This window comes from Halomicrobium katesii DSM 19301, assembly GCF_000379085.1.
Taxonomy (GTDB): Archaea; Halobacteriota; Halobacteria; order Halobacteriales; family Haloarculaceae; genus Halomicrobium; species Halomicrobium katesii.
In genome coordinates, this window is sequence record NZ_KB905378.1 from 2,481,512 (window position 1) to 2,538,473 (window position 56,962).

At 65.6% G+C, this 56,962-nt stretch carries 50 protein-coding genes, 1 tRNA gene and 1 pseudogene (1 of these 52 only partly in view); 20 read left to right on the top strand and 32 right to left on the bottom strand.

Annotated features, from left to right (window positions below; all coding sequences use genetic code 11):
* The coding region (locus HALKA_RS19550) for an IS5 family transposase (RefSeq protein WP_018258413.1) at positions 1-599 on the bottom strand (599 nt) is incomplete at its 3' end.
* Positions 600-927: 328 nt separating this feature from the next.
* On the opposite strand from HALKA_RS19550, the pseudogene HALKA_RS21955 reads away from it, so the two are divergent.
* The 3 genes and pseudogenes from HALKA_RS21955 to HALKA_RS19970 form a co-directional block, all read left to right on the top strand.
* Positions 928-1,067, top strand: a pseudogene (locus tag HALKA_RS21955) (IS1595 family transposase); the annotation flags it as partial.
* Positions 1,068-1,316: 249 nt separating this feature from the next.
* On the top strand, positions 1,317-2,132 hold the full coding sequence (locus tag HALKA_RS19965; protein WP_018258415.1) for a hypothetical protein: 816 nt from the start codon (positions 1,317-1,319) through the stop codon (positions 2,130-2,132).
* A 150-nt stretch (positions 2,133-2,282) separates the two neighbouring features.
* Entirely contained in the window at positions 2,283-2,642 is a 360-nt protein-coding gene (locus HALKA_RS19970; RefSeq protein WP_018258416.1) for a hypothetical protein, read from the top strand.
* A gap of 23 nt (positions 2,643-2,665) precedes the next feature.
* Here HALKA_RS19970 and HALKA_RS0113100 read toward each other — a convergent pair whose 3' ends face one another.
* The 6 genes from HALKA_RS0113100 to HALKA_RS0113125 form a co-directional block, all read right to left on the bottom strand.
* Positions 2,666-3,793, bottom strand: coding sequence for a tyrosine-type recombinase/integrase (locus HALKA_RS0113100; RefSeq protein ID WP_018258417.1), 1,128 nt, complete (start codon positions 3,791-3,793; stop codon positions 2,666-2,668).
* A gap of 221 nt (positions 3,794-4,014) precedes the next feature.
* Positions 4,015-4,089, bottom strand: a tRNA-Glu gene (locus HALKA_RS0113105).
* Between the two features lie 89 nt (positions 4,090-4,178).
* On the bottom strand, positions 4,179-5,348 hold the full coding sequence (locus HALKA_RS0113110) for a helix-turn-helix transcriptional regulator (protein ID WP_018258418.1): 1,170 nt from the start codon (positions 5,346-5,348) through the stop codon (positions 4,179-4,181).
* 164 nt (positions 5,349-5,512) lie between these two features.
* The gene (locus HALKA_RS0113115) at positions 5,513-8,584 is read right to left on the bottom strand and encodes an FAD-binding and (Fe-S)-binding domain-containing protein (protein WP_018258419.1); all 3,072 of its coding nucleotides are present in this window, start codon (positions 8,582-8,584) and stop codon (positions 5,513-5,515) included.
* A gap of 104 nt (positions 8,585-8,688) precedes the next feature.
* The gene (locus tag HALKA_RS0113120) at positions 8,689-9,345 is read right to left on the bottom strand and encodes an RAD55 family ATPase (protein WP_018258420.1); all 657 of its coding nucleotides are present in this window, start codon (positions 9,343-9,345) and stop codon (positions 8,689-8,691) included.
* 13 nt (positions 9,346-9,358) lie between these two features.
* Positions 9,359-9,943, bottom strand: coding sequence for a response regulator transcription factor (locus HALKA_RS0113125; protein WP_018258421.1), 585 nt, complete (start codon positions 9,941-9,943; stop codon positions 9,359-9,361).
* 202 nt (positions 9,944-10,145) lie between these two features.
* Here HALKA_RS0113125 and HALKA_RS0113130 point away from each other — a divergent pair, with 202 nt between their 5' ends.
* Complete coding sequence (locus HALKA_RS0113130) at positions 10,146-10,721, top strand: MBL fold metallo-hydrolase (RefSeq protein ID WP_018258422.1); 576 nt, start codon at positions 10,146-10,148, stop codon at positions 10,719-10,721.
* 26 nt (positions 10,722-10,747) lie between these two features.
* On the opposite strand, the gene HALKA_RS0113135 is transcribed toward HALKA_RS0113130, so the two are convergent.
* The 3 genes from HALKA_RS0113135 to HALKA_RS0113145 form a co-directional block, all read right to left on the bottom strand.
* Complete coding sequence (locus tag HALKA_RS0113135) at positions 10,748-11,011, bottom strand: DUF5827 family protein (protein ID WP_018258423.1); 264 nt, start codon at positions 11,009-11,011, stop codon at positions 10,748-10,750.
* 129 nt (positions 11,012-11,140) lie between these two features.
* On the bottom strand, positions 11,141-11,752 hold the full coding sequence (gene sod / locus HALKA_RS0113140) for a superoxide dismutase [Mn] (protein WP_015763492.1): 612 nt from the start codon (positions 11,750-11,752) through the stop codon (positions 11,141-11,143).
* A 153-nt stretch (positions 11,753-11,905) separates the two neighbouring features.
* A complete protein-coding gene (locus HALKA_RS0113145; RefSeq protein WP_018258424.1) occupies positions 11,906-13,306 on the bottom strand; it encodes a cryptochrome/photolyase family protein in 1,401 nt (466 codons plus the stop codon).
* Between the two features lie 97 nt (positions 13,307-13,403).
* On the opposite strand from HALKA_RS0113145, the gene HALKA_RS0113150 reads away from it, so the two are divergent.
* The 3 genes from HALKA_RS0113150 (at position 13,404) to HALKA_RS0113160 (ending at position 15,746) form a co-directional block, all read left to right on the top strand.
* Complete coding sequence (locus HALKA_RS0113150; RefSeq protein ID WP_018258425.1) at positions 13,404-14,195, top strand: enoyl-CoA hydratase/isomerase family protein; 792 nt, start codon at positions 13,404-13,406, stop codon at positions 14,193-14,195.
* A gap of 59 nt (positions 14,196-14,254) precedes the next feature.
* Positions 14,255-15,157, top strand: a complete 903-nt coding sequence (locus HALKA_RS0113155; RefSeq protein WP_018258426.1) for a ferritin family protein — start codon at positions 14,255-14,257, stop codon at positions 15,155-15,157.
* Between the two features lie 67 nt (positions 15,158-15,224).
* Positions 15,225-15,746: an Lrp/AsnC family transcriptional regulator gene (locus tag HALKA_RS0113160; RefSeq protein ID WP_015763488.1), complete on the top strand. Its 522-nt coding sequence runs from the start codon at positions 15,225-15,227 to the stop codon at positions 15,744-15,746.
* Here HALKA_RS0113160 and HALKA_RS0113165 read toward each other — a convergent pair.
* Together HALKA_RS0113165 and HALKA_RS0113170 are read right to left on the bottom strand one after the other, a co-directional pair.
* Positions 15,743-16,024: a UPF0058 family protein gene (locus HALKA_RS0113165; protein ID WP_015763487.1), complete on the bottom strand. Its 282-nt coding sequence runs from the start codon at positions 16,022-16,024 to the stop codon at positions 15,743-15,745. The two genes, HALKA_RS0113160 and HALKA_RS0113165, sit on opposite strands and share 4 nt — an antisense overlap.
* Positions 16,025-16,108: 84 nt before the next feature.
* Positions 16,109-16,327, bottom strand: a complete 219-nt coding sequence (locus HALKA_RS0113170) for a ribbon-helix-helix domain-containing protein (protein ID WP_018258427.1) — start codon at positions 16,325-16,327, stop codon at positions 16,109-16,111.
* A 295-nt stretch (positions 16,328-16,622) separates the two neighbouring features.
* Here HALKA_RS0113170 and menD point away from each other — a divergent pair, with 295 nt between their 5' ends.
* Entirely contained in the window at positions 16,623-18,365 is a 1,743-nt protein-coding gene (gene menD, locus HALKA_RS0113180; protein ID WP_018258428.1) for a 2-succinyl-5-enolpyruvyl-6-hydroxy-3-cyclohexene-1-carboxylic-acid synthase, read from the top strand.
* Positions 18,366-18,369: 4 nt separating this feature from the next.
* Here the strand turns inward: menD and HALKA_RS0113185 are convergent, their stop codons facing one another.
* Entirely contained in the window at positions 18,370-19,317 is a 948-nt protein-coding gene (locus tag HALKA_RS0113185; protein WP_018258429.1) for a J domain-containing protein, read from the bottom strand.
* 68 nt (positions 19,318-19,385) lie between these two features.
* Positions 19,386-19,598 (bottom strand): hypothetical protein, encoded by a 213-nt coding sequence (locus tag HALKA_RS0113190; protein ID WP_018258430.1) that lies wholly within the window; start codon positions 19,596-19,598, stop codon positions 19,386-19,388.
* Positions 19,599-19,719: 121 nt separating this feature from the next.
* On the opposite strand from HALKA_RS0113190, the gene HALKA_RS0113195 reads away from it, so the two are divergent.
* Positions 19,720-20,211, top strand: coding sequence for a hypothetical protein (locus HALKA_RS0113195; RefSeq protein ID WP_018258431.1), 492 nt, complete (start codon positions 19,720-19,722; stop codon positions 20,209-20,211).
* A 7-nt stretch (positions 20,212-20,218) separates the two neighbouring features.
* On the opposite strand, the gene HALKA_RS0113200 is transcribed toward HALKA_RS0113195, so the two are convergent.
* The 9 genes from HALKA_RS0113200 to HALKA_RS0113240 all read right to left on the bottom strand — a co-directional run bounded on the left by HALKA_RS0113200 (position 20,219) and on the right by HALKA_RS0113240 (position 29,688).
* Complete coding sequence (locus HALKA_RS0113200; protein WP_018258432.1) at positions 20,219-21,229, bottom strand: 3-oxoacyl-ACP synthase; 1,011 nt, start codon at positions 21,227-21,229, stop codon at positions 20,219-20,221.
* Complete coding sequence (locus tag HALKA_RS0113205; protein WP_018258433.1) at positions 21,226-22,422, bottom strand: branched-chain amino acid ABC transporter permease; 1,197 nt, start codon at positions 22,420-22,422, stop codon at positions 21,226-21,228. The genes HALKA_RS0113200 and HALKA_RS0113205 overlap by 4 nt, the downstream gene beginning before the upstream one ends.
* A gap of 67 nt (positions 22,423-22,489) precedes the next feature.
* Positions 22,490-23,527 carry a branched-chain amino acid ABC transporter permease gene (locus tag HALKA_RS0113210; protein ID WP_018258434.1) on the bottom strand — a complete coding sequence of 346 codons (1,038 nt, stop codon included), beginning with the start codon at positions 23,525-23,527 and terminating at the stop codon, positions 22,490-22,492.
* Entirely contained in the window at positions 23,524-24,222 is a 699-nt protein-coding gene (locus tag HALKA_RS0113215) for an ABC transporter ATP-binding protein (protein ID WP_018258435.1), read from the bottom strand. The genes HALKA_RS0113210 and HALKA_RS0113215 overlap by 4 nt, the downstream gene beginning before the upstream one ends.
* Before the next feature lies 1 nt (position 24,223).
* Positions 24,224-25,027 carry an ABC transporter ATP-binding protein gene (locus HALKA_RS0113220; RefSeq protein WP_018258436.1) on the bottom strand — a complete coding sequence of 268 codons (804 nt, stop codon included), beginning with the start codon at positions 25,025-25,027 and terminating at the stop codon, positions 24,224-24,226.
* 1 nt (position 25,028) lies between these two features.
* Positions 25,029-26,444 (bottom strand): ABC transporter substrate-binding protein, encoded by a 1,416-nt coding sequence (locus HALKA_RS0113225; RefSeq protein ID WP_018258437.1) that lies wholly within the window; start codon positions 26,442-26,444, stop codon positions 25,029-25,031.
* 67 nt (positions 26,445-26,511) lie between these two features.
* On the bottom strand, positions 26,512-27,213 hold the full coding sequence (locus HALKA_RS0113230) for a helix-turn-helix domain-containing protein (protein ID WP_015763475.1): 702 nt from the start codon (positions 27,211-27,213) through the stop codon (positions 26,512-26,514).
* A 116-nt stretch (positions 27,214-27,329) separates the two neighbouring features.
* Positions 27,330-28,892 carry an AMP-binding protein gene (locus tag HALKA_RS0113235; RefSeq protein WP_018258439.1) on the bottom strand — a complete coding sequence of 521 codons (1,563 nt, stop codon included), beginning with the start codon at positions 28,890-28,892 and terminating at the stop codon, positions 27,330-27,332.
* Positions 28,885-29,688, bottom strand: coding sequence for an alpha/beta fold hydrolase (locus HALKA_RS0113240; protein ID WP_018258440.1), 804 nt, complete (start codon positions 29,686-29,688; stop codon positions 28,885-28,887). Before HALKA_RS0113240 ends, HALKA_RS0113235 begins: the two co-directional genes overlap by 8 nt.
* A 239-nt stretch (positions 29,689-29,927) precedes the next feature.
* On the opposite strand from HALKA_RS0113240, the gene ppc reads away from it, so the two are divergent.
* The 5 genes from ppc (at position 29,928) to HALKA_RS0113265 (ending at position 36,072) form a co-directional block, all read left to right on the top strand.
* Positions 29,928-32,624 (top strand): phosphoenolpyruvate carboxylase, encoded by a 2,697-nt coding sequence (gene ppc, locus HALKA_RS0113245; protein ID WP_026190309.1) that lies wholly within the window; start codon positions 29,928-29,930, stop codon positions 32,622-32,624.
* 120 nt (positions 32,625-32,744) lie between these two features.
* On the top strand, positions 32,745-32,867 hold the full coding sequence (locus tag HALKA_RS22170; protein WP_018258442.1) for a hypothetical protein: 123 nt from the start codon (positions 32,745-32,747) through the stop codon (positions 32,865-32,867).
* 2 nt (positions 32,868-32,869) lie between these two features.
* Positions 32,870-33,724, top strand: coding sequence for an ABC transporter ATP-binding protein (locus HALKA_RS0113255; RefSeq protein ID WP_018258443.1), 855 nt, complete (start codon positions 32,870-32,872; stop codon positions 33,722-33,724).
* 107 nt (positions 33,725-33,831) lie between these two features.
* On the top strand, positions 33,832-35,379 hold the full coding sequence (locus HALKA_RS0113260; protein ID WP_018258444.1) for an ABC transporter permease: 1,548 nt from the start codon (positions 33,832-33,834) through the stop codon (positions 35,377-35,379).
* A 240-nt stretch (positions 35,380-35,619) separates the two neighbouring features.
* A complete protein-coding gene (locus HALKA_RS0113265) occupies positions 35,620-36,072 on the top strand; it encodes a universal stress protein (RefSeq protein ID WP_018258445.1) in 453 nt (150 codons plus the stop codon).
* A 195-nt stretch (positions 36,073-36,267) separates the two neighbouring features.
* Here the strand turns inward: HALKA_RS0113265 and HALKA_RS0113270 are convergent, their stop codons facing one another.
* From HALKA_RS0113270 to glpA, 3 genes are read right to left on the bottom strand one after another with little or no spacing between them, the layout of a single operon-like run.
* Entirely contained in the window at positions 36,268-37,653 is a 1,386-nt protein-coding gene (locus tag HALKA_RS0113270) for an anaerobic glycerol-3-phosphate dehydrogenase subunit C (RefSeq protein ID WP_018258446.1), read from the bottom strand.
* Positions 37,650-38,918 carry a glycerol-3-phosphate dehydrogenase subunit GlpB gene (gene glpB / locus HALKA_RS0113275; protein ID WP_018258447.1) on the bottom strand — a complete coding sequence of 423 codons (1,269 nt, stop codon included), beginning with the start codon at positions 38,916-38,918 and terminating at the stop codon, positions 37,650-37,652. The genes HALKA_RS0113270 and glpB overlap by 4 nt, the downstream gene beginning before the upstream one ends.
* Positions 38,908-40,626, bottom strand: coding sequence for an anaerobic glycerol-3-phosphate dehydrogenase subunit GlpA (gene glpA, locus HALKA_RS0113280; RefSeq protein WP_018258448.1), 1,719 nt, complete (start codon positions 40,624-40,626; stop codon positions 38,908-38,910). The genes glpB and glpA overlap by 11 nt, the downstream gene beginning before the upstream one ends.
* Positions 40,627-40,932: 306 nt before the next feature.
* On the opposite strand from glpA, the gene HALKA_RS0113285 reads away from it, so the two are divergent.
* The 4 genes from HALKA_RS0113285 to HALKA_RS0113300 all read left to right on the top strand — a co-directional run bounded on the left by HALKA_RS0113285 (position 40,933) and on the right by HALKA_RS0113300 (position 47,255).
* The gene (locus tag HALKA_RS0113285; RefSeq protein ID WP_018258449.1) at positions 40,933-43,434 is read left to right on the top strand and encodes an extracellular solute-binding protein; all 2,502 of its coding nucleotides are present in this window, start codon (positions 40,933-40,935) and stop codon (positions 43,432-43,434) included.
* A gap of 125 nt (positions 43,435-43,559) precedes the next feature.
* On the top strand, positions 43,560-45,092 hold the full coding sequence (gene glpK / locus HALKA_RS0113290) for a glycerol kinase GlpK (RefSeq protein ID WP_018258450.1): 1,533 nt from the start codon (positions 43,560-43,562) through the stop codon (positions 45,090-45,092).
* 3 nt (positions 45,093-45,095) lie between these two features.
* Positions 45,096-45,863, top strand: coding sequence for an MIP/aquaporin family protein (locus HALKA_RS0113295; protein WP_018258451.1), 768 nt, complete (start codon positions 45,096-45,098; stop codon positions 45,861-45,863).
* Between the two features lie 213 nt (positions 45,864-46,076).
* Positions 46,077-47,255 (top strand): Cdc6/Cdc18 family protein, encoded by a 1,179-nt coding sequence (locus HALKA_RS0113300; protein WP_018258452.1) that lies wholly within the window; start codon positions 46,077-46,079, stop codon positions 47,253-47,255.
* Positions 47,256-47,265: 10 nt separating this feature from the next.
* On the opposite strand, the gene HALKA_RS0113305 is transcribed toward HALKA_RS0113300, so the two are convergent.
* From HALKA_RS0113305 to kdgK1, 3 genes are all read right to left on the bottom strand, one after another.
* Positions 47,266-48,228: an ROK family protein gene (locus tag HALKA_RS0113305; RefSeq protein WP_026190310.1), complete on the bottom strand. Its 963-nt coding sequence runs from the start codon at positions 48,226-48,228 to the stop codon at positions 47,266-47,268.
* Positions 48,229-48,369: 141 nt separating this feature from the next.
* Positions 48,370-50,115, bottom strand: coding sequence for a pyruvate kinase (gene pyk, locus HALKA_RS0113310; RefSeq protein ID WP_026190311.1), 1,746 nt, complete (start codon positions 50,113-50,115; stop codon positions 48,370-48,372).
* Between the two features lie 114 nt (positions 50,116-50,229).
* Positions 50,230-51,183, bottom strand: coding sequence for a bifunctional 2-dehydro-3-deoxygluconokinase/2-dehydro-3-deoxygalactonokinase (kdgK1, locus tag HALKA_RS0113315; protein ID WP_018258455.1), 954 nt, complete (start codon positions 51,181-51,183; stop codon positions 50,230-50,232).
* 199 nt (positions 51,184-51,382) lie between these two features.
* On the opposite strand from kdgK1, the gene HALKA_RS0113320 reads away from it, so the two are divergent.
* Positions 51,383-53,266, top strand: a complete 1,884-nt coding sequence (locus HALKA_RS0113320; RefSeq protein WP_018258456.1) for a HAMP domain-containing protein — start codon at positions 51,383-51,385, stop codon at positions 53,264-53,266.
* A gap of 83 nt (positions 53,267-53,349) precedes the next feature.
* On the opposite strand, the gene HALKA_RS21035 is transcribed toward HALKA_RS0113320, so the two are convergent.
* Positions 53,350-53,730 carry a hypothetical protein gene (locus HALKA_RS21035; RefSeq protein WP_155119410.1) on the bottom strand — a complete coding sequence of 127 codons (381 nt, stop codon included), beginning with the start codon at positions 53,728-53,730 and terminating at the stop codon, positions 53,350-53,352.
* A 273-nt stretch (positions 53,731-54,003) separates the two neighbouring features.
* Positions 54,004-55,734, bottom strand: coding sequence for a transposase (locus HALKA_RS0113330; protein ID WP_018258458.1), 1,731 nt, complete (start codon positions 55,732-55,734; stop codon positions 54,004-54,006).
* A 297-nt stretch (positions 55,735-56,031) separates the two neighbouring features.
* Here HALKA_RS0113330 and HALKA_RS21960 point away from each other — a divergent pair, with 297 nt between their 5' ends.
* Entirely contained in the window at positions 56,032-56,568 is a 537-nt protein-coding gene (locus HALKA_RS21960) for a hypothetical protein (protein WP_018258459.1), read from the top strand.
* A gap of 52 nt (positions 56,569-56,620) precedes the next feature.
* Here HALKA_RS21960 and HALKA_RS19560 read toward each other — a convergent pair whose 3' ends face one another.
* Positions 56,621-56,962, bottom strand: partial view of an ABC transporter substrate-binding protein gene (locus tag HALKA_RS19560; RefSeq protein ID WP_018258460.1) — the final stretch only. The gene runs 444 nt beyond the window's last position; only the last 342 of its 786 coding nucleotides appear in the window; the start codon falls outside the window, past its right edge — the gene reads right to left on this strand; it ends in the stop codon at positions 56,621-56,623.

Genomic DNA, 56,962 nt, shown 5'->3' on the forward strand with positions numbered 1-56,962 from the left:
TCACGGAGTGCTTCTCTGAGCGCTTGCTTGTCGTATCCCTTGTCGGCGGCGAGACTCAGCAGATCGCCCGCGTTCCGGCGGGCGATCTGCGCACAGAGATCGGCATCACTTCCCTTGCGGTTGGTCGAGCAGTGCACATCAAGGATCGCTTGCGTGTCTGTATCGACGAGTTTCGTGACTTTCAGCTTCTGCACACGGTAACTCGTTCGCTGGCAGTAGTGACGACTCGCGGCAGATCGTTCGTAGAACGTGGCATCGATAGCGCCGTGTTTCGAGGGGTCGTGCAGCTGCGCCGACTGGCGCAGCAGCACTCGACACACGCTCATGCTCATATCATCGAATGCTTTACACAACGTTGATGGATGAGGGAGATCGTCCGCTTCAAGGCCGATCTCCCCGATTATTTGTGGCATCTCCTTCAGCAGGTCGATAGTCATCCGATAGGACGTGTCGAGGTAAACCCGGAGACAATGGAGAGAAACGAACGCATAGTCGGCGAATCCGCCGCCTCCTTCCGGAGCGGCGGATTCGTCTCCATCGCCCGTGACTCTTTTAGCGACCGGCACAACTTCCCCAATGAAGCGGGAGATTTGGGTCATGGACAACCGGAGTCTCCCGCTTCAACGCCTTTGATTTACTGACCTGTCCCGACGCTGTCTAGTGATTCAACACAGCCGTTGTTGGAGTTAGCAAACGACGGCGCGTATGGGAAACACGATATGCCTGAACAGTGGCAGGGAGTTTTTGACGAACTGAGACACGATTTCTAACGTCGAAATCGGTTCGTCCAGGTCGGTCAGACGCTCGCTTGTGGAGGATCGTTGAAATTGGAGCCCCGTCGCTGGAGACTGGGAGGACAATAACACCGCAATAGCGGTGTCCGACGCGAATGATTGCATTAGATACGTTGGGTCGGAATCGGTCGCAATGGACCTGCTCCAACAGCCTCACTTGTGGAACGGGATTTTGTGTTCCCGCTGCCGTTCCGCACGTTCAACGATAAGACCGGGGAGATCCTTCCTCACTCAAAGATCGTGCTCCGCAAATGGTTGTTCAATGCGAAGGCACGGGGGAGTCAAAACAGCCCAGTACGGGTATATGACCGACGTTGAGCCATTACGGAGATTCCATTGTAACCTCCGAAGACTCTATCGTAACGAGTAGACTATCAGCGGCTACCGAAGTAGCAAGAGCGAAGTGCCCGGTACAGGTGCTTATCGGGGAGTATACCCCGGTTTGAGAAGTCAGTGTCGGCTGGCAAAGGTAGTGGGACACGAGGGTTCTTACATATCTGGGTAATTCACCTGTTTGCTCCGATGCCAGACAACAACCGAAAATCGATCACGGACGACCTCTCGGCGGCGCTCGGTAACGAAGCGAGTACCGTCGAGAACGAACTCGATGCGTTCCACGATTGGATGCGCACGAAGGGGAAGAACCCGAACCGGAAGAAACCGCTGTCCGACTCGGTCTCGAAGAACTACTACCGACGTGTCGATCAGATCTTCAGGCTCGTCATCGAGCGGATCAACCCCGTCGAGAAGACGGTGCTCACCCACGACCAAGCAGACCTGATCGTGAAGTGGTTAGACCGAAACGAGATCTGCCAGCGGAACGGCGATCCGTACTTGGAGACCAGCAAGCGAAAGTTCTCGAACGCCCTCGTGAAGTACTTCGCGTGGCGACACGACCAGCGGGGTGACGCGGAGAAGTGGCGGCCGCGGATCAACTTCTCCGACGGTGAGCACGAGAACGCGGACCGCCTGAACTTCGAAGAACGGTGGAAAGTGCTGCAAGCCGCCAACGAGTACGGGTCGCTGCCGTCCTACTACGAGACGACCGAGGCGGAACGCGGGAAAATCGACAGCCTCGTCGCGCAACGGCTCGGCAAGCCGAAAGGCGAGGTCACGCGGAAGGACTGGGAACGCGCCGACACCAGTACCAAGGTCGGGTCGCTCATCGCCGTGACGCTCGAAACCGGGATCATCCCGATCGAAGTCGGGCGAGCGAGAACCGACTGGTACGACCCGAAGCGGAACGTCCTCAAGATCACGAAGGAAGACGCGGGGAAAGAGCGACCGACGTCTGAACTCCCGCTCACAGAAGCGACGGGGGACCTCCTGAGCAAATAGATCCAGGAGCGGCGGCACTACGAGAAGTACGACGGCACGAATCGCCTGTGGCTCAACCGCGACGGGAACCCGTACAACTCGAAGAACCTGTGTTACCTGCTTCGACGGCTCTGTGAGGAAGCCGGGATCGACCACGAGGATCGGAGGATCGTGTGGTACAGCCTCCGGCACAACCTCGGGCAGTCGATCGAGGAAACGGAGGACATCTCGCAGGCCCGCGATCAGCTGCGCCACAAGTACATCGAGACGACGAAGCTGACCTACGGCGAATCCACCATCGAGAGTCGTCGGCACACGCTCGAAGAGGTAAACGACGTCGCGCGTCGCACTGCGGAAGACCCCGACTTCAACCCGTACGCGGACGAAACTGAGAGTCAATCCTCGACCCCGCGCGATGAATCCAGTAGCTCGTCAGGACATCCTGGGGGGCACCACATCGACGCGGTCATCGACGACACGCAGGAGGACCGCGTCGACATCACCAGGAAAATCCTGTCCGAAGAGATTTAAACGAGTTTAGCGGGTGGCTACGCTCACCCCATCCGATCTAACGCGTTCTGACGGTCCTCGACGGGGGCCTGATCGTATTTCATCGTCGTCTCCGGGCTCTTGTGTCTGAGTTGGGCCTGCGCGGCAGCGAGGTCCTCCTCGCGGGTCATGTAGGTGCCCGTGGAGTGTCGGATGGAGTACCAGCTCATCTGGCGGTCCTCATAGGGGATCCCCGCCTGGTCGCAGAGGCGACGAAGCACTTGACGCAGAGGTGACGATCCGTACGTGTTTCCGCGTCGGGTCAGCCAGACGGCGTCGGTATCATCGTACTTCGGATCGGTTTCGCGCTGTTCGAGCCACCGGTCGAGGGTCTCGGCGGTTCGTTCCTGCAGCCCGACGACCCAGTGACCCGTGTTCTTCGATGACTGTTCTTTCGGGATGCGTAACACGGCGTTCTCGATGTCCACCCAACTCGTCACGGCGCGTTCGACCTCGATCGGGCGGAGCCCGGCGTCGAGACTCACCGAGACGAGGCTCGGGATTTTCCACCCGTTGACCTCCTCCCAGTCGTCCGGCGTCACCGCCGATTTCGGTTTTTCGAGGCGCTGAGCGAGATAGGCCTTCCACCGGTCGCGCTCCTCAGCGTCGAGGCCCTTGTACGCCGGGACGCTCCCGTGTTCGAGCGCGGCCTCGCGGATGAGGCCGCGTTCTTCCCGAGTCAGGTAATCTCGCGGTGCGGTCGTCTTGTGCCCCGTACTGAACGAGAGCTCCGGATCCCATTCGTCGAGGCCCTGTTCGTGTTCGCGCCACTTGTAGAGCATCTGGAGCGCTTTCCGGCAGTTGTCCTTGTGGGCGTTGCTGTGTTCCTGCTTGGCGAGCCACATCAGATACGCGTCCGCGTGATCGTGCGTGACGTTCGTCGTGTACCCGTCTTCGTAGTCCCACACCCACCGGTAGAACGGGTCCATGCGCTGAGCGCGGTTACTGACTGTCGTTCGCGCGTAGCCGTCGGCTTTCTTCGGGTCTTTCCCGAACACGAGAAGCCATTCGAGACACTGCTCGCGCTGGTTGCGATAGTCGATCTGTTGTCGCTCGTTAAGCAGCTCGGCGGCGGGTTCGGTGACGACTGTGATCCCTTCGAGAGGGGTCGTTGCCTCGTCGGCGTTCTTCATTGCCGGGCACCTCTGGGGGAACCCAGGTCCTTGCCCACCCGTTTCACCCAATCGCCGGACGGCATCGGGTTCAGTCCATCGAACCGCGGTGCCGCTGCTATATTGCTAATCGCAAGACAGCGGCGGGTTCGGTCGGTACATCGAAGCGCATTGCCCGTGAACATATGTTTGTTTCACCGTTGTTCACGGACGAAAACTACGGGACGGCGGAGGGAAAGGAGTGCTCCGTCAGGGATTCGAACCCTGGTCCTTGCCGTGAGAGGGCAAGATGATTGGCCGGACTACACCAACGGAGCGCACCTGAACGTATCGGGGAGATACGTATAATGGTTGCGTTTTAGCACCGCCCTGTGTGGGTTACGCATGCAAACAGGCCGCTTCGGAGTCACTCCTCGTCGTCGAACGGCGAGCCGGCGGCGTCGGGTTCGTGACCGGCGAGACTGATGATGTTCTCGCGGCCGACGCGGAGCTTGCTGATCTCGCCGTCCTCCTCCATGTCCGAGAGGAGCATGCTGACTTTGGACTTCGACCAGTCGGTCTCCTCGACGATGTTGACCTGCTTCATGCGCCCGCCGTTCGATTCGAGGAGCTTGACGACGCGGTCGCTGTCCGAGAGCAGTTCCGCGTCGGGGATCGGCGTCTGGCTGTCCGTCGCCGAACCGGCCGTCTCCGGGGCAGTGTCGGTGTCGCTGGCGGTGCTCGCGGTGTCGCCGGGCAGCGAGACCGAACCGTTTCGGTACGCGATCGCGCTGCCGACGCCGAGCACCAGGATGACGGCACCGACGATCCAGACCATCGGGTTGTCGGTCCCGCTCGGGAGTGGGGCAGTCGTCGACTGCGGGCTCTGTGTGTCGCCCTCCACACCAGAACCGCCAGCGGCGGTCGTCGCGGTCGAACGCGGTTCGAGTTCGAGGTACGGACGCTGCTGTACGAACTGCTGTTCGCCCCCCCAGGTGACGCTCTGGCTCCGTGTCAGCGAGTCGGGCCGGGTCTGTGAGGTCGGTTCGGGCTCGACAGCGGCGAACTGGAGTCCCTCACCGCTGACGAACACGAGCGACTGGTCCGGTCCGATGTAGAATTTCCCGTCGAACACGTCGCTGACGACGACTCGCTCCCCGTCGGTCCGGGCGAAGTGAGTCCAGGTGAACGCCAGTTCGATCGTCCCGCGGTCGTCGAAGCTCGCCGTGACGTTCGTGTAGGCGTCGCGGTCGAAGGACTTCGCCGCCATCGGCCGTTTGGTGGCGTTGCGGCCGATCGCAGTCAGCGCCTCGGAGCGACTGACGAAATTCCGGTACAGGTCCGTCTCCTCGGTCTCGAAGCGCTCGGCGAAGTCCCGAAACTGCCGTTTCTCGGAGTCGTTGGTCAACCGACGGTGGTGCTGGATCGACCAGCGCGCAGAGCCGTTCTCGGTGACCGTGATCTCGAACGTCGTCTGGTCGAACCCGTCGGGCTGGGCCAACAGGCCGCTCGACCCCGTCTCCTGGGCGGTCGTGACGGCGGCCCCGCTCACGAGCGCGGCCACGAGCAGACACCCGAGGAGGACCTGACTATTCATCTGTCATATACCACCTGAGGACAGAATAAAAACGCTGTGTTGCGCCGAACGGTCCCTCTCGATCCGACGAGGACGGGATCGATCCCGATCTCGTACGGAAGAACCCCTTCGTGAAGGGATTCGTCACTCTGCGACGGCGAGACCAGTCACAGAAGGGCGGCCTGTCAGTCAGCGAGCGCGTCTGCGAGCCGTTCGACGGGATGTGACGGTGATTCGTGGCCGCGTCGATCACCGAGCTGTGTGCGACAGGACGCCCCCGGTGCGACGACGGCGTCGCCGTCGCTGTCGGCGATCTGATCGAAGAGAATCCGCCCGATCGCCTGGCTCATCGAGTAGTGTTCGGCCTCGTAGCCGAAGCTGCCGGCCATCCCACAGCAGCCCGAATCCAGCGGGTCGACGGCGTAGCCCGCCCGCCTGAGGACGCCGACGGCGTGGTGGTCCCGCGAGACGGCCTTCTGGTGGCAGTGGCCGTGGTAGGTCAGCGTCTCCTCGCCGCCGGTCCAGTCGACGCGCTCGTCGAGGCGGAACCGATCGAGGTACTCACAGAGACCGTACGCGTTGTCGGCGACGGGCGCGGCGTCCGAGCCCAGGAGGTCACGGTAGTCCGACTGGAACATCACGGCGTCGGACGGCTCGACGAGGACCACGTCCCACCCGTCGGCCACGCGGCCGTCCAGCGCGTCGACGTTCGTCCGTGCGCGCTCGCGAGCCACGTCGACGAAGCCCTTCGAGTGGGCGGCGCGGCCGCTGCTGGTCGCGTCGTCTGGGACGGCGACGTGTACGTCGGCGGCTTCGAGGACGCGGACGGCCGCACGGAGCACGTCGGGGTTGCTGTAGTTGTTGTACGTGTCGGGGACCAGCAGCGCCCGGCGCTGTGCGTCCTCCGGGTTGACGCCGGGGCCGCGCTGGGCGAACCAGTCCTCGAAGGACTCGCGTTTGAACGTCGGGAGCGATCGCTCGCTGGCGATCCCGACCAGGCGCTCGGCCAGTACGTCACTGCCCGGTGCCCCGGCCAGCCAGTTCGACAGCGGTGCGAGCCGACTCCCCCACGCGCTGAGGGTCTCGACGTGCGCGAACAGCTTCGACCGGAGACTCGCGCCGTGTTCCTGGTGAGAGGCGTGTTCGACCTCGGTCTTGAGCTTGGCCATGTCGACCTCGCTGGGGCAGTCTTTCGCACACCCCTTGCAGCCGATACAGAGGTCCATGATCTCGTCGACGAACGCCTCGTCCGTCGGATCTGCCGGCAGGTCGCCGCTCATCGCCTGGCGGAGGGCGTTGGCTCGCCCCCTCGTCGCCGTCGACTCCTCGCCCGCGGCCCGATAGGTCGGACACATGACGCCGCCGGTCGTCTCCTGTGGGCCGCGACAGCCCCCACAGCCGTGACAGAGCTCGACCATTCCCTGGAACCCGTTCTCGTTGTCCCACCCCATGGCCGGCTCGAACGCCGTCTCGAACTCGTAGTCGGGATCGAACCGCAGGTCGTCGGTCATGTCGACGGCGCGGGCCCGCGCGGGGACGTCCTCGGGGATCGCCTCGTCGGCGGCGTAGCCACACACCTGTCCGGGGTTCAACAGCCAGTCCGGGTCGAAGGCCGCTTTCAGCTCCCGGAACACCTCCCACACGTCCTGTCCGTACAGCTTTCGGTTCCACTGAGTGCGCGCACGTCCGTCGCCGTGCTCGCCCGAGACGCTGCCGCCGTAGGTCGTGACGAGGTCGGTCGCGCCGTCCGCGATGGCTGCCATCTGCTCGACCCCCTCGACCGTCTTCGTGTTCACCAGGGGCCGGATGTGGAGACAGCCCGGACCGGCGTGGGCGTAGAAGCTCGCGAACGTGTCGTTGTCGGCCAGCAGCTCTTGGAACTCGGCGACGTAGTCCGCGAGGTTCTCGGGCGGGACGGCGGTGTCCTCGATGAAGCTGATGTGTTTCGCGTCCGAGGTCCGCCCGAGGAGGATCGGGAGCCCGCTCTTGCGGAGCTTCCAGAATCGCTTTCGCTCGCTCTCCTCGTGGGCCTCCTGGCCGTGAAACGCCTCCCGCGGCGCGTCGGTCAGCGAGTCGGCCCCGCTCTGTGCGACGCCGTCGGTACCGACGCTCCCGACTCGATCCGCGAGGAGGTCCGCGACCCGCTGTTTGCCCTGCGGGTCGTTCTCGGCGTAGAACTCGACGAGCAACACCGCGCCGGTGTCCGCCGGGAGGAGCTGGTCGACCAGGTCGCCGAACTCCTCGGTGTCGGCGGCCAGCTCCAGCAACACGTCGTCGAGGACTTCGACCGCCGCGGGATCGTGTTCGAGGATCGCCGGCACGTCGGCCATCGCGTCGATGAGGTCGTGATAGGAGAGCAGCGCCAGCGACTTCGTTTCCGGGACGGGTTCGAGCGAGACCGTCGCCTCGGTCACGATGGCCAGGGTCCCCTCGCTGCCCGCGAGCAGCCGCGCGACGTTGACCGACCCGTCTTCGGCCTCCGAGAGGAGTCGATCGAGATTGTAGCCGGAGACGTTTCGCTTGAGGTCGGGAAACGCCGCGGTGACCGCCTCGTGCTCGTCGTCGACGAGCCGGGCAATCGCCGCGTATATCTGGCCTTCGAGCCCGTCCCGGTCGGCCCGCGACCGCAGTTCGTCGAGCGTGACCTCGCCGAACGTCGTCACGGTCCCGTCCGCGAGGACGACCTCGCAGTCCTCGATGTACGCGTCGGTCTTGCCGTACTTCAGGGAGTGTGCGCCCGTGGAGTTGTTGCCGATCGCGCCACCGAGGACGCTCTTGTCGCCCCACGCCGGGTCGGGGGCGAACTTCAGGCCGTGGTCGGCGAGCCTGTCGTTCAACGCCCCGAGGGTGACGCCCACCTGTGCGCGTGCCGTGTGTCCCGCCGGATCGACCGACTCGATCGCGTCCATGTGGCGCGAGCAGTCGACGACGACCGACTCGTTGACCGCCTGTCCCGCGAGGCTCGTTCCCCCGCCTCGCGGCAGGACCGGCGTTCCCCGCTCGGCGCAGTAGTCGACGACCGCTGCCACGTCGGCCGTCGAGGTCGGATAGACGACACCGATCGGTACCACCTCGTAGGCGCTCGCGTCGGTCGCGTACAACTGTCGCGTGTACTCGTCGAAGCGGACCGCCCCGTCGATGCGGTCTTCGAGGGCGGCGACGAACGCGGGGCGCTCGACGGTCCCGCCCTCGTAGTCGTAGTCCGCCCGATCGTCGGTAGCCGGGTCCGGCCCACCCCGATCGCGTCGTGTTCCCATATCGGATTCTTCGACCGGATCCCGATTAAAACACCGGGCCACCGCTCGCGCTGCCGGCTGTCAGTCCGCTCTCTGCTCTCCGGACAACAGAGCGGCCGCGACAATCAGAGTTCTTTCCACTCGGAGGGCTGGCTCGTGAGGCCCATGACGCGGGCCTGACGGGTGCCGTCCTCCTCGCGGAACTCGATGAGGCCGTCGAACGCCTGCTTGATGACCTGGAGGGTCTGGTCGTCGTGCGCGCCGGAGTCGATCGTGAACACGCCGACGTAGCCCGCCGAGTCCAGTCGCGACGAGAGGATGTGACAGAGCTTGAACACGGTCTTCTTGTCCGTGTACGTTAGCATCGTCGACAGGGAGACCAGCGCGAGCCGTCCCTGGTCGCGCCCGCTCTTGTGGAGCCCCTCCAGTGCTTTCGTGATGCCGATACCGATGCCGGTCAGGTCGCCCGGCGAGTTCACGTGATGGGTGTACGCGCCGCTCTGTGCGGCTTCCCCCCCGCTGTTGTCGCCGCGGCAGTCGACGACTCCGAGCTGGGAGTCGTCCATCTCCGGTACGTCCGTTCGAAACTCGTCGACGACCGAGCTCGCCCGATCGTTCGTCGTCACGACGACCGCCCCCTCGCCGTTACCCACCCCATCTTTGAGTACATCCATCGCGAGGGCCTCTTTGCCACTCATCGCGGGTCCCGCGACGAGTAGGCTCGTCCCCGGGCGAACCGAGTCCAGCGCGTCGAAGTCGAGTACGGTTGACAGGTCGTACATATTCTCTGACAGTTTATTCGTCTTCACCATTACTGAGCCCACGCAACGTTGCGATAAAGTCGGCGTCGTCGCCGATGCCACCGAGTGATTCCGAGAGTTCGGATTTTAGTTCTCCGATCTCCTCCTTAAGTTCATCGTATTCGTCGCTCTCTTCCAGCTCCGCGCTGCTCTTACTCGCTTCGAGCGTCGCTTGCTTCTCGACCAGCGAGTAGTACTCCTGTAGGAGGGTATCGTACTCGGAACGTTCGAGCAGGTTCTCCACGGTCTCGTGGAGCTGTTCGCTCCGGATCGGCTTCGAGAGATACGCGTCGAACCCCATCTCCAGAATGTCGAAGTCCGGTTCGACCGCCGTCACCATCGAGACGCGACAGCCGAGATCGCGCTCGCGGATACGCTCCAGTACCTCGTCACCCGAGAGTCCCGGCATCATACGGTCGAGTAACACGACATCGACGCTGTCGTCGAGTAAGTCGAGCCCTTCGTCACCGTCGTGGGCCATCCGGACTTCGTAGTCGTTTCGGAGCCATAGCTTGTATGTTTCCGCGACGTCCGGTTCGTCCTCGACGATGAGCACGACGGGGCGATCCGATTCAGACATCTATTCTCTACACGTGGTTACTTTTTCATCATACATAGCCCTGTGGGTCTGTCAGCGCGCCGAATCAGCGGCCAGTACGTCAGTTCGCCCCTCACTACGCGGCGCTCGTCCCGCGTCCCGATCGCACCCTCGCTTCTCGGAACCGCGCCCTCCGGAGAGACAGACCAGCACACACAAACCCGTCGGGCTCGACTCCGGGCGTATGATCCGAAACCTTGCACCGTCGAGCGGGGTCTTTACCAGCAACGTCTTTCTCGTCGAGGGCGAGACGACGACGCTGGTCGACGTGGGCAACGACTTCGACGTGGTCTCCGAGGTGCGAGCGGTCGTCGACGAGATCGATCAGGTCGTCCTGACACACACCCACCGCGACCACGTCGGCACCCTCGACGCGGTACGGGACGCGTTCGACGCGCCGGTGTTTGGCTACGACGGCGACTACGGCGGCGTCGACCGGGCGATCGCCGACGAGACGACCCGACAGATCGGCGACGAGGAGTACGTGGCGCTGCACACGCCGGGTCACAAGAACGACCACGTCTGTCTCTACGCGGCCGAGGCGGGCGTGCTCTTCGCCGGTGATCTGGTGTTTGCCAACGGGAGCTTCGGTCGGACGGACCTCGAAGAGGGAGACCGTTCGCTGCTCGTCGAGAGCATCGACCGCGTCCTCGATCTCGTCGACGAAGACCTCGCCGAGATGCACGCCGGCCACGGTCCCAGCGTCACGGACGACCCGTACAGCAACATCGAACTGGCGCGGCGGGCGGCGCGGTTCTGACGCCGTCGGCAGTGGCACGCGCCCCGTCAGGCCAGCCCGTAGTAGCCCGGCTCGTCGTCGGCACTCGGCTCGGCGAACACGAAGGCGTCGGCGTGTTTGATGAGCCACGGAATGGCCCAGTCCATCAGGACGTTCTCGGTCTCGACGTCGAGTTCCGCCTCGGCCTCTAACCCCTGGAGGAGGCGACCGATCTCGTAGATCGTGTACATCTCGTCGTCGTCGAGCACTTCCTCGGGCTCGCGAAACTCCAGCGGGCGGAGATCGTCGAACTCGTCTTTCGGTCGTGGCATGTCCGCCGGTTCCGCGCCGCCGTGCGTAAAGCCCTCGAAAGCGACGCGCTGTCGTCGCCGTCTGGTGTCGCCACTGATCGACGATATCGAAAGAAAGTGCGAAGCTCGGGAGCCCGCCGTCGGGCGACGTTACTCGAAGTGACCGACTGCGGTCTCGTACTGCGACGCGACCTCGTCCCAGTCGACGACCTCGAAGAAGGCGTCGACGAAGCTGCCGCGGTCCGGGCCGTAGTCGTAGTAGTACGAGTGCTCCCAGACGTCGAGCGCCATGATGGGGTGGGACCCCCAGAGCGCGCCCTGGTCGTGCTTGTCGACCGTGACGTTGCGGAGCTGCTTGGCGACCGGGTCGTAGACGAGCAGCGCCCAGCCACCGGCGGCCGAGGCGGCCGCCTCGAACTCGCCTTTCCAGCCCTCGTAGGAGCCGAAGTCCGCTTCGATCCGGTCACGGAGTTCGCCCGACGGCTCGCCGCCGCCGTTGGGGGACATGTTGTCCCAGAACAGCGTGTGGAGATAGTGTCCACTGCCGTTGTGGGTGACGTTGCCCAGCGCACCGGCGCTGGATCCGAACTCACCCGACTCGCGGTTCTCCGCGAGGGTCTCCTCGGCGGCCGCGAGGCCGTTGACGTACCCCTGATGGTGGGTGTCGTGGTGCCAGGTGAGCACCTGCTCTGAGATGTGGGGCTCCAGCGCGTCGTAGTCGTACGGAAGTGGCGGCAGTTCCGGATCTGAGTGTTCGGACATGATAAATCTCCTCCATCTTTTGGGTGGGGCGGACGCCTGTTAAACGTTTAGGAGCCGCACGCTACCACACCACACGCGCCGACCGCCTGCCGGTCGTTCTCGGCTGGCGGTTCGGGTCCCGACGCCGAGACAGACGACCCACCACTGCCGGGATCAGCTCTCGCCGCGGGCGGTCTCGAACATCTCCAGAGCCTGGTCGCGCCGCTCGCTGTGGTCGACGATGGGGTCGGGGTACTTCGGGGCGGCGTTGCGACGCTGGGTCAGCGAGAGGTCGGGCCACTCGTGGATCACCGACGGCTCGGCGTCACGCAGTTCGGGGACGTACGTCTTGATGTACTCCGCGTCGGGGTCGTACCGCTCGCCCTGGGTCATCGGATTGAAGATCCGGAAGTACGGTTGGGCGTCGGTCCCCGTCGAGGCGGCCCACTGCCACCCGCCGTTGTCGTTCGCGGTGTCGTGGTCCACCAGACGCTCTTTGAACCACTCGTATCCCGCTCGCCAGTCGATCAGCAAGTCCTTGGTGAGAAAGGAGGCGACGATCATCCGGACGCGGTTGTGCATGAACGCCTCCTGGCGGAGCTGGCGCATCCCGGCGTCGACGATCGGGTATCCCGTCTCGCCGTCCTTCCAGGCCTGGAGCGCCTCGGGGTCGTCGCGCCACTGGAGCGGGCGCTCGTAGGTCTTGTAGTTGTCCGTGACGACCGACCGGTTGGCAAAGAGGACCTGCGTGTAGAACTCCCGCCAGGCGAGCTGGGACTGGAACTCCGCGACGGATTCGCGCCGTTCCTCGTCGCTGGCCGCTGCCGCCGCGCTCGCGGTGCGCTCGTACACCTCCCTGATACCGATCGTCCCGAACTTGAGGTGAGCCGAGAGCCGTGAGGTACAGTCGTCCGCGGGGTAGTCTCGGCGGCCCTCGTACCGATAGATGTCGTCCTCGCAGAACGCGTCGAGGAGCTCCCGGGCCGGCTCCGTCCCCGCCGGAGGGATCTCTGCCTGTGGCTCCTCGAAACCCAGGTCTCCCACCGACGGCAGGGGATCGCCGGACACGTCGGCGAGTTCGTCCGGGCCAGGCGCGTCGTAGGGATCCTCTTTCTCCCGGTCGTGCCACTTGCGCCCGAAGTAGGTGAACACCGAGTACGGATCGCCGTCGTTGGTCGTGATCTCGCCGGGACGGTGGAGGACCGCATCGGTGACCGCCTCGCGTTCGACGCCCGCGTCGTCGAGGGCCTGCCGGACGGCGATGTCGCGCTCGATTCCGAGCCCGGAGTAGGCCTCGCCCCAGGTCACGCCGTCGGCTCCGAACGCCTCGGCCAGCCGCGGGATCTCGGCCGTCGGATCGCCGCGAGCGATCACGAGGTCGCTCCCGCGGTCGCGGTACTGTGCCCGCAGCGAGTCGAGCGCGTCCAGCATGAACGCCACGCGGGGCGGTGCGGCGTGGTCGAGGACGGCGTCGTCGAAGACGAACACCGGGACGACCGGGCTGTCGGCCGTCGCTGCGGCCAGGCCGGCGTTGTCGGTCGTCCGGAGGTCGCGTCGATGCCAGTGGATTCGCATACGAGACGATCGGCCCGGTCCCTCCTCAAAGGCACCCCTACTCTGTTGGTGGCGACCTGACTAACGCTTTTGTTCGTCCTGGCCGTCGGTGCGGGACATGACCGGAGGTCAGGTCCGCGTCGAGATCGCAGACGAGGTCGCAACGATCACGCTGAACCGCCCCGAAGCGCGCAACGCGCTCTCTGCGGAGGCCGCAGACGAACTCGCTGCGGCGATCGAGACCGCCGAAGACAGCGCGGCACGGTGTGTCGTCCTCCGGAGCGAGGGGGCGGCCTTCTGTGCCGGCGGGGACGTGGACGCGATGCTGGAGAGCATCGACCGGGACGTGCCGCCGGCAGAGCGCGTCGAGGTCGTCGTCGGCGCGGTCAACCGCGCGATCAAGCGCGTCTACGACTGTCGGCTCCCGACGGTGGCGAAGATCGACGGTCCGGCCTTCGGGGCCGGTGCGGGTCTGGCGATCGCCTGTGACCTGCAGCTCGCGAGCCCGGCGGCGAAGATCAGTTTCGGCTTCCGCCGCGTCGGACTCGCGGTCGATTCGGGCGTGTCCTACCTCCTCCCGCGGCTCGTCGGGCTCAACACCGCCAAGGAACTGATCTTCACTGGCGAACTGGTCGACGCCGACCGCGCCCGAGATCTCGGGCTCGTTACCCGCGTGTTCGAGGCGTCGTCGTTCGACGAGGGCGTCGAGAACATCGTCGAGGCGATCGCGACGGGGCCGACGGTCGCACTGGCGGCCTCGAAGCGACTGGTGAACCACCAGCCCGACTCCTTTGACGCCGCGACGGCGCGGGAAGCGAACGCGCAGGGCGTCGCCTTCTCGACCGCGGACCACGAGGAGGGCGCGAGAGCCTTCGTCGAGAGTCGCGAACCGGAGTTCGATGGGCGCTGATACCGTCGGCTCCGCGCGTTCGTCAACGCTTATGTAGGGCGGAGTTTACGACACGACCAATGACCGACGAGGCGACGTTTCGACTCGCGCTCGATCGGGAGAGCCGATCGGGACGCTACTACCGCAACGCCGTCGAACGACACTGGGACCCTGCGGCGATCGATCTCGACGACGATCGTGAGCCACTCGTCGAAGCGCATCCCGCGACCTTCGACCACCTGCGCTCGACCGTCGCGAAGTTCGGTGCCGGCGAGCGCGCCGTCACCGAGGACCTCGCCCCGCTCTCGGTCGTGCTCGACGACGCCGCGGACCAGGCCTATCTCAGCACGCAGCTGTACGAAGAAGCGCGCCACCTCGATTTCTTCGAGCGGTACTGGACGGCGGTGATCAACCCGGTCGAGCGCGAGCGCGACCTGCCGGTGAGTTCGCCGACCGAGGATCGGTGGGTCAACGACGCGTACGACGAACTGCTCGCCCGCACGGACGCGGCGATGCACCGACTGCTCGACGACGACACGCCCGAGCACCGCGCGATCGCGCTGTGTCACTACCACCTGACTATCGAGGGCATTCTGGCACAGACGGCCTACTGGGGGCTCCAGCAGAGCTACGGTCCCTCCGAGCCGGACCTCCCGACGCTGCCGGGTTTTACCACCGGACTGGAGCGCATCCGGAGCGACGAGGGTCGCCACGTCGGGTTCGGAATGAGCAAGCTCCGCGAACTCGTCGCGGACGGCGTCGACCCACAGCTGCTACACGACACCGTCACGGAACTGCTGGGGCTGGTCCAGCAGACGACGACCGACGGACTGGGCGACGGCAGCGAGGAGACGCCGGGTCCCTCCGCCGACGACCTGCAGAACTACGCGATCGAGAAACACACCGAGCGGATGGCACAGATCACGTCTCCCGAGACCGACCTGCCGGACGTGGACACGCTCGTGACCCTCGATTCAGCGTGATCCGTGCCGACGACAGCGTGCGCCGAGAGATGCCAACTTCCAAGACGATAACACCGGAACGTGGGATATGAACGCGGACGAATCACCAGACTGGGAGTTCAAGGAACGCGACGTGTTGATCCTCAGAGAGCTGGCCGACGATCCGGAGCTCTCCTCGCGAGAACTGGCCGACATCCTCGAAGCGGACCACGACATCTCGGTGTCACACGTCACCGTCAGCGAATCGATCCGCAAGATGCGCCAGGAGGGGGTCTTCCGTGACGCGATCGTCCCCAACGAGGAGTACTTCAACTTCGCGCTGTTCGAGTTCAAGTTCAATCCGGAGCACTTCGAGGAGGGCTGGCGCGAGGCCATGACGGCGATCCGCGACGACAGACACACGATGTTCTACTTCCTCTCGGACGGGGAGTACCAGTGGAAGTCGGTGATGATGTTCCCGAGCCGGAAAGCGGAGTCACGCTGGATCCACGAGTTCTACAAGGACCACGGACGCGTCGTCCAGAACATCCGTAACTCCGTGATACACAACGTTTTGAAGTTCCAGACAGATCCCGAGATATTCACGGAACTCGAACAGGACGACACCTAGAGCTTGCTCTCGGCGTCTTCCGCGAGTTCCTTCATCCGCTTGCCCACGCGGCCGGCGTCGGAGAACTCGTCTTCGCTCATCGCGGTCGCCAGCGAGTTGCCCAGTACGAAGACGGCGTGTTTGTGTTCGCTCTTGGACTTGTGAACGTCCGAGGGGCGCACGTCGAGCTCGCCGTAGGCGTCGAACAGCTCGGGGTCGACGCTGTCCATCTCGTCGCGGAAGAAACGCATGATCAGCACCATCTGTTCGTGCAGCTCGAGAAGCTCGTCTTTGTGCATCTTGCCACTAGTAGGCGGTGCCAATAGTATAAGAATTGCTTGTGAACGGCTACCAGTGGTGGTTCGTCTGCTGAGCGCCGCTCGCTAGAAGACGTACTCGTCGTCGTGACCCATCATCCCGTCGTCCTCGAGTCCCCCGGGGTCGTCCTCGTCGTCCATGGGCCCGCTGGTCTTGTAGGCTTTCAACCCGGTCGAGAGGAGATCCTCGATCGCTTCCTCGCGGGTGAGGAACTCGCCTTCTTCGACGAGCTGGGCGATCTGCATCTCGAGATGTTCCGGGATCGTTATCTCTACCTGTGGCATCGGAACGTACGGTGGTTCGATAGATCCCCTTATAAATCTGGCGGGGAGAGTTACCGAACGTGAGAACAATACTGTGGCTTCCGACGATATCGGTTTTCGATATCGAAATATTTCTGTTGAATGCAGAAAACGACGACGCTCGGCGACGCGGCGGCCAGTAGCCGGCCGATCGATCGCGAACTGCCGGTCACTTCGTGGCGATAGTCACGCTGAAGCGTCCCCCGTCCGTAGGTCGGGCCATGTGTGGAACCGGGCGTCGGGACCGACGCTGGCAGCCCAGCGAGAGTGATCGGCAGTGACCGAGCCGAACGAGAACACGCTCTGGGGACGGATCATCGTCGAAGAACTCGTCGCCAACGGGATCGACGCGGTCTGTGTCGCACCCGGCAGTCGCTCGACGCCGCTGACCGTCGCGGTCGCACGGCACCCGGAGATGCGCGTCTACTCTCACCTCGACGAGCGGTCCGGGGCCTACTTCGCGCTCGGTCGGGCACGGCGGACCGGGACGCCGACGCCGCTGATCTGTACCTCTGGCACGGCGGCGGCGAACTTCCACCCGGCGGTGATCGAGGCCGACCAGTCCCGTGTGCCGATGGTCCTGTTGACCGCCGACCGGCCCCGAGAACTGCAAGACAGCGGCGCGAACCAGACGATCGACCAGGAGAAGCTCTACGGCGACGCTGTCCGTCAGTACCGCTCGCTCCCAGAGCCGGCACCGGAGCCGCGCCGGCTCCGATCGCTCCGAACTACAGTCTGTCGCGCCGTCGCGACTGCGACCGACACGCCCGCGGGTCCGGTCCACCTGAACGTGCCCGTCTCGAAGCCCCTCGAACCGACGCCGGTCGAGGGCGCGGTTCCGGACGATCTCCCGGAGCGCGCTCCACTCGGTGCGAACGGCCGGGACGGACCGATGGTCCGTACGACCCGCGGCGAGAGGACGCTCTCGGCGTCGGACCTGTCCACGCTCGCAGACCGGATCGACAGAGAGCGGGGCCTGATCGTCGCCGGCCCGTCGAACGGACCGACGCCCGGCCGGGACGCGCTGGCAGAACTCGCCGACACCACGGGCTTTCCGGTGCTCGCCGATCCGCTGTCGGGGCATCGCTTCGGCCCCCACGTCGGCGACCGGCCCATCTGTGGCGGCTACGACTCGTATCTCGACGCCGGGGCCTGGCCCGATCCGGATGTCGTCCTCCGGTTCGGGGCCTCGCCGACCTCGAAGACGCTGCGTCACTGGCTGCGCGACGCCGACGCCGTCCAGTTCGTGGTCGATCCGGCCGGCCAGTGGCGCGAAGCGACGTTCACCGCGACCGATCTCGTCGTGGCCGATCCGACGCGGCTGGCGACGGGGCTGGCCGACCGACTCGACCGATCACCGACGGCGTGGACCGAGCGATTCGAGACCGCAGAGGCCCGCTACTGGGACCTCGCCGAGCGGGCGCACGGCGAGCAGTTCTTCGAGGGGACGGTCGCCGCGACGGTCGCCAGCGCCGTCCCGGATCCGGCGACGGTGATGGTCTCGAACAGTATGCCGGTTCGGGACCTGGACCGGTTCGGACGGCCCAGAGCGGCCGACGTGACCGTCCTCGGCAATCGCGGGGCCAGCGGTATCGACGGGATCACCTCGACGGGACTCGGTGCGGGCAGCGCGACCGAGGACCCGCTGGTCGTGCTCACCGGCGATCTGGCCTACTACCACGACATGAACGGCCTGCTCGCGGTCGGGCGCTGTGACGTGGACGCGACGATCGTCCTCGCGAACAACGACGGCGGCGGCATCTTCCACGAACTCCCCATCGAATCCTTCGAGCCGCCCTTCACCGACCAGTTCCGGACGCCCCACGGACTGGACTTCGAGCCGACGGGCGCGCTGTACGACCTCGAATATGACCGCGTCGAGGGTCGCGGTGCCCTCGCCGACGCCGTGGCGTCCTCGGCCGGCGCGTCCGGCACGCAGATCGTCGAGTGTCGGTTCGACGGCGAGCGGAGCCATCGGTACCGGGATCGGGTTCACGAGCGCGTTCGCGAATCGCTGTAGGGTGCTACGGTCCCACGATCGAACGGGTCAGCAACGAGAAGCCAAAGGGCAGCCAGACGCTCCCGAGCGCTGCGAGCCCGACGAGTCCGGTCACCGGGACGCCGAACGCGACGAGCGCGAGGGGCACCAGGACGCTCCAGGCCCCGAAGACCAGGACGCCCACCGACGGCTGTGACTGGAGGTAGCCGATCAACAGCAGGGCACACAGGCCGACGGTGGCGTTGATCACCAGCGGGAAGGGTGGAAACACCGTGGACGCCACCATGATCGGATAGAGGGCGAACGTCAGCGCGGCGAGTGAGAGCGGCGTGTCGGCCACGAACGCCCGCAGCGAGTGACCGCTCGAACTCACGTCGTGTCTGACGTTGTACGCCGCCTCCCCGCTGTCGGTACTCGCACCGTAAATTCGCTCGCGCTGGCGGCCGTCACGGGTCGAGGTGCCCGTCGGGCGCGTCCGGCCCGTCGACGCGCCACTGCCGGGCGACGTGCCCGCCGTCGTCTGTCCGGTTGCGGTGGCCTCAGTTGCACCACTCGACGCCGCTGTGCGCGTCTCACGAACGCGCTCGCTGGCCGTTCGCTCCTGGCGTCGCCGCTCGGAGGGCCCCGCGTTCGTGCCCGCGGCAGTCGACTCGCTGGGACCGTCCGTCTCGCTGTCCGCCCAGCCGGCCTCGCGAGCCGCACGGGCCGCCGCGCCGCGGGCGTCGTGGTGATCGCTCCCCGCCGCGTCCGCACCGACGTACGCCTCGTGTCCGAGTCGATCGTAGCGGGCGCGCTCGTCGTCGTCGGTCAGCACGTTGCGGGCCTCGATCACGCGCTGGGTGGCCTCGTCGGCGTCGGCGTCGTCGTTGTGGTCCGGATGGGTCTCCTTCAGCCGCTCGCGATAGGCGTCCTCGATGTCGCTCGCGGTGGCGTCCGGTTCGACCCCGAGCACGTCGTAGAACGTCTCTGTCATCGAGCGAACACGCGTAGGGTGATATCGTCGTGTGGTGATATTAACAGTTGTGTCGCGGCGGCCCCACGCTACAGCGTCACCCGCTCGCCGGTCCGGGCGGACTCGACGGCCGCGCGGATCACGCGCATGTCGACGACGCCGTACTCGGACTGCTGGGTCGCGGGGACGGCGTAGTCACGCGTCCACCAGCCCAGACCGACCATCGCGAAGCGGACGGTCCCGTCCGCGCCGGTCTCCCAGTCGCGCCGTATGAAGTCGTCGAAGTGCTCGTCGAGCGCCATGCGAGTAGGGTCGCCCGCGAGCGAGATAAGTGTGTGAGCGCCGGCGGAGTGCCGCGGGGAACACTGATCCGCCCGGTTCCCGTCCCCGACACTTTTTGCGCGGCCGGCTGTCGTGTATCGTATGTCCCCCAGCGCTCGGTCGGTCGCCCGGACCGTGGCCGCCCTGTTCAGCTCGGTCGTGTTGCTCGCCCCGCTGACGTTCGCTCTCCTCGTCGGCGGGACCGTGACGGTGCTCGATCTCCTCGGGCTCACAGTTCCGGAGCCGCTGGCACTCGTCGGGCCGGTCGTCGCCGGAGCGGCGGCGCTGTGGCTCGCCGTCGAGAGCGCGCTGGTCCAGCTGCACGGAGTCGGCGTGCTCGACCGCGGCGGACCGATCCAGCGACGACTCAGGTACCTCGCGATCGGTGTCACCGTCGTCACGGGCGTGATCGCCATCGGTCGCTTCCTCGCGATGACCGTTCCGTGGGCCATCGAGACCGGCTCGACGAGCGTGCTGGTGCTCGCTGGCGCGCTGGCGCTCGCGGTCGTCGGGACGCTCTACCGGACGATCGCGGCCGCCAGGACCGGGTACGAGCGTGTGGGCCGAGCACAGACGGACGAGCCCCGGAGGTAGCGAGGGGTTAGCCGCGCCACTCCAGCACCGTCGCCGCCCACGTGTAGCCCGTCCCGGCGGCGAGAAAGAGGACCACGTCTCCGTCGTCGAGCCAGCCGCGATCCCTGGCCTCGCGGGTCGCGAGCGCCTGGTCGACGCTCTGGACGTGGCCGTACTCCTCCAGATACAGGTGCTCGCGCTCGCCCAGCCCGAACTGGTCACAGAGGTGGTCGTGGAACGACCGCTTCATGTGGGTGATGGCAGCGAAGTCGACGGCGTCGCGGTCGTAGCCCGAGGCGTCGAGGGCGTCGTCGGCCACCGCGAGGAAGTTCGGCAGACTCACCTCGGCGAGTCGGGCTTTCATCGACTCGTGGTCCGGGACGCGCAGGGAGTGGCGACCCTCCTCGGCGGTGGCGTTCGAGGGGGGCTCGACCGTCCCGCCGGCCGGGACGATCACGTCGCGCGAGAAGCTCCCGTCCGTAATGGCGGCGCTCTCGCGGACGGTCGCGATGGCGCGCTCCCCGGCGTCCCGTTCGAGGACCATCGCGCTCGCCCCGCTCCCGAAGTTGAACATGAAGGAGGTGTCCGGGTCCCCGTAGTCGACGAGGTCCTCCTCGCGACTCGCGGCGACCAGCAGCGCGCGGTCGATCGAGCCCGTCCGGATCTGTGCGGCCGCCTCTCGGATCGCGATCGGCGCGCCGGCACAGAGCGCGTAGCTCTCGCTGGCGTAGGCGTCGCTCGCGCCCAGCCGCTCGGCCACGTCCGCGGCGAGGCTCCAGACGACGTGGTCTTTGAGCTCGCTCCCGTGGTAGCTGACCAGATCGAGGGCCGCGGCGTCGACGCCGGCGTCGTCCAGCGCCCGCCGTCCCGCCTCGACACAGAGGTCGCTCGGTTGCTCGTCGCGGGCAACGCGCTTCTCGCTGATCCCCATCTTCTCGACGACGACCGACTCGGGGATGCCGGAGCGGTCGGCGATCGTCGCGCCGGAGATCGTCGCCTCGGGCAACGCGACCGCGAGGCCGGTGCAGTGGACCGTCACCGCTCACCCCACAGCCGTTCGGGGAGCCGCCGCGCGACCCGGCCGCCCAGCCGCGAGCGGACCGTGCCGACGATCCCGTCGGGGACGTAGAGGACGAACAGGACGAAGACGATCCCGACGTAGAGGCTCGCGTGGCCGTTCAGCGCGGCGGTGATGAAGCCCTCGACCGTGAGCCCGCCGACGAGTTCGGTCGTCAGGAACTCCTCCGAGAGCGTCTGTTCCAGATACGGGAGCAGGCCGCCGCCCTGGCCCCGCTTCGAGAGGAACTCCCGGACGGTCTCGTCGAACAGGTGGCCCCAGAGCGGGCCGGCGAGGGTCCCGAACCCGCCGATGATGCTGGCCAGCAACGCGTCGCCGCTGGTCAGGAAGTAGAAGCCGGACTCGGGGGTCACGGAGCGTTTGAACCCCGCGAGCAGTCCCCCGGCGACGCCGCCGAAGAAGCCGCTGATCGCGAATGCGCCCAGCTTGTAGCGGAAGGTGTCGTAGCCGATGGCCTCGGCACGCTCCTCGTTCTCGCGGATCGCGACCATGACGCGGCCGAAGGGCGAGTGGAGGATCCGCTGCATCGCCGCGAAACACAGCAGGACGACGACACCCACGGCGTAAAAGGAGACCGTCGTCGTCCCGAGCGTGTGGCCCGCGAGCGCCAGCGTGTCGCCGGTCAGCGTGCCCAGCGCGACGGTCAGCTGATCGACGTAGGGCACCCCGAGCTCGAAGCCGCGGGCTCCGCTCAGCGCGATCCCGTCACGGGGGTTCGAGCCGACGTAGTCCCAGTCCCGGACAAAGACGTACAGCACCTGTGCGAAGCCGAGGGTGATCATCGCGAAGTAGACCCCGGTGAGCCTGAACGAGACCAGGCCGATCACCACCGCGAGCACCGTCGCGAGGACCGCGCCGACGACGAGTGCCACCAGGAACGGCGTCTCGGGACCCAAGAGCGGGACCTTCCCGTTGGCGATCAGGAGGACGGTGTACGCGCCGGTGCCGTAGAACGCCGCGTGGCCGAACGAGAGGTAGCCGGTGTAGCCGCTGATGAAGTCGAACGACATCGCAAAGAGCGAGAAGTACAGCACGGCGACCATCGTCTCCATCCGCGGGAGGACGGTGACGGCCACCTCGCCCAGTGGCGACTGGGTGAGAAGGTGATAGATCGCGGGGTAGATCGCCAACAGCCCGACGACGACGAGGTACACCTGCTGACGCCTGAGCGATTCGATCGGCCAGCTCGTTCGGACCCGCTTCCGGAGACGGGTGGCGACGCTAATGGCCCCCCACCTCCTCGACGCCGTAGATCCCCTGCGGACGGACGATCAGCGCCACCACGAGGATCATGAAGATGGCGACCTCGGGGAGCCAGGTCCACGTGACCGCGACGTTCTGGAACCACCAGGTCGTCGTCGCGTCGACCAGCCCGACGATCAGCCCGCCCACGACCGTCCCGCGGAACGTGCCCAGCCCGCCGATGATGACGACGACGAACGCCGGCAACAGCGACTCGGCGGCCAGCGGGACGCTCGCTCCCCAGACCGGGTCCCACATCAGGAGTGTGCCGGCGACGCCCGCGACGCCCGCACCCAGCGCGAAGACGACCGTGAAGACCCGCCGCACGTCGATGCCCAGCGCCTCCGCCATCTCGCTGTCCTCGCTCCCGGCCCTGATGAACAGGCCGTAGCGCGTGCGCGTGAGGAATCCCCAGATCGCGGCGACCGTCAGCGCGCCGAGGAAGATCTCGAACAGTGCGAGCCCGCGCACGGAGACCGGCCCCAGCGACTGCGACGTTTCCAGGAAAGCAGGGATCGTCCCGAGCGCGGCCTGCCACTCCGCGAGGGGCTGGAGGCCGTAGAAGCCGACGACGATCCGGGCCAGCTCTTCGAGCACGAGCGTCACGCCGAACGTCAGCAGGATCTGGTAGATCGGCGGCCGATCGTACAGCGGCCGGATCAGGCGCACCTCGATGGACCCACCCAGCGCCGACAGCAGGCCGAAGACGACCGCCATCGCGACGAAAAACAGCGCCAGCCGAGCCCACGGCCCCGTTCCCTGTGCCACCGTCAGGACCATCACGAGGCCGCCGAGGTACGCCCCGATCATCGTCAGCGCACCGTGGGCGAAGTTCAGCACGCCCAGCAGCCCGAAGATCAGCGTCAGCCCGGCCGCGATCATGACGTAGATCGCCGCCTTCGAGAGCCCCCGGAGGACGACCTCCGCGAACGTGCCCGGGCGGGCGAACTCGGCGAGGCCGTCGACGAAGCCCGCCTGCAAGAGGGCCTGCTGGGCCAGTTCGAGCGCGAGCGTCATGCGGACAGGTACCTCCTGAGCCGGTCGTCGTCGGCCGACACCGCGTCGGCGTCGCCCTCGTCGACGACCCGCCCGTTGTCAAGGACGTAGAATCGGTCGGCCAGATCCAGCGCCAGCGGGAGGTTCTGCTCGACCAGCAGCATCGTCGTCTCGCTGGCGGCCGCGGCCAGTGCGTCGGCCACGTCGGCGACGATCTGGGGAGCGAGCCCCTCGCTGGGTTCGTCCACCAGCAGGAGATCGTTGTCCCCGACCAGTCCGCGGCCGAGTGCGAGCATCTGCTGTTGGCCCCCCGAGAGCGTGCCGGCCGCCTGATCGCGGCGCTGTTCGAGGATCGGGAACGTCTCGAAGGCGATCGACAGCGCCTCGGCGGCGTCGTCGCCGTCGGGCACCGACACGCGGAGGTTCTCCGCGACGCTCAGCTGGGTGAAGATCCGTCGGTCCTCGGGGATCCACCCGACGCCCATCGCCGCGACCTCGTGCGTCCGGCGGCCGACGAGGTCGGTCCCGTCGTAGGTCACGCTCCCCGACCGCGGGGGCGTCAACTGGAGGATCGAGCGCAGCGTCGTCGTCTTCCCGACGCCGTTGCGACCCATCAACGCGACCACGTCGCCACGTTCGACCGACAGAGAGACGCCTTCGAGGACGTGGCTCTCGCCGTAGTACGTCTCGATGTCGGCCACGTCGAGCAGGGCCACGCTACGCGACCCCCCCGGACGGATCGCCCGGTTCGCCGCCGTCTTCGGCCAGGTCGCCGGTCTGGTAGCCGCCGAGATAGGCCTCCTGGACGGACGGATCGGCGCGCACGTCGCTGGGCTCGCCGTCGGCGATCACCGAGCCCTGGTTCAGGACGACCACGCGGTCCGAGACCTCCATCACGATGTCCATGTTGTGCTCGACGAGCAGGACCGCGTGGTCCCGGGCCACGTCCTCGATGAGCCCGACGATGTCGTCGACGCTCTCGGAGCTGACACCGGCGTTCGGTTCGTCCAGCAAGAGCACGTCCGGGTCGCCGGCCAGCGCGATCGCCACTTCGAGCTGTCGGCCCGCTCCGTGGCTGAGGTTCTGCGCGAGGTCCTCGGCCCGCTCGGACAGCCCGACCCGTTCGAGGATGTCGCGAGCCGCGGTCAGATCCGCCTCGTAGGCGTCGCTTGTCCGCCAGAACGTCGCCGCGTGGTCGCTGTGGGCCTGTACGGCGACCCTGACGTTCTCCAGTACCGTCGAGGTCGGGAAGACGTTCGTGATCTGGTACGAGCGGTGGACGCCGAGGCTCGCGATCTCGGCCGGGGGCGTCGCCGTCATGTCCACCCACTCGCCGTCGTGACGGAACTCGATCCGTCCGTCTGTCGGCTCCAGTGCGCCCGTCAGCAGGTCGAAGAACGTCGTCTTGCCCGCGCCGTTGGGCCCGATCAGCGAGCACAGCTCCGACCCGAGGTCGAAGTCGACGCCGTCGACCGCCGTGATGCCGCCGAACCGCTTCGTGAGTCCCCGCGTCCTGAGCATGTTACAACGAGCAGTTCATGTCGTCGCCGTCTGCCGGAATCGTCACCTGATCCCCGGAGATCCGAGCCAGGGGGTCGCCGGGCTGGATGAGCGAGTCCCAGCTGTCGGCCCACTGGTCCTGTGTCGGAACGGGGTTGGCGACGGTCATCTCCGAACGGGCCTGGTTGTTGTACTCCTGGAAGGTGTAGCCGTTCTCGCCTTTCGGCGTGTCGGTGACGGTCATCCCCTTGAGCGCGTCCGTGATGTCGTCCGGATCCGTCGAGCCGCCCTCGGTGACGGCCTGGTGGATCGCCGACGCGCCCGTGAACGTGCCTGCGGTAAAGAGGTCGGGAACGACGCCGTAGGCGTTCGTGTACGACTCGACGAAGGCGTCGTTGATCGGATTGTCGTACTGGTTCCAGTGATAGCGCGTCGTGAACGGTCCCAGTCCCGCACCCTCGATTTTCTCCTCTGTGAGCGGGTCGCCGAGCACGCGCTGCATCGTCTGGCCGACGACGGCGTTCGTGATCCGGGTGGCGAACCCGCCGAAGGCGCGATAGGAGTACTCGCCCGAGAGGAAGGCGCTGAACAGGTTCGGGAGCGTCGCGACGGTGAACCCGCCGACGATCCCCTCCGCGCCCGCGTCTTCGGCGTTCTCCAGCAGCCCGTCCCACTCCGAGTACCCCTGGTTGACGAACCGCTCGCCGACGATCTCGATGCCCTCGGACTCCAGCACCGATCGGTAGTTGTTGACGACGGCCCGGCCGAAGCTGTAGTCCGCGCCGAACAGGTACACCCGTGATACGTCGGTCTCGGTGGCGACGTACCGGCCGCCAGAGCGGGCGTCCATCGCCGTGTTCTCGCTGGCACGGTACACCAGATCGCCGCAGGTCTCGCTCTCGGAGGTGATCCCCGCCGACGCCGCCGGCCCGACCATCATCGGGACCGACGACGCCTTCACGACGTTGGTGATGACACGCGAGGCCGCACCCGAGGACGAACAGCCAAAGAGCATGTCGACCCCTTCGTTGCTCACCAGATCCGTCGCGGCCGACTGCGCGCCGTCGGCGGTGAACTCCGTGTCGCGGACGATCAGCTCGTACTCCACGTCGCCGACCGAGAGTGTCGTCGTCCCGGTGCCCACGTCGGTGGGCGGATCGGCGTCGGCCTTGTACGAGAGCCCGGAGAGCAGTCCCCAGAGGCCCTGTTGCCCGTAGTACGCCAGGTCCCCCGAGAGCGGCTGGAGGACACCGATCGAGAGCCGTTCCGAACTCGACTGTGTCGTCGACGTGTCTTGCATGTTTGTCTCTGTGTCGCCGCCGTCGCCACTCGCCGCCGTGTCGCCGTCACCACCGTCGCCGGTACAGCCCGCGAGGGCGACGACGCCCGCAGCACCAAGCGATCGGATCGCACGCCGTCTCGTGACAGTCCGATCCATAACGAATAATGACTAGCCCCACAGCCACAAAGCCACGAAGGTTTACATGTTAACGAGAGAGAGAGCGCTACTCGATGTCGTCCAGCGCCGTGACGACGCGGTGGATCATCTTCCGTTGCCCCCGGCGGAGATTCTTCGAGACCGCCGGCTTGGACACGCCGAACTCGTCGGCCAGGCTCCCGAGGGTGGCGTCCCGTGGAGTCTCGAAGTAGCCACTGGAGACGGCGGCCTCCAGGGTCTCGCGCTCGGTATCAGAGAGGTCCTGACATCCCTCGATCAGCGTCATCGCCGCACCGGCGTTTTGCACCAGATCGCCCATCTCCGGGAGAGAGGTGTCAGTGCGCTCGACGACCTCGTACTCGTTGTTCCGGTCGAGCTCCGAGAGGGCGCTGTCGGCCTCGCTACTCGCGTCGAATCCGACGTGCCAGACCTCGCTCCCGTCCTCGATGTAGAAGGGGCCGGTGACGTAGCCGTCGTTGCTCCTGATCGTCGCCATCGCGTCGGTCTCGGCGATGACCGTCCTGATCTGGGCGACGTTGTCGCGCCGCGCCACGAGCGAGCAGTCGTTCATGTTCCCGTGGTCGCGCAGCGTTTCGAGGCCCACGGAGAGCTCCTCCCGGTCGGCACCCTCGACGACCATCCGCGTCTCTAACTCCCGCGTTCGCCGATCGAAGTCCCAGTGGACGGCCGAAAAGGAGAGAGCGTGATCTGCCGTCGTATCGATAAACGGACAGTCGTACTGCTCTACGTCCATTGATAGTTCGATCATGCGACGACCTTTCGGTCGTATACCTCACACTTGACCATAATAAACAATTCCGCCCTCGAAGGTAGTAGGAAAGTATTACCACAGTGATACTGCCGCGGTTCGGACGGCCAACGGCGTCAGGAGCCGTGGGCCGCGACGACCGCGTCGCGGTCGATCTTGTCGGGGCCGCTGCGGGGGAGCGAAGCGACGAAGACGAGGTCTCTCGGCCGCTTGTACCGCGCGAGTCGCCCGTCCAGAAAGGACGCGAGTTCGTCGAGCGTGAGCGAGTCGTCGCCGACGACGACGGCGCGACCGACCTCGCCCCACTGGTCGTCGTCGACGGGCACGACGACGGCGTCGTCGACCTTCGGATGGCCGGAGACGGCGTCCTCGACTTCCGCGGGGAAGACGTTCTCGCCGCCGCTGACGTACATGTTCTTCTTGCGGCCCTCGATGCTGACGTAGCCGTCGTCGTCGATCCGCGCGAGGTCGCCGGTGGCGAGCCAGCCGTCCTCCCGGAAGGTCGCGGCGGTTTCCTCCGGCCGGTGCCAGTACTCCGTCGCGGCGTGGGGCGACCGGAGATGGAGCTCACCGACCTCACCGCGGGGCAGCTCCGCACCGGTGTCGTCGACGATCCGCACGTCGACGTGGACGTTCGGGACGCCGACTGTGTCGGCCTTCTCTCTGGGCCAGTCGTCGGGCATCGCGAAGTTGTTGGGGCCACACTCGGTCAGCCCGTACCCCTGTGAGAGGTCGACGCCGCGGTCCCACCACGCCGACAGCACCGACTCTCGACAGGGGCCGCCGCCGGACTTGGCGAGTCGCAGCGTCGAGAGGTCGGTTTCGGCCCATCGATCGTGGTCGACCATCATCCGCAACACCGCCGGGACGGCGACGAGGAGCGTGGCCGACCGCGCCTCGATCAGTTCGAGCACCTCACCGGGATCGAACTCTCGGGCGAGGACGACGGTCCCGCCCATGTGAAAGACCGGGACCGTCACCACGTTCCACCCGCCGGTGTGGAACATCGGGAACGTCAGCGGCGTCACGTCGTCCGGTCGCAGCCCCCAGGCGGTGACGGTGTTGGTCGCGTTCCAGACGATCGCCTCGTGGCTGAGGACGGTCTCTTTGGGGGTCCCCGTCGAGCCGCCGGTGTGCAAGAACAGGTGTGGGTCTGCCGGCTCCAGCGTCGGCCCGTCGTAGGAGGATCGGTCGGTCGGCAGCGATTCGTCGAGGCGGTCCCAGGTCGTCTCGCCCGCCGTCGCCAGCGAGCGCACCGGACAGTCGATGTCGGCGTCGGCGAGGGCCTCGGCCGCGTCGTCGGCGAAGGGCTCCTCGACGACGAGCAGCGACGGGGCCACGTCGTCGAGCAGCGTCCCGAGTTCCGGCGGTGCCAGGCGATGGGAGAGCGGCGCGAGTACGCCGCCGGTCTTGCCCGTCGCGAAGAACAGATCGACGAACTCGGGACGGTTTCGTGAGAGCACGGCGACGCGGCCGCCCGCGTCCGGATCTGCCCCGCCCTCGCGGGTCACGCCGTGATCGGCCAGCAGGCGAGCACAGCCGTTGGCGCGGCGGTCGAGCTCGCTGTAGGTGTACTCCGCGCCGCTGGTGGCGTCGACCAGTCCGACCCGGTCGGGCGACAGCGCCCGCCTGCGTGCGCTCCAGTCGCCGACCCACCGCTGGGGACCGTACTCAGACATCGTCGAGGAACGACCGGAGGTGTTCGTTGACGGTGTCTGCCCGCTCGATGAAACAGAGGTGCGAGCCGCCGTCGACGGCCACCAGACGACTGCCGGGAATCGCCTCGTCGAGCAGGGTCGCGTTCTCGAAGGGGATCACCTCGTCGGCGGTGCCGTGGACGATCAGCGTCGGCAGGTCGATCTCTCCGAGCCTGTCGCTCTCGTCGAAACCCACCGCGGCGGCGCTCTGCCACTCGTAGGCGTCCTCGGAGGGGTCGGTCTCCAGTCGCCACTCGACGATGCGGTCGACGACATCGGACCGTTCCACCCAGAACTCGTCCGTCACGGCCGGGCGCATCTTGTGTCGGATCGTCGCCGCCTCGTCGTACTCCTCGGGGACGTTCAGCATCCGCTGTCGGGTGGCCGCCGGAATCGGGACCGCCGCCTCGCCGCCCGGCGTCGTCGCGATCAGCGTCAGCGAGTCGGCTCGATCGTAGTCGAGCGCGTACTGCTGGGCGATCATCCCGCCCAGGCTCGCACCCACGACGTGGGCCGTCTCGACGCCAGCGTCGTCGAGCACGGCCTCGAAGTCGGCCGCCATCTGCTCGGTGGTGTACGGCCCCGGCGGCTCGTCGGAGTCGCCCGTCCCGCGGTTGTCCCAGACCAGCGTCTCGTAGGACGCCGAGAGCGCCTCGCGCTGCCAGCGCCACATCCAGGTGCCGTAGCTCAGCCCCTCGACGAACGCGACCGTCTCGGCGTCTGCGGGTCCCGAGCGTTCGTAGGCGAGCGTTACACCGTCGTGCGTGGCAGTCGGCATAGTTTCACTTGGTCGTGATATCCCATCAACATTGACGTTCACGTGTGAACCCCGTCTCTTCACGCCGACGGCCGTCGCGACGGTTCCGTTCGACGGAACGCCCTCGAACGGCCGATCTGGGACCGAACCTCGACGTTCCGTGGTAAGGCAATCATAAACAATGGACGAATGCTTACAGTGGGACGACAGGCATTTTGACTTTCGCTAGAGTTTTAGGACTCCCCCGTGGATCCACTGGTATGAATTTGCACGCCAGGGAAATAAACGAGGACGTGCGCGAGCTGGGGGAGCTCCTCGGGGAAGTGATCGAAGCACAGACGTCCACCGAAGGGTTCGAGACCGTCGAGAACATCCGGACGTCGTCGATCGACTACCGCCGCGGCGACGCCGACGACCGCGACGACGTCGAACGGACGCTCGACCGTCTCTCGCCGGACATGCAGGACATCGTCGCCCGTGCGTTTACCACCTACTTCGAACTGATCAACCTCGCAGAGGAGCGCCAGCGGGTCCGCGAGATCCGCGAGGGGAGCCAGGAGGGCGTACTCGAAGACAGCGTCACCGACGCCGTCGAGAAGCTCTCCGAGCGGGGAGCAGACCCAGAGACTCTCGAACGAGTCCTCGACGACGTGCTCATCGAACCGACGTTTACCGCTCACCCGACCGAGGCGCGACGCAAGACCGTCAAGGCCAAGCTCCGGTCGGTCGCCGGCGACCTCGAAGTGCTCGACGAGGTCCGGCTCACGGACAGCGAACAGGAGGACATCGAGGACGACCTCGCGGCGGAGGTCACGAGCCTCTGGCAGACGCCACAGGTCCGCGACCGCCGCCCGGAGGTGACCGACGAGGCGCTCAACGTCCAGTGGTACATCGAGAACGTCCTCTTCGAAGTGATCGACGAGGTCTACGACGAACTCGCAGACGCCATCGACGAGGAGTACGACGGCGAGGTAGACGTGCCCAAGCTCTACGAGTTCCGCTCGTGGGCCGGCTCCGACCGTGACGGCAACCCCTTCGTCACGCCCGAGATCACCGAGGAGACCCTGGAACGCCAGCGCGATGTCGTGCTCCCGCTGTACCGGGACCGCCTCAAGGAACTGTCTGGCGTGTTGAGCCAGGACGCGAGCAACATCGACACGACCGACGCCTTCGACGAGCGGCTCGCGGACCACAAGGACGCGCTGCCCGGCGTCGCCAGCGAGGCCGAGGAACGCTACCCCGACGAGCCCTACCGCCAGAAGCTGAAGCTGATGCGGGAAGGCGTGCTCCGGGTGGGCGACGTTCGCTCCGGAGGCTATTCCGATTCGAGCGACCTGCTTGCCGACCTCCGGGCCATCGCCGCCGACCTCCGTGCCAACGACGCCGACGTGATCGCCGAGGCCCACGTCGACCCGCTGGTCCGCAAGGTCGACACGTTCGGCTTCACGCTGGCCGGACTGGACATGCGCGACCACCGCAAGATGCACACCGACGCCATCGCGGAGACCGTCGACCGCGACGGCATCGACTACGCCGACATGGACGAAGACGAGCGCGTCGAGTTCCTCACCGAGGCCATCCTGCAGGACGGCCAGATCGTCGACATGGAAGACGTCGACGGCCTCTCTGACGACTCGGCCCGCGTCATCCGACGGTTCCGCAAGCTGGCCGACTGGCAGCGCGAGTTCGGCGTCGACGCCATCGACACCTACGCGATCAGCTGGTGTGAGGAAGCCAGTCACGTGCTGGAAGTGCTCTTCCTGGGCGACCAGGCCGGTATCGTCGACCTGCCGGGCTACTGCGGGCTCGACATCGTCCCCCTGCTGGAGTCGAAGTACGCGCTCGACGGCGCGCGACGCATCATGGGCACGCTGTTCGAGAACGACGCCTACGAGGAGGCACTGGCGGCCCGCAACGGCGTCCAGGAGATCATGCTGGGCTACTCAGACTCCAACAAGGAGAACGGCTACCTCGCCGCCAACTGGTCGCTGTACCGCAACCAGAAGCGACTGGCGGCGATCACCGACGACTTCGACGTGGAGATGCGGCTGTTCCACGGCCGGGGCGGCTCGATCTCTCGGGGCGGCGGCCCGATGAACGACGCGATGCTGGCCCTGCCCAACGAGACCGTGACGGGCCAGATCAAGTTCACCGAGCAGGGCGAAGCCATCGCCGAGAAGTACGCCAACGAAGCCATCGCGGAGCGCAACCTCGAACAGATGCTCAACGCGCAGGTTCGCTCCCGGTACAACGCCCTCGAAGAGCCCGTCGAAGAGGTCCCCGAGGCCTGGGAAGCGGCGATGGAGACGGCCTCGGAGGCGGCCCGCCAGAAGTACGAGTCACTGCTCGGGACCGAGGGATTCGTCGACTTCTTCGAGCAGGCGACGCCGATCTCGGTGATCGAGAACCTCAACATGGGCTCTCGTCCCGCCTCCCGCTCGGGCGACCGCAGCGTCGAGGACCTGCGAGCGATCCCGTGGGTGTTCTCCTGGACCCAGGCCCGCTGTATCATCCCCGGCTGGTACTCGATCGCGACGGGGCTGCAGGCGTATCTCGACGACGGCGGCGACGTGGAGACCCTCCAGGAGATGTACGAGGAGTGGCCGTTCTTCCAGACCAAACTGGACAACGCGTCCCTCGCGCTGGCACGCACCGACTTCGACATCGCCGAGGAGTACGCCGCGCTGGCCGACGACGACCTCCGGGAACGGATCTTCCCCGACATCCGCCAGGAGTACGAGGACACCGTCGACATCGTCACGGAGATCACTGGCCGTGACAGCCTCCTCAAGCGCGAGTGGCTCGAACAGAACCTCGACCGACGGAACCCCTACGTCGACCCGCTCAACCTCCTGCAGGTGCGCCTGCTCGCACAGAGCCACCTCACGGAGACCGAGCGCCGGACGCTGCGCCTGACCGTTCAGGGCATCGCCGCCGGCATGAAAAACACCGGATAGCGTCTCCCGACCGACTGGGCTGGGGGTACCGTGAGACGGCGACGGTCGACGGTTTCGACCGGACTTCCGACTCTGAAACTCTCGTTCTGTTTTTATACTCGATCCGATCCACCAGTGGGTATGGTCCGCCACACTGGCCCCGAGTTCGATCGTGACATCGGCCGACCGCCCTCCCGCTCCGGTATCGGTCCGCCGACGGTGACGCCGTCGCCCCTTCCCGAAATCGAGCGGCGGGGGCGGTGACGATGCAGCTCGAACTCGACGGGATCGGAAAACGGTACGGCGACGAACACGCGCTTCGGGACGTGGATCTCGTGCTCGAACCGGGCGTCGTCGGGCTGCTCGGCCCCAACGGTGCCGGCAAGTCCACGCTCATACGGATCGTCACGACCGTGCTCCAGCCGACCGACGGACGGGTCCGCTGGAACGGGACCGACGTGCGCGAGGAGCCACGCGCGATCAGGGACTCGGTCGGCTATCTCCCCCAGTCGTTCGGCGTGTACCCGAGCCTGACCGCTCGGGAGTTCCTCCGCTATCTGGCGGCGATACGGGGCGTCTCGAACGTCGGCGAGCGCATCGACGACCTCCTCGCGCTCGTCAACCTCGAAGCGGCGGCCGATCGTCGCCTGGGCGGTTTCTCGGGCGGCATGCACCAGCGCGTGGGGATCGCCCAGGCGCTGCTCGCGGACCCGGAGCTGCTGGTCGTCGACGAACCGACCGTCGGACTCGACCCGACGGAGCGCGTCCGCTTCCGGAACGTCCTCGCCGAGCTCGCCGAGGATCGGATCGTGGTGCTCTCGACGCACATCGTCTCGGACGTGGAGGTGACCGCGAGCGACATCGTCCTCCTGCACGACGGACGCGTGCTGGCCCACGAGTCCCCGGCCGCGCTGCTCGACGAGGTCGAGGGTTCGGTCTGGGAGTGGACCGTCGGCGACGACGACCTCGCCGAGGTCAAACGCGAGTACACGATCAGCGGGACGGCCCGGCGCAGCGACGGCGTCGCGGTCCGGGTCGTCTCGGCGTCGCGGCCGACGCCGGCAGCCGAGCCCGCGGAACCGACCCTCGAAGACGCGTACCTCGACGCGATCGGACGATGACCGGGCCACTCATACTGCCGGCTGTAAGTCTGCACGAAATTTCGCGACCACGGGTTCGCGAATATCTCGAAACAGTTATAGCCGGCAGTATCAGACCGGTCGTCGCCGTGGCACTGGCGGACCTCAGAGAGCGGTCGCGCTCGACGACGTTCCTCGTCGTGCCGCTGTTGGTCGCGTACTTCGTGAAGGTCGTCGCCGTCGACTCGACGCTGGTGGTCGGCACCGACTACACCGGCCGCCCGACGATCGCCTGGCTCGCCGGGATGACGGCCGTCATCGGCACGACGGTGCTCGTCCTCTTCGGATTCTCCCTCGTGAAAGGCAGCATCGGCAGAGACCTGGAGACGGGGGTGAGCGAACTGATCGCGCCCTCGTCCCTGTCGAACGGCCAGTACCTCACAGGGAAGTGGCTGAGCAACGTCGCCGTCCTCGCGTTCGGGACGCTGGTCCTGCTCGCTTCGACCGGCGTCGCCTCCCTCTTCGTCGGCGTGGGCGCGTTCGACCCCTGGGCGTTGGTCTCGCCGTTCCTCCTGATCACGATCCCGGCCATGGCCGTCGTCGCGGCGGTCGCGGTCTGTTTCGAGACGATCGGACCGCTCCGTGGCACTGCTGGCACCGTGGTCTACTTCCTGCTCGCGCTGACCGCCATCGTAGCCGGGATCGCACCGGACGCACGGCTGGATCTCGTCGGACTCGCGGTCGTCCGCGACAGCATGGCCCAGTCGATCGCGGCCCAGTATCCCGCCTTCGACGGGTCGGCCTTCGGCTTCACGTACACGGACGATCCGGGCGGTCTCGCCGAGTTCACGTGGGACGGGATCGCCTGGACCGGGCCGCGGCTCGTGGCCCGCCTCCCGGTACTCGCCGCCGCGTGTGGATTCCTCGGTGGGGCCTGGCTCGCGTTCGACCGGTTCGACGACTCGACGCGCTGGTCGTTCCTCTCTCGCTCGGAGTCCGACCGAGAGACCGCGGACGACGGGGTCGAACCGCCGACTGCGGACGATCCGTCGACGACGGCGGATTCGTCGGTCGATGTCGACCTCGCACCCGTCAGCCGCGACGGCGGCTCGACCGTCCCCGTCTTGCTGGCCGAACTCCGGATGGCGGTTCGTGGCTACCCTCGGTGGTGGTACGCTGCGGCCGCGCTGGCCGTCCTCGCGACCGCCGTCGCGCCGATCGGTGTCGTCCGCACGCTGGTCGTCCCGATCGCACTCTTGCTCCCGCTCTCGGCGTGGTCGGCACTCGGGACGCGAGAACGACGACACCGGACGACAGAGCTGGTGTTCGTCGGGACCAGACCGATCCGGCTGCTGGGCGCGACCTACGCGTCCGGCGTCGCGATCGGGCTGTTGGTGTCCGTGCCCGCGCCCGTCCGGTTCGCCCTCTCCGGGATGGACGGTGCGCTCGCGGGCTGGCTCGCGGCCGTCCTGTCGTTGCCGGCGATCGCGCTCGCGCTGGGCGTCTGGACCGGGCGATCCAAGAGCTTCGAGATCGCCTATCTGACGGCGTGGTACCTCGGCCCCGTGAACGGACTCGGCACGCTCGATTACGTCGCCGCCCGGCCGTCGACGGCGTCGGCGGGGATCCCGGTCGTCTACCTGGCTCTCACGGTCGTCGCGCTCGGTGTGGCACTCGTGGGCCGGCGACGACAATAGTCTCCATCACGTTTCGCACGGACGCGGGCGGGAGTTCGGACGTATCAGTTTCCGAAACATCGCGTCGTTCGTCACACGGCACGAAGTATAAGAATCAACTCACGTTCGACCATCCGTGGTGGCGTTGGCCCACCGTCTGTATCCGCCACGATATCGTTCCTCGGTCGGTCTCAGCGCGTCGCCTCGTCACTACGGACCGACCACCGAACGTTTTTGTACGATGGCATAGATGTCACGGGCATGGCGATAGAGACAGTCATGCTGGCACTCGGACACACCGACAGCGAACGCATCGACGAACTCACCGAGACGGTCATCGACATCGCCGGAGCCACCGGCGCGTCGGTGATCCTGTCGCACGTGTTCACCCCAGAAGAGTACGACAACGCGACCGAACGACTCGACTTCAGCGATCCGGCCGACGCGGACGTCGACGAGGTGACGAGCCGACTCTCGATCGTCCGTGACGTCAAGGACTCGCTGGACGACGCGAAGATCGACTACCGGATCACCGGTCGGATCGGCGAACACGGCGCACGGATCGTCGATCTCGCGACCGAGGAAGGGGCCGATCACCTGATCGTCGGCGGTCGCCGTCGATCACCGACCGGCAAGGCCGTGTTCGGATCGACGGCCCAGCACGTCCTGCTCGAATCGCCGTGCCCGGTCACCTTCGTCCGGGGCGACCACTGATACGGTTTATTGTAGTTGCTTACCGGAGATCGTCTACTCCGTGGCGACGATCTCCGGTAAATCGCTACAATAATCCGTATGAGGGTGGGCGTCGTCTCGCTTTTCTGCCGTCTCATACGGAACGTTGTGGGTCTTTACCAGATCGACCGCACGCCGTCGTGCGGTCGACTGGGTAAACGCCGACAGCCGTCCGTCTCACTCGACCAGCGCCGCCGCGACCAGCTCGATCGGGTGGCGGATGTCGTAGCCCGTGCCGTGCTCCATCTGCATCGAGCAGGTGGGGCACTCGGTCATGCCGGTGGTGCTCTCGACGTCCTCCATGTGGTCGAACATCTCCTCACCGATGGCCATCGACTTCTCGTACTTCTCGTCTTTCCAGCCGTAGGTGCCCGAGATACCCGAACAGGAGTCGCCCACGTCCTCGACTGCGACGCCGTCGAGATCGCGGAACAGCTCGACGGCCTGCCGTTCGAGCCCCTGGTTGCGGGCGTGACACGGCGCGTGGTAGGCGAACTCTTCGGCGAGTTCGTCCTCGATCTCGGCGTCCTGGAGCGCGCCACGCACGTCTTCGTGGATCCGGAGGTACTCGATGGACTCGAAGGTGTTCTCGGCCACGTCTTCGATGCCGTCGATGTCGAACAGCTCGGGATACTCCTGTCGCAGCGCCAGCGAGCACGACGTACAGGAGGCGATGGCGTCGTACCCCTCCTCGACCAGATCGGCCATCGAAGAGACGTTGACCTCGGCGTGGCGGCGGGCGTCGTCGAGCATCCCGTTTGCGAACATCGGCGTTCCCGAACAGCCCTGCTCGGGCACGACGATCTCGTAGCCGAAGTGCTCGTAGACGCGAACGAGCGCCCGCGCGACCTCGGGGGTGTTGTACTCGGAGTAACAGCCGTGGAAGTACGCGACCTTCTTGTCGGCGTCGAGGGGTTCGCCGCGGCGTTCGCGGGCGTCGCGAGCGCGCTCGCGGGAACCGGCAGCGCCGCCCTGGGCGGCCCACCACTCGGAGAACGTCTCCGTCGCGAAGGCGGGGAACTCCCGCTCGCTCGTGACACCGAGGGTCTTCTCCATGACCCAGCGAGCCGGCCCGAAGTTCATCGCGACGTTGGCGATCCGGGGGACCTTGCTCGCCAGCCACGCGGACGTGCGGTAGTTGGCGAGGATCCGGTTGCGCCAGTATTCCGTCGAGAGCTTGCTCATCTGCTCGTCGACGTACTCGCCGCGGGCCTCGTTGTGCATCTGGCTGAGCGGGACACCCGAGGGGCAGGCGTCGTCACAGCGCATGCAGTTCGAGCAGTCCATGATGGAGTCGTCGATGGCGAACTCGTCGCCGTCGTCGGTCTGCTTGAGTCGCCACTGCTCCGGTCCCTGGAACTTCGGCCCCGGGAACTCGTCGTCGACTTCCGCGACCGGGCAGTTCGTGTCGCAGGTACTACACTTCGTACAGGAGTCCGCGCCGGGCCGCAGGTCCATTGTCCCCTCGTCGGGGAACACCTGGACCGGCTCGAACTCCTCGCCCGTGTTCGGTTCCGTCGGTTCGAACGACTCCTCCGTCGGTGTGTCTGCTGAATCACTCATGTCAGATCCTCCGTCGCCGCTCTCCCGGCCGCGTAGCCGGTCGCGATCGAGACGCCGCTGCCGGACTTCTCGGCCGCGAAGTCGTAGCCGCCGATCGTCGCCCCAGCCGCTCTGAGATTCTCGAACTCCACGCTTCCGCCGGCCGCACGTGGCCGCAAGTCGCTCCCCACGTCGACGCCGAAGCGCGCGAACGCGTGGTCGTCGAACACGCCGTCTTCGAACCAGTCGTACCGGTCTTCCGGATGTGGGACGTGACAGTCGAAGATCGGCTCTCGAACGCCCTCGCGGTCGCTCTCGACGCCCTTGCTGACCAGCCCGCCCGTCGCGAGGACGTACTGGTCGGCGCTGTAGGGGACCCGAGAGCCGTTCCGTTCGACGACCACGCGTTCGATCCGATCCTCGCCCTCGTAGTCGACGACGGGGTTGCCGACCTCGTAGCGCGCGCCGGACCGGTCGAGCGCCTCGAAGAGACGGTCTTCGAGTCGCAGTCCCGGCAGCGAGGGCGGCCCCATCGGGACTTCGAAGACGGCCACCCCGAGCTCCTCGGCCAGCGTCGCCCGCACCGCGTCGGTGTGATCGTCGCCCAGCACCGCCGGGAAGCCGACGCGTTCGTGGCCGTCGAGGTGGGGGGCGACCCGTTCGGCGAGCGCGGTCCGGGTGTCGACCTTCTGCCCGTCGACCGCGACGGGGCTGTTCTGGTCGAGCAGCTTCGCGTACCGAGTGACCTTGGCGTCGGCCTGGAGATCGCCCGGGAACGTGATCGTCACGCCGTCGGCCGAGAACGGCGCGCCCGCGGCCTCGACGTGACTCGCGGCGAGCGGTGCGTCGAAGTCGACCAGCCGCTCGAAGCCGACCAGGAGCGTGTCCCGGTCGTCGCTGGCGACGCCCTCGGCGGCTCCGGCGGGGTAGCGCGCGGTCGGCTTGACCGTCCCGCCGTGGGTCGGGAGCAGTGCGTTGGTCTCGGTGTGGTCGCCGTGGTAGCCGTCGACGGTCTCGTCGAACAGCGCCATCGCGTCCCGAACCGTCTCGACGCCCACGAGCCGGTAGGGGTGGTCTTCGTGGAGCTCCGGAATCGCGTCGTACGGATCGACGACGACCTCGTCGCCGACGTAGCCGAGCACGTCGATCAGCCCGGAGGCCTGCCGGAGCGAGCTCTGCTTGTAGGAGACCAGGCGCACGTCCGCACCCGCGCGGGCGGCCGCGACCGCGCTCGTCACGCCCGCGAGCCCGCCGCCGACGACCAGCACCTCCGAATCAATCGCCATCTGCGGCCTCCCCGACGGTGTCCGACCCCAGGCGACGATCCGAGCCCGGTCCGCTGTCGAAGGCGGCGAAGTCGACGGGCTGGGTCGCCGGATCGTGGTCGCGGTTCTGCGTCGTCGCGTGCAGCGCGTAGTTGATCATCGCCTGCTGGAGCTGGTTCCCCCAGAGGGCGTGGCGCTGTCCCTTCCACCGCTCCTGTAGCAGGTCGTCCCAGGAGTCTCGAACCGTCGCCTCGTCGAATTCGGGGTGGAGCTCGCCGGCCAGGCGATGGATGCAGAAGCCGCCCTGGCAGTTGCCCATCGACGCTCGGGTCCGGATGCGGGTCCCGTTGAGGTCCGCGCCGGCCTGGGAGATCGCGTCCCGTACTTCCGCGCGCGTGACGCCCTCGCAGTTGCACAGCACCGGGTTCGGCTCGCCGGTGCCGAGCACCTCCTCGGCCCGCGATCCCAGTCGCTCGACGCTGCGCCGGCCGATCGGCGAGCGCAGGCCGAACTCGTCCATGTAGTCTCGCAGCACCGAGAACTCCTCGCTGCCGGGCAGCGACACGTCAGCGGTCCGGCAGTCGGCGTCCATCCCGAACTTGGAGACGACGTGGTCGGCGATCTCCTCGCCCATCATCCGGTAGGTCGTGAACTTCCCGCCGACGATGGTCGTCATACCCGGCAGGCCGTCGCGTTCCTCGTGGTCCAGCAGGAAGTAGTCCCGCGTGATGTCGGTCGGATCTTCGCTGCCCACTTCCGGCGGTTCGTACAGCGGGCGCACGCCCCAGAACGACCGGATCGAGCGCGCGTCGGCGAGCATCGGCACCAGTTCCGAGAGCGTCTCGATCATCTGGTCGACCTCCCACTGCTCTTCGGGGTAGTCCTCCGGGTCCTCGACCTCCTCGTCGGTCGTCCCCAGTATCGCCGTCGTCTCGTGGGGAACGATGATGTCCGCGTCGCCCTTGGGCCGACAGCGGTTGATGACGGTGTCGACCTGCCGGACGTTCATGATCGTCATGACGCCCTTCGAGGGCCGTACGGCCACGTCGAGGTCGGCCATGTCGCCGATCCGGCCGGCCCACGCGCCGGTCGCGTTGACGACGTGGTCGGCCCGGATCGTCTCTCGACCCGACTGGACGCCGTGGACGCGATCGCCGGACTTGGCCCCGTGTTCGACCTCGACGCCGACGATCTCGCCGCTCTCGACGAGCAGATCGGTGACCTTCGAGTGGGTCTCGATCCGGGCACCGTGTTCCTGTGCGCTGGCGGCGTTGGCGACGACGAGCCGGAACGGATCGACCGCGCCGTCGGGGACGGAGATCGCCTTGTCGACGTCCGTCGCGAGGTGGGGCTCGCGTTCGCGTGCGCGTTCGCCCGAGATCACCTCCGCGGGGATGTCGCAGTCGGCACACCCCTGTAGTTTCTCTTCGAAGTACGAGTCGGAGTCTTCCGGACGCTTGACGAACATGCCACCGGTCATCTCGACGCAGTGGCTCGCGATGTCGCGTAACACGCGATTCTCTTCGATACACTCGCGTGCGCTCTTCTGGTCGGAGACCGCGTACCGGCCGCCGCTGTGGAGCAGTCCGTGCATGCGCCCCGTCGTGCCGTGTGTGAGGTTCCCCTGCTCGACGAGGGTCACGTCGGCCCCGCGCATCGCGAGGTCTCGCGCGACGCCCGCGCCGGTCGAGCCACCTCCGACGACGACGATTCGTGGTGTCGATGCCATCTATACTCGGAGTCGTTGGGTCGCCACCCACTTTACTTCACCGACGAACGGACACCGACAGTAAAACTAGTGGTCGTTAACACGATTTCGGCGCGTCACGAGGACGATGCTCGCCGACGCCGACTGTCTCGCTGGCTCTCGGCGCTGCCGACTGAGACATGATCCTGAAAATCGGGCGGTAAAACCGCTTTAGACACCGATACAGTATCTTTACCCACCTTATACATCCACCAATAACTATTATATACGTACGGTATGGACAGGACACGTATCGTATGTTCAGCACGATCGGGAGGCGCGTTACCGATGTTTGACTGGCGATCGACGAACTCGCCCGAAGCGGAGACGCGCCCGGACGGCGGCGAGGCGGTCGGAGAGGACGAGCAGGCACGAACGAGACAGGAGCTCGAACGGCAACTCTCACAGGCACGCGCAGAGCGTGACGAAGCCATCGAGGACCGCGAACGGGTTCGGGAGACCCTAGCAGCGGAACGCGAACGAGCGGAGACGCTGGAGCGCGCGATCGAGGATCTGAGTTCGGTGGTCGCGGCCAACGCCGAGGGGGACCTGACGGCGACGCCCGGAGACGCCGACGTAGCGGCGGTCTCGGAGCTGTACAGCGCGTACCGGGAGCTCCTCGCCGAGTGGCGCGACACCGTCGAGACGGTCTCCGTGTTCGGCGGGCAGGTGGCGTCGTCGACCGAGCAGGTCGACGAGCGTCTCGACTCCGTGAAAGGTGCGAGCCGCGAGGTGAGCGACGCGGTCGACGGCATCTCGTCGGGCTCCCGACGACAGAACGAGCGGATCAACGACATCGCCGACGAGATGGAGGCCCTCTCGGCGACGATCGAGGAGATCGCGGCCTCGGCCAACGAGGTCGCGACGGCGACCGGCGACGCCGCGGCCCAGGGCGATCAGGCCCGGTCCTCGGCGACGGAGGCGAGGACCGAACTCGAACGCCTCGCGGCGCGCTCCTCGGAAACCGTCGAACAGATCGAGCGGCTCAACGACCTCCTGACCGAGATCGAAGACATCGTCGAGTTCATCACCGACGTTGCCGACCAGACCAACGTGCTCGCGCTGAACGCGAACATCGAGGCCGCCCGCGTGGGCGAGGACGGCGAGGGCTTCGGCGTCGTGGCCAGCGAGGTCAAAGAGCTCGCCAGCGAGACGAAGCGAGCGACGGCGGAGATCGAGGACTCCATCGACCGAGTCCACGAACAGGCCGAAGCGACCGTCGAGACCGTCCACGAGACGAGCGAGAGCGTCGACCGGACACACGACACCGTCGAATCGGTGACCGACGGTCTCGAACGCGTCGTCGGACAGGTCGAGGAGATCGACACGAGCATCCAGGAGATCGACGAGGCCACCGACAGTCAGGCGGAGTCCACCCAGGAGATCGTGTCGATGGTCAACGCCGTCGGCGACATCAGTGACGACACGGCCTCCGACGCCGAGGTCGCGGCCACGGCAGCCCGGACACAGACGACCGAGCTGGCCGAGGTGTCGACGCGCGTCTCGACGCTGTCCGAGCGAGCCGCCATGCTCGAATCGACGTTCGACGACTACGAACTCGCCGACGAGACCGCGGACGAAGACGCGACCGTCGTGGAGTTCTGGCACGCGATGGGCGGCGAGAAGGGGCTGTTGCTGGAGGAACTGGCCCGCGAGTTCGAGGCCCAGACAGACGGCGTCGTGATCTCGCTGTCGTCGAAGGGGAGCTATCGCGGGACCCTCGACGCGGCACTGACCGCGGCCGAGAACGGATCGCCGCCGGCGATCGCCCAGATCTTCGAGATCGGGACCACGCGAGCGCGCGACAGCGGCCAGTTCGTGCCGGTCGAACGGCTGCTCTCTCAGCAACACGTCGACTCGCTCCTCGATCCGGTGGCGAACTACTACCGGTTCGACGGGACGTTGCACTCGCTCCCGTTCAACGCCTCGAACCCGGTCCTGGTGTACAACCGCGACGCGTTCGAGCGCGCGGGGCTCGATCCCGACCGGCCGCCGGAGACGCTCTCGGCGGTGCGGGACGCCTCCGAGCGCATCGTCGACGCCGGCGTCTCCGAGTACGGCATCACGTTCGCGAACTACTCGTGGTTCGTCGAACAGTGGTTCGCGGAGGCGGACGAGCCGTTGGTCGACAACGACAACGGACGCGCCGGACGACCGACGACTGCGAACCTCGGGAGTCCCGTCGGCCAGTCGCTGTTCGAGTGGTGGCGCGACATGTCCGAATCGGGGTATCACTACGACCCCGGCATCGAGGCACGAGGCGCTGCCAGGACCGCGTTCCACGACGGAGACGCCGCGATGCTCATCGGATCGACCTCCTCGCTGACGGGGATCGAGTCGGGCGCGGCGTTCCCGGTCGGAACGGGGCGATTCCCGGTGCTCGACGACAGGACGGGCGTGCTGGTCGGCGGCGCGTCGCTGTGGGTCGGGGACGACCACTCGACGGCCGTCCACGACGCGGTCGGCGAGTTCCTGACCTGGCTCACCCGGCCCGCACAACAGCAGCGCTGGCACCGCGAGACCGGCTACTTCCCGGTTCACGAAGGGGCGATTCCGGAACTACGGGCGGCGGGCTGGTTCGAGGAGAACACCCACTACGCGACGGCGCTGGACCAGCTGATGGAAACGACCGACACGATCGGGACCCGTGGGGCACAGATCGGCCCGTTCGACACGGTTCGGACGATCATCGAGGAGGGCGTCGAACGGCTGTACACCGCGGACTCGACCGCCGAGACGCTGGAATCGATCGACGAGCAGATCGCAGCGACGCTCGACTCGTACCAGTAGCGGTCGTTTCTGCGGATGATTTACTGACGATTGGACAGCGCCAGTAACATTTATAATGATCGCCTATGTTGTTTACCGATAGGGCTAAACAGCAGGTAAAGTTTCGCCCCACGGAGTACACAACGATGCCAGACACATACGTCGGTGCGATCGATCAGGGGACGACGGGCACCCGCTTCATGGTGTTCGACCACAGCGGCAACGTCGTCGCCAACTCGTACGAACAGCACGAACAGATCTATCCGGAACCCGGTTGGGTCGAACACGATCCGACCGAGATCTGGGAGAACACGAAGGCCGTCGTCACCGCTGGCCTCGACGCCGCCGACCTCGATGCCACCCAGCTCGAGGCGATCGGGATCACGAACCAGCGAGAGACCACGATCGTGTGGGACAGAGAGACCGGGCGGCCGATACACAACGCGCTGGTGTGGCAGGACCGACGAACGACCGACCGCGTCGAGGAGCTGGAAGACGCGGGCAAAATCGAGATGATCCGCGAGAAGACCGGGCTGGAAGCCGACGCCTACTTCTCGGCGACAAAGACCGAGTGGATCCTCGACAACGCCGAACCCCTCAAGCTGGAGAGTGCCCGCACGCGTGACCTCCGTGAGCGTGCCCGCGACGGGGAACTCCTGATGGGGACGATCGACTCGTGGCTGATCTACAACCTCACGGGCAACCACATCACCGACGTGACCAACGCCTCTCGGACGATGCTCTACGACATCGAGGGGCTGTCGTGGGACGCGGAACTCCTCGAAGAGTTCGACATCCCCGAAGCGATGCTGCCCGAAGTGCGACCGTCCTCCGACGAGGCGACGTACGGAACCACCGACCCCGACGGCTTTCTCGGTGCCGAAGTCCCCGTCGCCGGTGCCCTGGGCGATCAGCAGGCCGCCCTGTTCGGTCAAACCTGCTTCGATGCCGGCGACGCGAAAAACACCTACGGCACGGGCTCGTTCTACCTCATGAACACCGGCGAGGAGGCCGTCGAGTCCGATCACGGGCTCCTCACCACGATCGGCTTCCAGATGTCGGGCGAACCGGTCCAGTACGCACTGGAGGGGTCGATCTTCATCACGGGCGCGGCGATCGAGTGGCTCGAAGACGTCGACCTCATCAAGAACGCCGCACAGACCGCAGAGCTCGCCCGCTCGGTCGAGTCGACGGACGGCGTGTACATGGTGCCGGCCTTCACCGGGCTCGGCGCGCCACACTGGGACGGACGCGCACGCGGGACGATCGTCGGCATGACCCGCGGGACCCGGAAAGAGCACATCGTCCGTGCGACGCTCGAATCCATCGCGTACCAGACCCGAGACATCGCCGAAGCGATGGAAGCCGACTCCGGCGTCGAGACGACGACGCTGCGCGTCGACGGTGGGGCCGTCAAGAACAACTTCCTCTGTCAGCTCCAGTCCGACATCATCCAGACGGAGATCTCCCGTCCGGAAGTCGACGAGACGACCGCGCTCGGCTCGGCCTACGCTGCCGGCCTCGCCGTCGGCTACTGGGACACGATCGACGAGCTGCGGGACAACTGGCAGGTCGATCGCAACTTCCAGCCCGAGATGGCACCGGAGCAGGCGGACAAGATGTACGGACGCTGGGACGACGCCGTCGAGCGGTCCCGAGACTGGGCACACGAAGAGTAATCTATGAATCCGTACATCGCGGAAGTCATCGGTACTGCGATCCTCATCATCTTCGGCGGCGGTGTCGTCGCTAACGTCGTCCTCAACGAGACGAAAGGGCACGAAAGCGGTTGGATCGTCATCACGTGGGGATGGGCTATCGGTGTGTTCATGGGCGTGTTCACGATCAGTCAGGTCAGCGGCGGTCACATCAATCCCGCCGTGACGATCGGACTGGCTGCGGCCGGATTGTTCGACTGGGCACAGGTCCCGATCTACATCGCCGCTCAAACGCTCGGGGCGTTCCTGGGTGGCGTGGTGGTCTGGCTGGCGTACAAGGATCACTTTGCCGCGACGGAAGACGAAGACGTGAAGCTCGCTATCTTCTCGACGAGTCCCGAAATCCGGAACTATCGGGCGAACATGCTGACCGAGGTCATCGGTACGTTCGTGCTGGTCTTCGGGGTGTTATATCTGAACTCCGCCGGATTCTTGGACGGCGCTTCCGGTGAGTTCCTCCGAACGATCACGATCGACGGTCAAGAGGTCGGATTCGGTCTCGGCGCGCTGTCGGCGCTTCCGGTCGCACTGGTCGTGCTCGGAATCGGGCTCTCTCTGGGTGGCCCGACCGGCTATGCGATCAACCCTGCACGCGACTTCGGACCGCGTATCGCACACGCGGTCCTCCCGTTTCCACACAAGGGCTCGTCGGACTGGGCGTATTCTTGGGTGCCTATCGTCGGTCCGATCATCGGAGCGCTCCTCGCGGCCGGGCTGTATCACGCACTGTAACGCACGGTCAGCGGACAGCAATGCAGAACTCACGGATCAGGATGTGGAAACTGATATGCGACCGGGAATCCCACCCACAAACACCTCACAGGAACAATCGATGCACAGAATACGAGCGTCTATCGCCAACGCGTCTACGGGCGGGGCAAGTACTGCTGTCGATATCGATGGAGTTCCGCCCAGATGCCGTTGTCAACCCGTAGAGAGCGGATCATGAACATCGATGAGAGGATAAAACGACGGCAGCGCCGGGGCGGTGGCCCCCGACTGATCCAGGACTACGAATCGCTGTCCCCGGTCGCACACATCGACGACCCGTCGGACCGGGGCCCGGTCTTCGAACGACTGCTCGATCACCTCGATCCGGTGTTCGACGGCCGCTTACCGCCCAACGCCTACGTGTCGGGCCCGTTCGGCTCCGGGAAGTCGGCGATCGTGACGGCGCTGTTCGCGCGGCTCGGCCGGCTCTCGACCGAACAGCGGTCGGTCATTCACACGAGTACCCGCGCGGCAGCGCCGCCCTCTCCGGAGTTCGTCTACGTCGATCTGCGCGAGACGACGAGTCGGTTCGCGTTCTACCACCGCGTGCTCGACGGACTCGTCGACGACCGGGTCCCGGAACACGGGATCAGCACGTCGGAGCTTCGCCGTCGGCTCCACGAGATGCTCGGTACCGCGGGCATCGGCGTCGTGATCGCCGTCGATCACGTCGGCGAACAGGGCAGCACCGACGCCGAGGCGCTGATCGACCTCTTCGCGGGGCTGCCCAGCAACGTGAGCTGGCTGGCGATCGGACGAGACGACCCCGAAGAGACGCTGTTGACCGAGTACACGGCGACGACGATCCCGGTCGAACCGTACCGTCGACAGATGCTCGTCGACGTGTTGATGACGCGCGCCTCGGACGGGCTCGCTCCCCAGGCACTGAGCCACGAACAGGCCCGCACGATCGCCGAGTGGGCGGACGGCAATGCACACGACGCGCTGGCGGCGCTGTTTATTGCGGCCGACGACGCGAGTCAACGAGAGGGGACGCGCGTCGGCCAGGACGACGTCGAGGCCGCAATCGAGCGGATTCCACGGCCCTCGGTGTCGCTGGCGAGAGTGCTCGCGCTGCCAGACAACAAACAGCGCGTCCTGCGAGAAGTCGCCGAACTCGATTCGACCGACCGAGAGTCCGTCACCGCGACCACGGAGGCGATCGCCGCGAAAGCGACCGTCGACCTCTCGCCGGGAACGGTCAAGCGGTACCTCTACGAGATGGCCGAAGGCGGGATCGTCGAACGCGTCCAGTCCGGCCTCGAAAGCGGGAAGGGGCGACCGCCCAGCCGCGTGGAACTACGCTTTCCACCGGCGGCGTTTCGCCGTCTCTACGACCTGGAACGGGGATAAGCGTCCACGATTACCGCTCGCCGGTGCCGTCGGTGATCGCCGAGGCGAGCGCGCCCATGACGACGATGTCTTCGCCGAGCGTCGTGAGCTTCACGTCCGGGATGTTTCCGAACACCATCTCCGAGAGTTCGTCTCTGATCGGATCGAGGACGGCGTCGGGGTTGTTCAGCGCCACCGCCCCGCCGACGTAGACCACGAGCGGGGCGTACGCCTGGACGACGTTTGCGATCCCGATGGCGTTGAGGTGGCCGACCTGCCCGATGACGTACTGTGCGAAGCCGTCGCCGTCTCGCGCACGGTCGAACACGTCGGCCGCGTCGAAGTCACCGCTCTCGACCGGGAGCGCAGTCTCCATCCCGTCTTCCGTGTGGAGCTGCATCGCGTACTCCGGGATGTTGTTGCCCGAACAGTACGCCTCCCAGTGGCCGTCCGAGCCACAGCCACACGTCATCACGCCGGCCGGGTCGAGGGTCATGTGCCCGACCTCACCGGCGTTGCCGTCCCAGCCGTCGACGACGTTGCCGTCGACGGCGACGCCGGCACCGATCCCCGAGGAGATCGTCAGATACACCATGTCGTCGGGGTTGCGGTCAGAGAAGAAGCGTTCGCCGATCACCCCGGCGTTGGTGTCGTTGTGCAGATACACGCGTTCCGAGTCGATCAGGTTGCCGACGGGGCCGGTCAGCGGGATCCGACCGATCGAATCCGGGAGGTTCGCGGGGCCCTCGACGATCCCCTCGGCGAGATCCAGTGGTCCGACCGATCCGATACCGGCGGCGACGACGGAGCTTGGCGATACGTCGGCGTCGTCACAGGCGTTGCGGAGACAGTCGAGGATCGCCTCGGTGACGGCGATCCCGTTCGGCCCCCGCGGTGTGGCCTGCGTGTCTGACCCGAGTTCGCGGGCGGACTCGTCGCCGACGACAGCACGAATGTTGGTCGCGCCGAGATCCACCCCTGCGTATGCAGCCATGATACTGGATGGGTGAACCCTTCGATACTTAACTGCACATATTCACACTGCCGGCCGTCTATCCGTGACGCAGTTACCCATCTCGGGTGGACAGCCCCCCAGCGCAGCGACGGCCAGCGGTATCACTGCCGGCTCGTGTCGCTACGAGCGGTCGTCCTCGGTGGTGTCCTCGTAGACGATGCCACGCTCCGCGTCGAGCGTGACCTGCGTTCCGTCCGCCAGGTCCGGGAGTTCGGCGTTGGCGATCATCGGGATCGAGAGCTCGCGCGCGACGATCGCAGCGTACCCCGTCGTCCCGTCGTGGGCGTCGACGATGCCGCCGATCCGCTCGACCTCGCCGTCGAACTCGCCGTCGAAGTCCGCCGCGATGGAGATCACCGCACCGTCGGGCACGTCGGAGAGGTCGCCGTCGGGCACGTGATAGACCGGCCCCGACACCAGCCCGTCGACGACCGAGCGGCCGTTGGCGATCCGCTCGGCCGCGACGTGGACCTTCAGGAGGTTCGCCGTGTTCATCCCTTCGAGCTCGGTCATCATCCCGGAGAGGACGACGACGGTGTCGCCGCCGTCCGCTGCCTCCGTGTCCAGGGCCGCCTGGACGGCGTTCTGGATGATCGCGTCCGCACCCTGGGTCGTGTACTCCGTCGAGACGGGGATGATCCCCCACGAGAGGGCGAGCTGTCGCCGCACCTCGTCGCTGGGCGTCGAGGCGACGATCGGAATCGACGGCCGGTACTTGGCCGACTTGAGGGCGGTGTAGCCAGATTCGGAGGCGGCGACGACCGCCGACGCCCCGATGTCCCGAGCGAGGAACCGGGCGGACCGCGCCAGCGCGTCCGTTCGCGTCTCGCCCGCGGCGGGGACCTGTTGCTCGCGGTTCTGGTCGTACTCGGGAGCCGACTCGACGTCGCGGACGATGCGATCCATCGTCTCGACGACGCGAACCGGATTGTCGCCGATCGCGGTCTCGCCCGACAGCATCACGGCGTCGGTGCCGTCGAGGACGGCGTTGGCCACGTCGGAGGCCTCCGCGCGGGTCGGTCGGCGCTCGTGGACCATCGAGTCGAGCATCTCCGTGGCCGTGATCACGGGCACGCCGGCTTCCTGGCACTTGCGGATGATGCGCTTCTGGAAGATCGGCACGTCTTCGAGCGGGCACTCGACGCCGAGGTCCCCACGCGCGACCATCACGCCGTATGCGGCGTCGACGATCGAGTCGAGATTCTCGACCGCGCCGGCCCGCTCGATCTTGGCGATGATCGGGATGTCGATGCCGCGCGCTTCCATCTCGGCCTCGATTTCGTAGATGTCTTCGCCCGATCGGACGAACGAGGCGGCCACGAAGTCGGGTTCCTTCTCCGCGGCGACGTCGAGCTCTCGCCGGTCGTTGTCCGTGACGGCGGGCAGGTCGAGTTCGACGCCGGGGACGTTGACGCCCTTCCGGGCACCGAGTTCACCGCCGTTCTCGACGGTCGCGTAGACGGAGTCCCCGTCGACGCGGTCGACCGTCGTCTCGATCCGCCCGTCGTCGAGCAACACGCGGTCGCCCGGCTGGACGGAGGTGATCGACAGCGAGAGGCCGACGCGCTCTGGCGTCGCCTCGTCCGACTGGACGAACTCGACCGTCGAACCCTCGTCCAGCTGGATCGGGTCGCGGATCGGAGCCGTCCGCACCTCCGGGCCCGGCATGTCGAGCATCGACGCGACCGGTCGCTCCGTGGTCGCGTCGACCTCTCGGATCCGGTCGAGCATCTCGCGGCGGTGCTCGGGCGTGCCGTGGCTGGCGTTGAGCCGCGCCACGGACATGCCGGCCTCGGCGAGGCCGCGAATCTGCTCGACCGACTCCGTCGCCGGTCCCAGCGTACAGACGATCTTCGCGCTACGCATCGGGTCGTCCTCCGTCGACTGCAGAGAGCTTCCGAACAACCATACGAGGGCGTACCCGGTCAGGGGATAAGAAGGTTATCGACCAGACGAATGCCTCGGCGTCGACACCGTGGGTCACCGAGAGATGTCCGCGGTTCCGCCCTCGATGACGGCCGCTACCTCTGTCGGCGTCACGACGGCGATGTCGCCGGGGATCGATCGCTTGAGCGCGGCAGTCCCGGCGGCGTACTCTAGCGCGGTTTCGACGCTCTCGCCCGCGACGTACTGCGAGAGGAAACCGCCCACGAAGGAATCGCCGGTGCCGACGGGGTGGGCGCTCGTCGCCTCGAACGTCGGCTGTTTGTGGGTCGTCCCGTCGGCGACTGCCAGCGCCGGCTCGGACCCGCGTGTGAGGATCGTCACCTCGAAGTCGAACTCCTCGGCCAGACCTCGGGCGATCGACGCCGCGTCGCCGGTGCGCCCGAGCACGTTCTCGGCGTCTCGCTGGGCGACGATCAACACGTCGACGCGGGGGAACAGCTCGGTGAGCGTCTCGCGGGCGACCTCGGGCTCCCAGAGCTTCGACCGGTAGTTCACGTCGAAGCTCGTCAGCGTGCCGGCGTCGGCAGCCGCTTCGAGCAGCGTCTGGGTCGTCACCTCCAGGGTCTCCGACAGTGCCGGAGTGATACCCGTGGTGTGAAACGCCGACGCCGAGCGGATCCGATCGACCGGTAGCTCGTCCGGCGTCGCCGTCGTCACCGCCGCGTCGGCCCGGTCGTAGATGACGTTGTTCCCGCGTGGGGACGCTCCCGATTCGAGGTAGTAAGTCCCCTGTCGCCCCTCGTCGCTCCAGACGACGTCGGTCTCGACACCGTGGCTCGCGAGTTCGCCGGTGACCCGCCGGCCGACCGGGGAGTCCGGGAGCTTCGATACCCACGTCGCGTCGAGGCCCAGCCGCTGTGTGGCGACTGCGACGTTGCTCTCTGCACCCGCGGCGCGAACGACGTACTGGTCTGCGGTTTCGATCCGTTCGTCGCCCGGCGGCGACAGCCGGAGCATGGTTTCTCCGAAGGTAACGAGATCCGTCATATAGGTGCGTCAACTCGCCCCCGGTATAAAATCCGCTGGATTCCGGAGTCGGCGTCCCGTGCTGTGACACACTCCAAAGGCTTTTGTATTCAAATAATACACACAAAGCTATGCGAAACAGCGACGTGTCGCCAGCGGATGGCACAGCAACGGGCGTGCGCGTTCGCGGCGAACAAGCTCTCACTGGTGGTGGGGTACGATGAGTGACACAGAGTCGTCTTCCGAAGGCATTATCCAGAAGATCACGCCCAACTTCATCAGGCGGAGCTTCGCACTGAAGTTCGGGCTCGTCCTGCTGGTGATGGGGCTGTCGGTCGGCATCATCGGATTCGCAGCGACCGAAGAGGTCCGGACCCAGACACAGGACAACGTCGAAGGACAGTTCCAGAACACGGCCGTCCAGCAGAGTGACATCGTCGAGCAGTGGGTCACGCAGAACAAGCTGTCGACGAAGCTCATCTCGAATCAGGACCAGTGGGGTGACGACGAGGCGGATCTCGAACTCGCTCTCCAAAACGAGCTGTCGCGGCTGTCGGCCGACGCCAAGAGCGTCCACCTGCTGGAGACGACGCCGTCGGGATCGTCCGTCGTCGCCAGTACGAACCTCCGTGCGGACTCGTCGGCGCTGTCCGGGAACCTCCAGTGGACGTCCGAGACGGAGCTCAGTGACACCAGCCAGGTACTCGTCTCCGACGCCTACCGCGACAGCCAGGACAGCGAATCGACCATCGGGTTCGCCAGCCCGGTGCCGACCTCCCAGAACCGCATCCTGGTCGTCGAGTACCGGCTCGACGAACTGGCCGACTCGATCAGTCCGGCCGAGGACGAGTCCGCGCGATTCACACAGGTCGTCGACAGCCACCGCACGGTCGTCGTCGACCAGGCCTACGCCGGCAACAGCGACCGAGAGGGGATGACGCTGTCGACGTACCCCGTCCAGCAGACGGTCGACGACGCGAACGCCCTGCGGGGCACACAGGAGAGTGCCAGCGTCAAGACGGCGATGGCTCCGAACGCCGACCTCGGACTGAACGAGGAGTACACCGTCGGCTACGCGCCGGTCGCTGGGACTGACTGGGTCGTCCTGACCCACGCGCCGTCCTCGACGGTGTTTGGCTTCGTCGAGGACGTGCAGCTGTACGGCCTGATCGCGACGGCCGGCCTGGTCGTCTTCATCGGCGGCATCGGTGCGGCCCTCGGCTGGAGCACCTCGTCGTCGATCGATACGCTCACCCGGAAGACCGAAGCGATGCGGGAGGGCAATCTCGACGTCGAACTGGACACGTCACGGATCGACAACATCGGTCGGCTGTACGACGGCTTCGCCGACATGCGCGACGCGCTCAGAGAGCAGATCGACGAAGCCGAGCGCGCACGCAAAGAGGCGGAGGTCTCGCGCGCGGAAGCAATGGAGATGAGCAACTACCTCCAGGAGAAAGCCACCGAGTTCTCTGTCGCTATGGAGAAGACCGCAGGCGGGGACATGACCACGCGAATGGAGCAGGACGGCGAGAACGAAGCGATGGACACGATCGCGAGCGAGTTCAACACCATGATCGAGGAGTTGGAGAAGACGACCGGCCAGCTCAAGAGCTTCTCCGAAGAGGTCGCGGAATCCGGTGACGTGGTGCTGCAAAGCGCCGAGTCCGTCCGTGACGCCTCCGAACAGGTCGCCGAGTCCATCCAGAAGATCTCCGACGACGCCTACGAGCAGAAAGACCAGCTACAGACGATCTCCGAGGATCTCGACGAACTGGTCGAGACGCTCGAAGCCCTCGAAGCGGAGCAGCAAGCAGTCGACCTCGGCGACTCGCTCACCCAGTTCCGCACCGTCGCGACCCAGCTGCAGGAGGCCGCAGACACCAGCGAGCAGATGATGTCCGAGTCCGAGACCGTCGCCGGTGCCGCGGAGGAACAGGCCGCCGAACTCAACGAAGTGTCCTCGCGCGCCGACCAGCTGAAACGGTACGCTCGACCGCTCGGCGACATCCTCGACCGCTTCGAGACGGAAGCCGAACACGAGTTCGTCTTCTCCGGCGGACCGTCCCAGACGACGCGCACGCAAGAAGAGAGCGAGGACTGACGACGTAATCCGGATTCTCGTCTCGATCCGCCGTTTCGGCGATGCCGTCGGGACCACGCTTCTCGTACTGCCGGCTGTAACTGTTACAAGATATTCGCGACCACGGGGTCGCGAAATTCAGTACAGACGTACAGCCGGCACCCCGACGGACACGCGCTATCGTGTCCCGCATCGCTGGGACCCTCTCTCCGGATACTGCCAGCTATCACTATTTTAACGTATTCGCGACACGGGGTCGCGAAACTCTCCACAGACGTACAGCCGGCGGTATGAGGCGGGTCGGGGGCTGTGACGACGTCGACGGCGAAGCGTGCGCCTCGAACGCGAGCAGAGTGTTCGGCACCTCCGGGATGATCCTCGCCGTCTACGAGCGTCGGCGATATTCTGTACTGGCCTCTCGACTCGCTACTGTACTGACCCCACCTCTGGTACGGACGCTCGTCGCCGTTCTCACGGTCGAACATCGTCGTGCGATCGATCCGGTCCAGAGCGACACCGATCCGTGCGAAACGTAGCGTTCACTGTCGTTCACATTCTTGGCGTGTTTTTAAGCCTACAAACGAAACTGGGGATTCCACGAGCCAGTGAGACGAAAACCGCCCCGAAAACCGGTCGAGCTCAGATCATCGACCGAATACACCTATACGATCTGGTAGAAGAAGTAAAAATCTGCGAAAATCCGTAAATATCGATAGAGCAGCCGCTACTAAATCGGTGAACCCGGAGTGAAAAAAGCGTTACCCGACCTTACGCAGGAAGTCGCCTAACGCTCGCACGAACGTCTTCGCCGTGATCACTGGCGGTGACCGGATCGGCTCATCGAGCGCGACCTTGATCAGATAGTCTGTGAGCCGCCACAGATTATAGATCAGCGTCGACAGCGCGAAGTTACACAACCGAAGTCGGTAGTCCGTCGACGACGTCTTCGGCAGGAACTCCTTGATCGACTTATACTGGTTCTCGATATCCCACCGCCGACTATACCCGTTCACGACACTCGAGATCTCCTCCGGTTCGACGCGGTCTTGGTTCGTCACGAACACCGCGTACTTTTCGTCAGCATCGTCGCTCGTACTCGGCGCATAGAGGAACTCTGCCTCGTGATGGACCTCACCATCAATTCCGAATGGAACGTCGTGCTTGACAGCTTCGTCCGCTGTCGGATGCTCCTGAATATTCTGGATCGCCGCTAAATCATCCTCGTACGTTGGCACTGGGGAGAGATACGTGAGCCCGCGCTCGTGGACCTCTGCATACACGCGATTGGCGTAGAATCCACGGTCGAACATCACCGTATCCAGGTCAACGAACTGCTCGGCCCGGTCGAGCAATCGGCTCACCAAGTCAGCCTTTGAGTACGACGGCGAATCGTCTGACTCCCACGCAGAGTCCTCTTTGACCGGCTCGATACCGAGGATAATCGGTGCATGATCGCCAACAAGCGTGATGGTAGCGTACTTGTAGCCGCGTTTGTACTCGCCATCTTTCTTGTATCCGCTCACCATCTTCGGGTAGTCCGGCTTCGCGATGCCGGCTTCCTTGTCCTCCCATGGCCAGACGTGAAACTGCTCGTGGGTGATGTCGATCGCTGCAACGGTCTCCCGAGACTCAAACGGATCGTCTCCGCGAATCGAGTTGATGATGTTCTCGGTAGCGGCGTTGAACGCCGTCATAATCGCGTCCCGGATCTGGTCGATCTCAGGCATCGAATCATCGTCCTCGAAATCTTCGAACGTGAGCTGCCCGTCAGACGCTTCAGGCGTTGCGATCTTCTTGATTGCCCGCAAGAACGTCGAGTCGTCACAGATCAGGTCGTCATCAGTGAGCCAGCCGTACTCGGCTTCCGAGTGAGCACTGCCGTTGTTCGCGCAGATACTCGCGAACATATCCAGCATCACTTCGTCAGAGTACGTCTTGTGGGCTGCTCGGTGCGTGTCGAATTCGGGAATGACGTGTTTCCGAGCAAGCGTCAGCGTCTTCTGCGCTTTCTCCTTCTTGTACTCATTCGCACTTTGCGACTCGTCTTCATCGTCCGCCGGAACTGATGGAACAAGACCTTCCGTGAGAACATCTTTATCAAGCGCAACTTGACGGACGCCAGCAACCGTCTGATAAAGGATTTCTTGGGTATCGTCACTGAATTTCCCGTGTGCGTACGAGAGCTGTTGTTGGGTAGGCGTCTCCTCGAGGTCAGTAATATCGAAATGGAAGCTCTTGGCTAAACTCGGCTCCCGGCCGAGTCGTTTCGCTATTTTCTTCTGGGAGATGCCACGAATCCGTCTGAACAGGAGCGTACGAAATATTTCGTCAGTTCCGTAGTCGACAGAGTTCTGATTGCGACCGTCTTCGAGAGTATCGACAGGAATTGAGAGGTCCCGAATGACGTCCCAGAGGTGGTCTTCACACTCACAGAGTGTCTCCGCGTGAACAATAATCGACTCAGCAACAGCCGACGGGTCAGTCGGCATTGAGCCACCTCCAGGGCGAACTACTCCGTTTTTGATCTGTGGTCGATCCAATACTGGAGTGATTCTGTGTAGATATATTTGCTGTAGAGGAGAGAATAACGGTATAGAGTAGAGTGAAATTGTAGTCGCGCATTATCGTCGTTGGTCTGCTTTGAGCTTACAGCGAGAGATATATCAATAGGTATGCACGCTGTAGTTGGAGAATTGATTGCGGACATAATTCGATATAGGCCAAGAACCAGTTTGAATCAAATATCACTTGGATTTATAGTAGTAGGTGGAGAACAGGGAGGTACGATGGGCTTAGACGAACTCGAGGCGTTTCTTCGAAAGAAGGGAGCGGCGGAACTCATCACGGAGATCGGGACGGGAACAGCGACATTCAACGCACTCGTCGACGCGGTTGCGGTAAGTGGCTCGACAGTGTCCTCACGGCTCTCGGAAGGCGTTGAGCGCGACGTGTTCACGGTAAGTCACAGGCCGACCGAGCATGGGACAGAGAAGCGGTATGAGCTAACCATCCTCGGGCGTCGTGTGTATGATTGGGCAGTGCAGACAGAGTTCGAGCGGAAAGACCGAGAGCTTCGCCGGATTCGGCAGGAACGTGAGACGGCGTTCGAGCAGCTGGTCGGTAAAATCAATCGAGATATGGAGATTCGCAAAATGGTAGTCGACGTAGACCCATTGGTGGATGAGGACGTAGAGATGCCTGATGGTACGTCTGTGGTGCAGAAAGAGTCGTCAGAGGAGGCGCTCCGTGAAGCTCATTTCGAACGGATGGAAGAATCTCTCGAGCCCATCACAGATGACCAATCCGAAGAGAATCGTGAGTGAAGACAAACTCCTGAATGCTAACTACAGATGATGGGGGTACCGGTGGGCGGGTTTAGAAGTCGCCGTTGATGATGTCGGCGGCGCGCTGGCGGTCAAAGAGTTGGTGCTCCTCCGGACTCTCGAAAGGATTCTCCGGATCAAACTCGCCAAACTGCTCAGGGTACAGCTGCTGAGCGAGAATCTCGGTGTTGTAGAGGTTTGTCACCGGGCCTTGCTGTCCGACACCACCTGGATACACATTCCCTTCCTGTACGGCAGTCACCTGTTGACCAACTGAATTTTCCTTCAGGGATTGTACATAATAATCGCGGAAGGTTTCATAATCGAACGACGGGGCCCCGCCCTCCATTATCATATAATTTAAAATATGGTTAAAACTATCCGAATAGACGAT

Coding starts and splice junctions, on each gene's coding strand:
- HALKA_RS21960 (WP_018258459.1), top strand. CDS start 56,032: ATGGGCTTAGACGAACTCGAGGCGTTTCTTCGAAAGAAGGGAGCGGCG.
- HALKA_RS0113135 (WP_018258423.1), bottom strand. CDS start 11,011: ATGCCACGACCGAAAGACGAGTTCGACGATCTCCGCCCGCTGGAGTTT.
- glpK (WP_018258450.1), top strand. CDS start 43,560: ATGCCAGACACATACGTCGGTGCGATCGATCAGGGGACGACGGGCACC.
- HALKA_RS0113195 (WP_018258431.1), top strand. CDS start 19,720: ATGTCCCCCAGCGCTCGGTCGGTCGCCCGGACCGTGGCCGCCCTGTTC.
- HALKA_RS0113320 (WP_018258456.1), top strand. CDS start 51,383: ATGAGTGACACAGAGTCGTCTTCCGAAGGCATTATCCAGAAGATCACG.
- HALKA_RS21035 (WP_155119410.1), bottom strand. CDS start 53,730: ATGTTCGACCGTGAGAACGGCGACGAGCGTCCGTACCAGAGGTGGGGT.
- HALKA_RS0113150 (WP_018258425.1), top strand. CDS start 13,404: ATGACCGGAGGTCAGGTCCGCGTCGAGATCGCAGACGAGGTCGCAACG.
- HALKA_RS0113115 (WP_018258419.1), bottom strand. CDS start 8,584: ATGGGAACACGACGCGATCGGGGTGGGCCGGACCCGGCTACCGACGAT.
- sod (WP_015763492.1), bottom strand. CDS start 11,752: ATGTCCGAACACTCAGATCCGGAACTGCCGCCACTTCCGTACGACTAC.
- HALKA_RS0113235 (WP_018258439.1), bottom strand. CDS start 28,892: ATGTCTGAGTACGGTCCCCAGCGGTGGGTCGGCGACTGGAGCGCACGC.
- HALKA_RS0113210 (WP_018258434.1), bottom strand. CDS start 23,527: ATGACGCTCGCGCTCGAACTGGCCCAGCAGGCCCTCTTGCAGGCGGGC.
- HALKA_RS0113190 (WP_018258430.1), bottom strand. CDS start 19,598: ATGGCGCTCGACGAGCACTTCGACGACTTCATACGGCGCGACTGGGAG.
- HALKA_RS0113170 (WP_018258427.1), bottom strand. CDS start 16,327: ATGCCACAGGTAGAGATAACGATCCCGGAACATCTCGAGATGCAGATC.
- HALKA_RS0113220 (WP_018258436.1), bottom strand. CDS start 25,027: ATGCTCAGGACGCGGGGACTCACGAAGCGGTTCGGCGGCATCACGGCG.
- pyk (WP_026190311.1), bottom strand. CDS start 50,115: ATGCGTAGCGCGAAGATCGTCTGTACGCTGGGACCGGCGACGGAGTCG.
- HALKA_RS0113110 (WP_018258418.1), bottom strand. CDS start 5,348: ATGAATAGTCAGGTCCTCCTCGGGTGTCTGCTCGTGGCCGCGCTCGTG.
- HALKA_RS0113145 (WP_018258424.1), bottom strand. CDS start 13,306: ATGCGAATCCACTGGCATCGACGCGACCTCCGGACGACCGACAACGCC.
- HALKA_RS0113295 (WP_018258451.1), top strand. CDS start 45,096: ATGAATCCGTACATCGCGGAAGTCATCGGTACTGCGATCCTCATCATC.
- HALKA_RS0113165 (WP_015763487.1), bottom strand. CDS start 16,024: ATGCACAAAGACGAGCTTCTCGAGCTGCACGAACAGATGGTGCTGATC.
- HALKA_RS0113155 (WP_018258426.1), top strand. CDS start 14,255: ATGACCGACGAGGCGACGTTTCGACTCGCGCTCGATCGGGAGAGCCGA.
- ppc (WP_026190309.1), top strand. CDS start 29,928: ATGAATTTGCACGCCAGGGAAATAAACGAGGACGTGCGCGAGCTGGGG.
- HALKA_RS0113255 (WP_018258443.1), top strand. CDS start 32,870: ATGCAGCTCGAACTCGACGGGATCGGAAAACGGTACGGCGACGAACAC.
- HALKA_RS0113120 (WP_018258420.1), bottom strand. CDS start 9,345: ATGTACGACCTGTCAACCGTACTCGACTTCGACGCGCTGGACTCGGTT.
- HALKA_RS0113305 (WP_026190310.1), bottom strand. CDS start 48,228: ATGGCTGCATACGCAGGGGTGGATCTCGGCGCGACCAACATTCGTGCT.
- HALKA_RS0113300 (WP_018258452.1), top strand. CDS start 46,077: ATGAACATCGATGAGAGGATAAAACGACGGCAGCGCCGGGGCGGTGGC.
- HALKA_RS0113265 (WP_018258445.1), top strand. CDS start 35,620: ATGGCGATAGAGACAGTCATGCTGGCACTCGGACACACCGACAGCGAA.
- glpB (WP_018258447.1), bottom strand. CDS start 38,918: ATGGCGATTGATTCGGAGGTGCTGGTCGTCGGCGGCGGGCTCGCGGGC.
- HALKA_RS22170 (WP_018258442.1), top strand. CDS start 32,745: ATGGTCCGCCACACTGGCCCCGAGTTCGATCGTGACATCGGCCGACCG.
- HALKA_RS0113225 (WP_018258437.1), bottom strand. CDS start 26,444: ATGGATCGGACTGTCACGAGACGGCGTGCGATCCGATCGCTTGGTGCT.
- HALKA_RS0113185 (WP_018258429.1), bottom strand. CDS start 19,317: ATGACAGAGACGTTCTACGACGTGCTCGGGGTCGAACCGGACGCCACC.
- HALKA_RS0113285 (WP_018258449.1), top strand. CDS start 40,933: ATGTTTGACTGGCGATCGACGAACTCGCCCGAAGCGGAGACGCGCCCG.
- HALKA_RS19965 (WP_018258415.1), top strand. CDS start 1,317: ATGCCAGACAACAACCGAAAATCGATCACGGACGACCTCTCGGCGGCG.
- kdgK1 (WP_018258455.1), bottom strand. CDS start 51,183: ATGACGGATCTCGTTACCTTCGGAGAAACCATGCTCCGGCTGTCGCCG.
- HALKA_RS0113160 (WP_015763488.1), top strand. CDS start 15,225: ATGAACGCGGACGAATCACCAGACTGGGAGTTCAAGGAACGCGACGTG.
- HALKA_RS0113100 (WP_018258417.1), bottom strand. CDS start 3,793: ATGAAGAACGCCGACGAGGCAACGACCCCTCTCGAAGGGATCACAGTC.
- glpA (WP_018258448.1), bottom strand. CDS start 40,626: ATGGCATCGACACCACGAATCGTCGTCGTCGGAGGTGGCTCGACCGGC.
- HALKA_RS0113230 (WP_015763475.1), bottom strand. CDS start 27,213: ATGATCGAACTATCAATGGACGTAGAGCAGTACGACTGTCCGTTTATC.
- HALKA_RS0113240 (WP_018258440.1), bottom strand. CDS start 29,688: ATGCCGACTGCCACGCACGACGGTGTAACGCTCGCCTACGAACGCTCG.
- HALKA_RS0113125 (WP_018258421.1), bottom strand. CDS start 9,943: ATGTCTGAATCGGATCGCCCCGTCGTGCTCATCGTCGAGGACGAACCG.
- HALKA_RS0113330 (WP_018258458.1), bottom strand. CDS start 55,734: ATGCCGACTGACCCGTCGGCTGTTGCTGAGTCGATTATTGTTCACGCG.
- HALKA_RS0113270 (WP_018258446.1), bottom strand. CDS start 37,653: ATGAGTGATTCAGCAGACACACCGACGGAGGAGTCGTTCGAACCGACG.
- HALKA_RS0113130 (WP_018258422.1), top strand. CDS start 10,146: ATGATCCGAAACCTTGCACCGTCGAGCGGGGTCTTTACCAGCAACGTC.